Source organism: Salinimicrobium sp. 3283s, from assembly GCF_039602225.1.
In the GTDB taxonomy this organism is placed as follows: Bacteria; Bacteroidota; Bacteroidia; order Flavobacteriales; family Flavobacteriaceae; genus Salinimicrobium; species Salinimicrobium profundisediminis.
The window spans coordinates 2708840-2766510 of record NZ_CP143631.1 but is presented as its reverse complement, the minus strand read 5'-3'; the positions used below and the strand labels follow the sequence as shown (position 1 = coordinate 2766510).

General features: G+C 43.0%; 53 protein-coding genes, 1 tRNA gene and 1 pseudogene (2 of these 55 running past the window's edge). 21 read left to right on the top strand and 34 right to left on the bottom strand.

The genetic code is table 11. The features are described 5' to 3' along the window. Positions 1-2035: the 5' portion of a dihydrofolate reductase gene (locus tag VS868_RS12275; protein WP_345597878.1), read on the bottom strand. It extends 5 nt beyond the left edge of the window; only the first 2035 of its 2040 coding nucleotides appear in the window; its start codon is at positions 2033-2035; its stop codon lies beyond the left edge, outside the window. Positions 2036-2198: 163 nt separating this feature from the next. Between VS868_RS12275 and VS868_RS12270 the strand changes: the two genes are divergently transcribed. Next, complete coding sequence (locus VS868_RS12270; protein ID WP_345597876.1) at positions 2199-3227, top strand: SRPBCC family protein; 1029 nt, start codon at positions 2199-2201, stop codon at positions 3225-3227. Then, complete coding sequence (gene crcB / locus VS868_RS12265) at positions 3227-3595, top strand: fluoride efflux transporter CrcB (protein WP_266070738.1); 369 nt, start codon at positions 3227-3229, stop codon at positions 3593-3595. The genes VS868_RS12270 and crcB overlap by 1 nt, the downstream gene beginning before the upstream one ends. On the opposite strand, the gene VS868_RS12260 is transcribed toward crcB, so the two are convergent. The 4 genes from VS868_RS12260 to VS868_RS12245 form a co-directional block, all read right to left on the bottom strand. Then, positions 3592-4188 (bottom strand): DUF1684 domain-containing protein, encoded by a 597-nt coding sequence (locus tag VS868_RS12260; protein ID WP_345597873.1) that lies wholly within the window; start codon positions 4186-4188, stop codon positions 3592-3594. The genes crcB and VS868_RS12260 overlap by 4 nt on opposite strands. Continuing rightward, positions 4185-5597, bottom strand: a complete 1413-nt coding sequence (locus VS868_RS12255; RefSeq protein ID WP_345597871.1) for a hypothetical protein — start codon at positions 5595-5597, stop codon at positions 4185-4187. Before VS868_RS12255 ends, VS868_RS12260 begins: the two co-directional genes overlap by 4 nt. 215 nt (positions 5598-5812) lie before the next feature. Continuing rightward, positions 5813-6004, bottom strand: a complete 192-nt coding sequence (locus VS868_RS12250) for a cold shock domain-containing protein (protein ID WP_029035283.1) — start codon at positions 6002-6004, stop codon at positions 5813-5815. 75 nt (positions 6005-6079) lie between these two features. Beyond that, a complete protein-coding gene (locus tag VS868_RS12245; protein ID WP_266070741.1) occupies positions 6080-6694 on the bottom strand; it encodes a MarC family protein in 615 nt (204 codons plus the stop codon). A gap of 180 nt (positions 6695-6874) precedes the next feature. Between VS868_RS12245 and VS868_RS12240 the strand changes: the two genes are divergently transcribed. The 4 genes and pseudogenes from VS868_RS12240 to VS868_RS12225 all read left to right on the top strand — a co-directional run bounded on the left by VS868_RS12240 (position 6875) and on the right by VS868_RS12225 (position 9225). Next, the gene (locus tag VS868_RS12240) at positions 6875-7468 is read left to right on the top strand and encodes a DNA polymerase ligase N-terminal domain-containing protein (protein WP_345597866.1); all 594 of its coding nucleotides are present in this window, start codon (positions 6875-6877) and stop codon (positions 7466-7468) included. Positions 7469-7471: 3 nt separating this feature from the next. After that, positions 7472-8296, top strand: coding sequence for a non-homologous end-joining DNA ligase (gene ligD / locus VS868_RS12235; RefSeq protein ID WP_345597864.1), 825 nt, complete (start codon positions 7472-7474; stop codon positions 8294-8296). A gap of 222 nt (positions 8297-8518) precedes the next feature. Beyond that, positions 8519-8737 (top strand): annotated as a pseudogene (locus VS868_RS12230) (YkvA family protein); the annotation flags it as partial. A gap of 11 nt (positions 8738-8748) precedes the next feature. After that, entirely contained in the window at positions 8749-9225 is a 477-nt protein-coding gene (locus tag VS868_RS12225; RefSeq protein ID WP_345597862.1) for a hypothetical protein, read from the top strand. Positions 9226-9348: 123 nt separating this feature from the next. Here the strand turns inward: VS868_RS12225 and VS868_RS12220 are convergent, their stop codons facing one another. Continuing rightward, positions 9349-9813, bottom strand: coding sequence for a DoxX family protein (locus tag VS868_RS12220; RefSeq protein WP_345597860.1), 465 nt, complete (start codon positions 9811-9813; stop codon positions 9349-9351). 242 nt (positions 9814-10055) lie between these two features. After that, positions 10056-13487, bottom strand: a complete 3432-nt coding sequence (locus VS868_RS12215) for a methylmalonyl-CoA mutase family protein (protein ID WP_345597858.1) — start codon at positions 13485-13487, stop codon at positions 10056-10058. 141 nt (positions 13488-13628) lie between these two features. On the opposite strand from VS868_RS12215, the gene purU reads away from it, so the two are divergent. From purU to VS868_RS12200, 3 genes are all read left to right on the top strand, one after another. Further along, complete coding sequence (gene purU / locus VS868_RS12210; RefSeq protein WP_345597856.1) at positions 13629-14480, top strand: formyltetrahydrofolate deformylase; 852 nt, start codon at positions 13629-13631, stop codon at positions 14478-14480. A 65-nt stretch (positions 14481-14545) separates the two neighbouring features. Beyond that, a complete protein-coding gene (locus tag VS868_RS12205; protein WP_345599833.1) occupies positions 14546-15250 on the top strand; it encodes a DUF4197 domain-containing protein in 705 nt (234 codons plus the stop codon). 408 nt (positions 15251-15658) lie between these two features. Continuing rightward, complete coding sequence (locus VS868_RS12200; RefSeq protein ID WP_266070749.1) at positions 15659-15844, top strand: Lacal_2735 family protein; 186 nt, start codon at positions 15659-15661, stop codon at positions 15842-15844. On the opposite strand, the gene VS868_RS12195 is transcribed toward VS868_RS12200, so the two are convergent. The 3 genes from VS868_RS12195 to prfA form a co-directional block, all read right to left on the bottom strand. Continuing rightward, positions 15826-16623, bottom strand: coding sequence for a helical backbone metal receptor (locus VS868_RS12195; protein ID WP_345597853.1), 798 nt, complete (start codon positions 16621-16623; stop codon positions 15826-15828). The genes VS868_RS12200 and VS868_RS12195 overlap by 19 nt on opposite strands. A gap of 61 nt (positions 16624-16684) precedes the next feature. Further along, the gene (pyrF, locus tag VS868_RS12190) at positions 16685-17494 is read right to left on the bottom strand and encodes an orotidine-5'-phosphate decarboxylase (RefSeq protein WP_345597851.1); all 810 of its coding nucleotides are present in this window, start codon (positions 17492-17494) and stop codon (positions 16685-16687) included. A 52-nt stretch (positions 17495-17546) separates the two neighbouring features. Further along, on the bottom strand, positions 17547-18623 hold the full coding sequence (gene prfA / locus VS868_RS12185) for a peptide chain release factor 1 (RefSeq protein WP_266070752.1): 1077 nt from the start codon (positions 18621-18623) through the stop codon (positions 17547-17549). 200 nt (positions 18624-18823) lie between these two features. Between prfA and VS868_RS12180 the strand changes: the two genes are divergently transcribed. Together VS868_RS12180 and VS868_RS12175 are read left to right on the top strand one after the other, a co-directional pair. Further along, positions 18824-19303 carry a peptide-methionine (S)-S-oxide reductase gene (locus VS868_RS12180; RefSeq protein WP_306419793.1) on the top strand — a complete coding sequence of 160 codons (480 nt, stop codon included), beginning with the start codon at positions 18824-18826 and terminating at the stop codon, positions 19301-19303. Positions 19304-19387: 84 nt separating this feature from the next. Beyond that, entirely contained in the window at positions 19388-19759 is a 372-nt protein-coding gene (locus VS868_RS12175) for a GxxExxY protein (protein WP_345597845.1), read from the top strand. Between the two features lie 76 nt (positions 19760-19835). On the opposite strand, the gene VS868_RS12170 is transcribed toward VS868_RS12175, so the two are convergent. From VS868_RS12170 to VS868_RS12160, 3 genes are all read right to left on the bottom strand, one after another. Further along, on the bottom strand, positions 19836-21014 hold the full coding sequence (locus tag VS868_RS12170; RefSeq protein WP_266070756.1) for an AIR synthase related protein: 1179 nt from the start codon (positions 21012-21014) through the stop codon (positions 19836-19838). A 109-nt stretch (positions 21015-21123) separates the two neighbouring features. Next, positions 21124-23310, bottom strand: a complete 2187-nt coding sequence (locus VS868_RS12165) for a glutamine synthetase III (RefSeq protein WP_266070757.1) — start codon at positions 23308-23310, stop codon at positions 21124-21126. Positions 23311-23433: 123 nt separating this feature from the next. Then, positions 23434-24381, bottom strand: a complete 948-nt coding sequence (locus tag VS868_RS12160; RefSeq protein ID WP_345597840.1) for a calcium/sodium antiporter — start codon at positions 24379-24381, stop codon at positions 23434-23436. A 258-nt stretch (positions 24382-24639) separates the two neighbouring features. Between VS868_RS12160 and VS868_RS12155 the strand changes: the two genes are divergently transcribed. After that, complete coding sequence (locus VS868_RS12155; protein WP_266070759.1) at positions 24640-24789, top strand: SsrA-binding protein; 150 nt, start codon at positions 24640-24642, stop codon at positions 24787-24789. Positions 24790-24935: 146 nt separating this feature from the next. On the opposite strand, the gene VS868_RS12150 is transcribed toward VS868_RS12155, so the two are convergent. Further along, positions 24936-25451, bottom strand: coding sequence for an adenine phosphoribosyltransferase (locus VS868_RS12150; protein WP_266070760.1), 516 nt, complete (start codon positions 25449-25451; stop codon positions 24936-24938). A 156-nt stretch (positions 25452-25607) separates the two neighbouring features. On the opposite strand from VS868_RS12150, the gene VS868_RS12145 reads away from it, so the two are divergent. From VS868_RS12145 to VS868_RS12115, 7 genes are all read left to right on the top strand, one after another. Further along, a complete protein-coding gene (locus tag VS868_RS12145) occupies positions 25608-26093 on the top strand; it encodes a ferritin-like domain-containing protein (RefSeq protein ID WP_266070761.1) in 486 nt (161 codons plus the stop codon). 231 nt (positions 26094-26324) lie between these two features. Beyond that, positions 26325-26858, top strand: coding sequence for a DUF2383 domain-containing protein (locus VS868_RS12140; protein WP_345597837.1), 534 nt, complete (start codon positions 26325-26327; stop codon positions 26856-26858). A gap of 115 nt (positions 26859-26973) precedes the next feature. Then, positions 26974-29337 carry a S9 family peptidase gene (locus VS868_RS12135; RefSeq protein ID WP_345597836.1) on the top strand — a complete coding sequence of 788 codons (2364 nt, stop codon included), beginning with the start codon at positions 26974-26976 and terminating at the stop codon, positions 29335-29337. Positions 29338-29560: 223 nt separating this feature from the next. After that, on the top strand, positions 29561-30007 hold the full coding sequence (locus tag VS868_RS12130) for a universal stress protein (protein WP_266070764.1): 447 nt from the start codon (positions 29561-29563) through the stop codon (positions 30005-30007). Between the two features lie 217 nt (positions 30008-30224). Next, complete coding sequence (locus VS868_RS12125; protein ID WP_345597833.1) at positions 30225-32978, top strand: PAS domain-containing protein; 2754 nt, start codon at positions 30225-30227, stop codon at positions 32976-32978. Further along, positions 32962-33411, top strand: coding sequence for a response regulator (locus tag VS868_RS12120; RefSeq protein WP_345597831.1), 450 nt, complete (start codon positions 32962-32964; stop codon positions 33409-33411). The genes VS868_RS12125 and VS868_RS12120 overlap by 17 nt, the downstream gene beginning before the upstream one ends. Before the next feature lie 67 nt (positions 33412-33478). Further along, the gene (locus tag VS868_RS12115; protein ID WP_345597829.1) at positions 33479-34525 is read left to right on the top strand and encodes a Gfo/Idh/MocA family oxidoreductase; all 1047 of its coding nucleotides are present in this window, start codon (positions 33479-33481) and stop codon (positions 34523-34525) included. Here the strand turns inward: VS868_RS12115 and VS868_RS12110 are convergent. After that, positions 34512-35906: an alanine/glycine:cation symporter family protein gene (locus VS868_RS12110; protein ID WP_345597828.1), complete on the bottom strand. Its 1395-nt coding sequence runs from the start codon at positions 35904-35906 to the stop codon at positions 34512-34514. The genes VS868_RS12115 and VS868_RS12110 overlap by 14 nt on opposite strands. A 233-nt stretch (positions 35907-36139) precedes the next feature. Between VS868_RS12110 and VS868_RS12105 the strand changes: the two genes are divergently transcribed. Then, positions 36140-36216, top strand: a tRNA-Arg gene (locus tag VS868_RS12105). Between the two features lie 151 nt (positions 36217-36367). Beyond that, complete coding sequence (locus VS868_RS12100) at positions 36368-37492, top strand: site-specific integrase (RefSeq protein ID WP_345597827.1); 1125 nt, start codon at positions 36368-36370, stop codon at positions 37490-37492. 136 nt (positions 37493-37628) lie between these two features. On the opposite strand, the gene VS868_RS12095 is transcribed toward VS868_RS12100, so the two are convergent. The 19 genes from VS868_RS12095 to VS868_RS12005 form a co-directional block, all read right to left on the bottom strand. After that, positions 37629-39497 carry a hypothetical protein gene (locus tag VS868_RS12095; RefSeq protein WP_345597826.1) on the bottom strand — a complete coding sequence of 623 codons (1869 nt, stop codon included), beginning with the start codon at positions 39495-39497 and terminating at the stop codon, positions 37629-37631. Next, positions 39472-42078 carry a hypothetical protein gene (locus tag VS868_RS12090; protein ID WP_345597824.1) on the bottom strand — a complete coding sequence of 869 codons (2607 nt, stop codon included), beginning with the start codon at positions 42076-42078 and terminating at the stop codon, positions 39472-39474. Before VS868_RS12090 ends, VS868_RS12095 begins: the two co-directional genes overlap by 26 nt. Continuing rightward, a complete protein-coding gene (locus VS868_RS12085) occupies positions 42078-46277 on the bottom strand; it encodes a phage tail tape measure protein (protein WP_345597822.1) in 4200 nt (1399 codons plus the stop codon). Before VS868_RS12085 ends, VS868_RS12090 begins: the two co-directional genes overlap by 1 nt. Before the next feature lie 54 nt (positions 46278-46331). Further along, positions 46332-46949, bottom strand: a complete 618-nt coding sequence (locus VS868_RS12080; RefSeq protein WP_345597820.1) for a hypothetical protein — start codon at positions 46947-46949, stop codon at positions 46332-46334. A gap of 2 nt (positions 46950-46951) precedes the next feature. Next, on the bottom strand, positions 46952-47551 hold the full coding sequence (locus VS868_RS12075; RefSeq protein WP_345597818.1) for a hypothetical protein: 600 nt from the start codon (positions 47549-47551) through the stop codon (positions 46952-46954). Continuing rightward, positions 47548-48063 carry a hypothetical protein gene (locus tag VS868_RS12070; RefSeq protein ID WP_345597816.1) on the bottom strand — a complete coding sequence of 172 codons (516 nt, stop codon included), beginning with the start codon at positions 48061-48063 and terminating at the stop codon, positions 47548-47550. Before VS868_RS12070 ends, VS868_RS12075 begins: the two co-directional genes overlap by 4 nt. Beyond that, positions 48060-48704, bottom strand: a complete 645-nt coding sequence (locus VS868_RS12065; protein ID WP_345597814.1) for a hypothetical protein — start codon at positions 48702-48704, stop codon at positions 48060-48062. Before VS868_RS12065 ends, VS868_RS12070 begins: the two co-directional genes overlap by 4 nt. Before the next feature lie 139 nt (positions 48705-48843). After that, positions 48844-50094: a BNR-4 repeat-containing protein gene (locus VS868_RS12060; RefSeq protein WP_345597812.1), complete on the bottom strand. Its 1251-nt coding sequence runs from the start codon at positions 50092-50094 to the stop codon at positions 48844-48846. Further along, positions 50091-51110 carry a fibronectin type III domain-containing protein gene (locus VS868_RS12055; RefSeq protein WP_345597810.1) on the bottom strand — a complete coding sequence of 340 codons (1020 nt, stop codon included), beginning with the start codon at positions 51108-51110 and terminating at the stop codon, positions 50091-50093. The genes VS868_RS12060 and VS868_RS12055 overlap by 4 nt, the downstream gene beginning before the upstream one ends. 2 nt (positions 51111-51112) lie before the next feature. Next, positions 51113-53215, bottom strand: coding sequence for a hypothetical protein (locus VS868_RS12050; RefSeq protein ID WP_345597807.1), 2103 nt, complete (start codon positions 53213-53215; stop codon positions 51113-51115). 2 nt (positions 53216-53217) lie between these two features. Continuing rightward, positions 53218-53721, bottom strand: coding sequence for a hypothetical protein (locus VS868_RS12045; protein WP_345597804.1), 504 nt, complete (start codon positions 53719-53721; stop codon positions 53218-53220). Between the two features lie 146 nt (positions 53722-53867). Beyond that, positions 53868-54062: a hypothetical protein gene (locus VS868_RS12040; RefSeq protein ID WP_345597802.1), complete on the bottom strand. Its 195-nt coding sequence runs from the start codon at positions 54060-54062 to the stop codon at positions 53868-53870. 373 nt (positions 54063-54435) lie between these two features. Beyond that, positions 54436-55323 carry a BRCT domain-containing protein gene (locus tag VS868_RS12035; protein WP_345597800.1) on the bottom strand — a complete coding sequence of 296 codons (888 nt, stop codon included), beginning with the start codon at positions 55321-55323 and terminating at the stop codon, positions 54436-54438. A gap of 75 nt (positions 55324-55398) precedes the next feature. Next, a complete protein-coding gene (locus VS868_RS12030; protein ID WP_345597798.1) occupies positions 55399-55566 on the bottom strand; it encodes a hypothetical protein in 168 nt (55 codons plus the stop codon). Between the two features lie 41 nt (positions 55567-55607). Then, positions 55608-55991, bottom strand: a complete 384-nt coding sequence (locus tag VS868_RS12025) for a hypothetical protein (RefSeq protein ID WP_345597796.1) — start codon at positions 55989-55991, stop codon at positions 55608-55610. Beyond that, the gene (locus VS868_RS12020) at positions 55988-56167 is read right to left on the bottom strand and encodes a hypothetical protein (protein WP_345597794.1); all 180 of its coding nucleotides are present in this window, start codon (positions 56165-56167) and stop codon (positions 55988-55990) included. Before VS868_RS12020 ends, VS868_RS12025 begins: the two co-directional genes overlap by 4 nt. 46 nt (positions 56168-56213) lie before the next feature. Next, positions 56214-56666, bottom strand: coding sequence for a hypothetical protein (locus VS868_RS12015; RefSeq protein ID WP_345597792.1), 453 nt, complete (start codon positions 56664-56666; stop codon positions 56214-56216). Then, positions 56663-57565, bottom strand: coding sequence for a hypothetical protein (locus VS868_RS12010; protein WP_345597790.1), 903 nt, complete (start codon positions 57563-57565; stop codon positions 56663-56665). Before VS868_RS12010 ends, VS868_RS12015 begins: the two co-directional genes overlap by 4 nt. Continuing rightward, positions 57562-57671, bottom strand: the 3' end of a protein-coding gene (locus VS868_RS12005) for a hypothetical protein (protein WP_345597788.1). 199 nt of this gene lie beyond the right edge of the window; only the last 110 of its 309 coding nucleotides appear in the window; its start codon lies beyond the right edge, outside the window — the gene reads right to left on this strand; its stop codon occupies positions 57562-57564. The genes VS868_RS12010 and VS868_RS12005 overlap by 4 nt, the downstream gene beginning before the upstream one ends.

The window sequence follows — 57671 nt, the reverse complement described above, 5'->3', positions numbered from 1 at the left end:
TTTCCAGAGGAAGTACATCAAATTCTTCTGAATACTTAAGCATTTGCTCTTCAAAAGAAGTTGGCTGTACCACCTTAATAGCTGTGATCTCACCATTATCATCTGTCTCAGGAACAAGAATAGGATTCACAAATCCGCTATAAGCAGCAGATTTGAACTGTGCATTTCTTTCAAGAACTTCTGTGTGAATATCCTGATCTACTTTTACACCGTAATTCTCTACAAGGTCTTTTGCCGCCTGGTAATCTCCTTCAGATTTAATTCTTTGGGTCTCTTTTAGCAGTTGACCGAAAAGATCACGAAGTGCAACGTAGTCTGTAATATTGAAATAAGTTTTTCCATCTCTGGTTACCTTCTCAATAATGCCTTTTTCCTGGCCTTTTTCAAACACCCATGCACTCACCCACTGGCGGTTTCTCATGTGTGCCTCTTCAATATCGGCTCCCGGCTCAAGACGGATAAGCTGCGTTATTAATCCGTTTCTAATGTACCCGTCGTAGGCAGCTTTCCCCACTTTTTCATAATCATCAACCAACCCGAGTTCTTCCAGTTTTGGATCCATAAGGTAGTAAAGACCTACAAGGTCGGCACGGCCTTCTTCCAAAGTAGAAGCATAACTTTTTAGGGTTTCTTTGGTTTCTCCAACTCCAGGATTAAGTTGCCCTGAAGCATGACCTACCACTTCGTGAAGTGCGGTATGAAGTTTATCGGCAAGTTGCCCGTATTCTTTTTCAAGAGCGATCTCTTCTTCATCGTGAGCAAATTCTTCAAGCCTGCCAGTGCTGCCGGCATTGTTGTATGAGTTAATGATATTTCCAAGAGAGACAGATTTGCTACCGTGCTCTTTTCTTATCCAGTTAGAGTTAGGAAGGTTCACACCAATAGGAGTAGCCGGCGAAGCATCTCCTGCCTCTCCTGCAACAATTACTGTTTTGTAAGTAACCCCTACCACAGAATCTTTCTTGTGCTCTTCCATCAAAGGTGCATTGTCTTCAAACCACTGCACGTTTTCTTCAAGCACCTGCATCTTCTTGCTCATATCAAAATCTTTGATCTGCACAATAGTTTCATAAGAACCTGTGTAACCAAGCGGGTCGTTATAAACTTCGATAAAACTGTTGATGTAGTCAATATTTCCTTCGGTAGCTTCAACCCAGGCGATATTGTAGTCATCCCAGGTTTGAAGATCTCCGGTTGTATAATATTTTATTAACAGCCCAAGTGCATCTGCCTGCTGCTGATTTTCGGCAACTCCTTTTGCCTTTTCCAACCAAAAGATGATCTTGTCTATTGCAGGGCCATACATGCCGCCACTCTTGTAAACCTTTTCTACGATTTGCCCGTTTTCTTTTACAAGTTTTGAATTAAGACCAAACGCAAGAGGTTTATTTGGGTTTGGGGACTTTTTATTGGCGTAGAACTGCTCAACATCTTTTGCAGTAATGCCTTCACCATAAAAGTTAACCGCAGAACCTTCAACCAAACCTTTAGATTCATCAAGGTTCACCTTTTTAGCGTCTTTATCATTAAAGATCACTTCATACGCCTCTCCTGTTAGCTGAGTGTTGGTCTCACTAAGAAGGGTATCAAAATATTCTTTGCTGAATTCAGGTTTCAGCTTGTCCATTGAGTAATGGTGGTGAATCCCATTAGAGAACCACACCCTCTTAAGGTAGGTTTCAAAATTCTTCCAGTCATCGGTAGTTTTGTCTCCTTCGTAGCTGGTGTAGATATTCTCAAGGGCTTCCCTAATTTTAAGGTTGTGTTTATAGTTCTGGTCCCAAATAATATCTCTTCCGCTAAGACCGGCCTGTACAAGGTAATACACCAGTTTTTGTTCCTTTAGGCTAAGATCTTCCCAGCCGGGAATCTGGTACCGCAAGATCTTGATATCTGCAAATTCATCTACCTGATAATCAAAATCGTCGGTTTGATCAACTTCTCCCACAGCTGCAGGATTTTCCATCTTGGAATCTGCGCAGGAAAATAAAATTGTTGCCGCAAAAAACAGCATCAAATAAGCTTTAATTTTCATTTTTAAGAGTTTAATTATTAAAAGTGCTGGAAAAACTTTCAGGAAGGAAAGCAGTATAAATTTCCAACCTGCAGGACTTTCACCATTAGTTAACAAATGTAAGAATTAACATTTTCAAATTATTTATATTAGCATAATAAATACTATAAACCCGCCTCACATCATGAAGATCTTAAAGTACCTTCTTTTCCTGCTGTTAATCCTTTTTATCGCAGGCTCCATATACATAGCCACTCAAGATGGCCAATACAAAGTTGAGACCAGCAAGCTCATTAATGCGCCTGCGCCAATGCTATTTCGGGAGGTAGCTGATTATTCAAACTGGAAATCGTGGGAAGCCTGGAACCAAATTGAAGGAATGGACCTCAATGTTGCCGGAGCGACTTCTGAAAAAGACACAGCTATCTCGTGGGAGGCAGAGGGTATTAGAGATGGAAGTATAGTAACCACAGCAGCAATCCCTTATTCGAATATTGAACAAATACTGAAGACAAAAACTATTATTGGTGAAGCCGAAGGTAAAATCACCTGGACCTTCACTCCCGAAGACGAAGGTACACGCGTCACCTGGAAGCTGGAAGGCAATCAAAGCTTTAAGGAAAAGCTGGCCTTTACCGTACAGGATGAAGAACTCGCCGAAGTTTTTCTTCCCATCTTTGAACAGAGCATAGAGAACCTGGAACAGCATGTCACCAGAAAGATGGAAGCCTATTCCATTAATGTAGACGGGGTGACCGAACATGGGGGAGGATATTATATGTACACCACTACTGCCTCACGTATGGGTGAGGTTAATACACGTGCAGCCAGTATGATTGAACAGGTAAAACTCTACATGAACCAGAACAATATTTCAATAAGCGGGCAGCCTCTTATTATTTATAATCAGCGGGATGACCGCAATGGCACTACGATTTTTTCTGCTGGCGTTCCTACCCCAAGCCAGGTGATTACTCCTGCCGGAAGTGAGATCCTTAATGGCTATCTCGAGCCTCAAAAAGTGATTAAAACCACTCTTAATGGTCATCACAAAAATGCTTCCGAAGCCTGGGAGCTCACTTACCGCTATATTGAAGAAAACGGTTTAATTGTAAATGCACAAGGCCAACCTTTTGAGATGCTGATTACCGACCCTACTAAAATTGACAATCCGGCGCTCTGGGTCACAGAAATTTATATTCCGGTAGAATAATGAAACAGGTGCTACTGGTTTTTCTTGGCGGGGGATTTGGCAGTGCCCTTCGATTTCTAATTTCAAAAAACCTCAACTCAGTTTCTTCCATCCCGCTGGGCACGCTGCTGGTTAATTTCTTCGGAAGTCTTTTGATAGGGTTCATATTAGGATTGGGAATGAAACAGGAGGCCATTTCCCCCAACACAACTTTACTGCTCGCCACCGGATTCTGTGGCGGGTTCACCACCTTTTCGGCATTTAGCTTTGAAAACCAGGCTTTGCTGAAAGCAGGAGATTACATCAACTTTGGGATATATTCTGCCGGAAGTATCTTTCTGGGAATTGCTGCCGTTTTAATCGGAATCTGGTTATCTAAGCTAAGCTAGTGTTTCCCGTACTTCTTCACCCCTGCGGTTACAGGTATTCCCAGCTTGTTTTCGGCCGGCGGAATGGGGCAGGAATAGCCGCCGCTATAAGCACAATACGGATTGTAAGCTTTATTGAAATCCAGCTGAACCATCCTGTTGGCAGGGATCGTTAAGTCGAGATACCTTCCTCCTCCATAAGTAGTCACTCCGTTAGTAGGATCTGTAAAAGGCAAAAACAGGTAGTCTTTGTATTCTTCAGTTTGTGAGAGTGCCAGGCTCTGGTAAACATTCAGTTTAAATTCTTCTCCTTTAAGAGTAAAATACAATTCGCCATACTTCACATACATCTTCTTTTTTTCAGAAGTAGTGGGCATAGCAAACGGAACTTCCTGAGGAGTTCTCAAAAATTCAGCTTCAATCCTGAAGTTGGGATCAAACGGAAAAAATTCAAGAGCTTCAAATTTTTCCCGATCCTTTTCTGACAAAGGAGAAGTAGCCGCATCTTTAAATTCTGAATTGATCTCTTCCTGAAATGCAATAAATGCAGAGTCCTGCTGCCCAATGGCCACACCCGGGAACAACAGAAACAGAAAGATGCTTAAAAACCTCATTTTTGAGACTCTTCTTTAGAATCATAAAATTTCGAGGCGCCCAGGTAATTTTCAATGATCTGGTTGTATTCGGGGGTTAGGCGTAAGCCCAAAGTTCCTTCAATGTTATATAATCCCTGCATGTCTTTATAACCGTGCTTCAGCATTTCTTCAAGGTAGAAGTAGGCTGTGGAGAAATCATTGTCCTGCGCGCTTAGAGAAATGATATTTTTATAGGCGCCAATAGCTTTGGGATCAAAAATGGTTTGAATCATATTCGTTATAAGTTCACTCTCCAGGGGCACACGAGATTTACTCATGTCCTGGCGTTTAAGATGAATATATTCTTTTATAAAATCTTTTAACCGAAGTGCCATTTTTGCCTCGCCATCTTTTCTTTGGGCTAGGGAATCCAACTGATTTTTTTGATAATTCCACCAGCCGAGATTTTCAAAATTTGCGGTGCGAATATCCTCTTCCAGGTAATAAACAAAATCATCCAGCAGTCTCGATTCTTTTTGAAGAATGCTTACTTGCTGGCGTTTTTGCTGGTCGTAATTCCTGGAGCGCAACAACTGGTCCTGTTTTGACCTTATTTCGGCCATATTCACCAGCTTATCGTACTTTTCTTCCATCACCTCCAGAAGAACTTCGGCATTTATAAGTTGATTTTGGCTCATTAGCCTGTTTACGCGGGAAAGATCGTTACGGTACAACTGTTCAATGAGCTGATTGTCTAAAGGGCGATTCCCTTCGCGCATAGCTTCAAGCGTAAGAGAGCCCACCGCACTGGAAATAATCTCTGGAACAGGCCAGTCTTCCCCTCCGGAATAAGTATAGATCTGTGTGGGAAACCTGAGTTGGGAAAGAGCAGCTGCAGTGCTATTCATTGCCCGACCCGAAAATTGTTCATCTCCTACTATTCCAATAAAGAGGAAATTCTTTTTATTATCGAGCAGGTTAAAATTCACCCAGTGGTCTCCAACTGCCACAACACCAAGAAAATTATCAAAAATAAGAGGCAGCGAACTTGCCACCTTACCGCCGGTCATAGAACCTGCAGCGGCTATTTGCCGGGAATCTAAAGGTAAAATATTTGCGACTCCTTGTAACAACCTCGCGGCAATAACGGCATTTTCCTTTAATTCATTTTGTTCACTTATATTATTTGAAGAGACAAGGATGTACCCCTGCTCCTCGGCAGTAGACTGGAATAATTGTGCAGCAGCCTTACCTCTGCCCTCTCCGTCAAACAAAAAAAGTACCGGCCATAATTTGTTATTTTGATACGTTGTGGGAAGATAAAGGGCGTAACTTTCCTGGAGGGTGTCAGAGACCTTGAAGTCATCTACGACAATTCCCTTTTTTATCATCAATTCCTGGGCGGATACCTGCAGGCTCAGGAACAAAAAAAAGATTATTCTTTTCATGGAATTAAGGTAATAAAAATTCCAGCATCCACAGATGTATTTTCGGGTAAGGCATAAATTTCTCCGGGGCAAGCCCACGGAGCATTATATAGGAGAACACGTTTTCAGACTTTAACATTTACTAACGAGGCAAGCCTCGGAGTATTTACCCCCTTAGAATAAAAAAAGCCTTACTAAATAGCAAGGCTTAAGAATATAAATATCAAAAATTGAGACTAAGCTTGTCTCACGTTTACTGCATTTACACCTTTTCTACCTTCTTCAAGGTCGAAAGTTACTTCGTCATCCTGTCTAATCTCATCTACAAGACCATTAGCATGTACGAAATACTCATCATTTGACTCTTCGTCCTTAATAAATCCGTAACCTTTTGATTCGTTAAAGAACTTAACTGTACCTTTATTCATTATATAAATTTAAATTGGAGGCGAAGGTACAACTATAAAACCGATAACCTACTAAAAACCAATTTATTATTTATTTTATTCCATAAAGGCGATGTGAATCCCTTCTATCAGCATGTTAACGCCAATAATTGCAATGATAAGACCCATGATTTTCTCTACCACCACAATTTTGTTGGCTCCAATATAGCGCACAAGGTATTCACTTGAGAGAAATGCCAGGTGATTTAGCCACATTACCAGCGCAAACATCACCAGAATAATTCCTAATTGCAGGTAGGTGGCGGTAGTAGTAAAGTTCATTGCTGTTACAATAGTACCGGGACCGGCTAGGATAGGAATCCCAAGCGGTGAAATAGATATTTCTTCGTTGAAGTTTATTTCTGTCTGGTTGTCAATACTTGATACCTGCGCACGAATCATTTCAAAGCCTACAAAAAATACCAGGATGCCCCCGGTAATCTTAAAGGCAGGAATTGTAAGCCCGAAAAAATCGAAGATATATTTACCCAGGATTATAAATCCAGAGACAATAACAAAGGCTGTAAAAGTGGCCTTTTTAGAGATTTTCTTTTTGGTAGGCCTATCGGCCTGGCGGGTAAGGCTAAGAAATATAGGCACATTTCCTACAGGATTATTGATAGCAATAAACCCTGTAAACACCGCAATGGCAAATACCCAAATTCCTTCCATTTAATTAGTTTGGTGCTAAAGATTACACGCGACAAAAGTATCTAAAATAAACTTCATGCAAAAACAACCTTCCATCCATATTCATTTTATTTCAGAATAAGTTTTGAGACTTCTTTAACGAAGGCGCAGAAGCATTTTTTGTACATTTTCCAACCTGCGGGATGTGCAAAAATGAATAGCATGAAAAGTTACAATGAAAAAAGGGATTTCAGCAAGACCGGTGAGCCGCGGGATGTGCCATCTAAGAAGAAAAATGAGCAACCCATATTTGTAATTCAGAAGCACGATGCCACCAACCTTCATTACGACTTTAGGCTGGAGATTGACAACACCCTTAAATCATGGTCGGTACCCAAAGGCCCAAGCACAGATCCTTCAGTAAAGAGAATGGCGATCCCCACCGAAGATCATCCAATTGCCTATGCCGATTTTGAGGGAGTAATCCCAAAAGGAGAATATGGCGGGGGTACGGTAATGATTTGGGACACCGGCACCATTGAGAGCAATAAAAAGGATGAAGATGGTAAGCTTATTTCCCTGGAAGAAAGCTTTAATGCAGGCAGTATTGAGGTCACCCTTCACGGAAAAAAACTGAAAGGCGGATATAATCTTGTGGAAATGAAAGGCGGAAAGATGAAGGGAAACTGGCTGCTTATGAAGCAGGATGATTCCGAAGCCGATGCCCGCCGCAACCCTGTAAGCACTCAGTCTAAAAGCGTCACTTCAGGAAGGACACTGAAGCAAATAGCACAAGAAGAATCTAAAAATCTGTAGTGAATGACAGTTGCCGGGGTAGAGATTTCAAATTATGATAAGATCATTTTTCCGAAGAAAAAGATCAGCAAGGGAGACATGGTGACATATTATGAAAAAATTGCACCTCTCATGCTTCCTTATCTAAAGGACAGGCCGCTTACCCTGCATCGATTTCCAAACGGGATTGACAACAACGGATTCTATCAAAAAAGCATTTCAGATTATTTTCAAGATTTTATAAAGATTGTAGAAATTGAAACCGAAGAAGGATCAAACACACAAATTCTTTGCAATGACACCAAAACACTTGTGTACCTCGCCAACCAGGGCACCGTGGCATTTCATATATGGTTGAGCAAAAAGGACAAATTGCGGCAGCCCGATAAGGTCATCTTTGATCTGGATCCTTCCGATGATGATTTTGAAAAAATAAAGAAAGGGGCTAAGGCTCTGCGAGAAATTTTGAAAGAGAAAGACATAGACCCCTCCCTTATGACCAGCGGGAAAAGCGGCTTACATTTATACTACAAGATAAGAAGAGGAAAAGATTTTGACCAGGTAAAAGCAACTGCCCGCGAAATAGCAGAAGAAGCTGAACAGCGCCATCCCGATTTATTCACTACGGAAATAAGAAAAGAAAAGCGAGGATCAAAAATTTTTGTAGATTATCTGCGGAATGCATACGCCCAAACCGCTGTATGCCCTTTTTCTTTAAGAGCCACTGAAGATGCAGGCGTTGCGACACCAATTGAATGGCGGGAGCTCTCAAAGGCTAAAAGTGCTGCGGAATATACCATTGACAATATATTTAGAAGAACCGGACAACTAAACCAAAATAAAAATTAAGATCAAACAATTATGAAAGACATTAGCCCCGAAGAGGCAAATCGCGCTCTTAATGAGCAGGCAGAGAAAGTAGAACAAAAGGACCTTAAAAAGGTACTTGCAAAAGAGCAAAAAATTGAAGACAAATTCCGTAACAACGAATCGATGAGCGGATACCTGGCCAAGGCAAAAAGCATGTTTAGCCTGGTTCGGGATTACTGGAACGGCAATTACAGGGAAGTGCCCTGGAAAACTATTGCTGCAGTTGTGGGAGCTTTGCTCTACGTACTCATGCCCCTGGACCTCATCCCCGATTTTATTCCCGTCGCCGGTTTTCTTGATGATGCAGGAGTAATTGCGGCCTGCCTTGCACTGGTAAGTGATGATCTCGTGGATTACGAGAAGTGGAAACTTCACCAGGACAATTCCGCCAGTAACATTGAAGACGAGTCTCCAGCCTAACGCCCTGCGTTGTGAATAAAGACAAACTGGAGCGTATGCCATTGTACCGTAAGGCAATGGAAATTCTTGAAATTGTAGAGCGCATAATACAACTGGTTCCCGAAGAAGACGAATTCACTACTGCGGTAGCCCATAATATGTATACCGATGCTCTACAGCTCGCGCCTAAAATAGCCGGAGCAGAAGGTGTCGACCTCTATGACATAAAGATGGAGAATGCAGCGATCATTCGAAAATGCGCCCGCGAAATCTCTGTAGGTTGTAATGGGTTTGTCATGGAAGGTTTTAAGGAAGTTGAATATCTGGAAATGCTAAGAGGAGAGGTTGAAGAATTCCGGGTGCTTTTCGCAGAATGGGTAAAGAATTTTGACCAATGGAATTACATAATTGACCGCTGGGGATTATTTAATCCGCCGGGAGTGAATTATGATGATGTAGACCCAGATGACAATATTCCTTTTGATAACCCATTTGACGACGAAGAATAGCGCAAATTTTACTTCTGAAGATTTTAAGAGTTACAGAAAGGTATCTCAAAAATGGCATTTTTGAGATACCTTTTTTTTGGTTCAGGTTAATCAAGAAATAGTCATCTCTTCCTCTTAAGTCTGTTATTTTGAAAGATATCTATCTACCGACCAGCACCCACCTCCCCTTATCATGAGAAACAGGGAACCCAGCCACATCGCGAAATCGGTACGCATTTCGTGAGCCATACTCCAAAATCCGTAGGTTTTTAGATCCCGTAGTACAAAAGGTCCAAAGCTTTCCCCGAAGCCAATAGGTATTTTTGTCGTAATAATAGCAACAGTCATTATGAGTAAAGTAGTCAAAGCAGCCCCACACGTTAATAAGCCCATGAGAAGCAGGATGTCTGCAGCTACCTCCAAAAATCCAACCAGGTTCCCAAGGATCTCCGGTTCCGGAAAGCCTATTTTGGCGAATCGGCCCGGACCACGCATTTCAGGATAAAGGAATTTTTGAATGCCTTCAACAAAAAATACAGCACCTACCATGATCCTGATGAGAATAGTGGTGCTTTGAGCATCAGTGTGAAGAAACTTTTGTGAATTCATGTGAGTTGGCGTTTGTCCAAATAAAAGTACAAAATGGAAGAATACCCTACTTGAGTTTAGAAACTCGACAGGCTGATCAAAGACTTTCTTCGGAAATGAATAAAACCTAACAGGTCTTAGAGACCTGTTAGGTTTCGTAGAAATAAACAACAAAAAAACCTCACAGGTTTTTAAAACCAGTGAGGTTTGAATATAAATTTTCAACAGGCTCCCGGCGTCGCTGTCGCACATCGGCTCTCTGCTTACATATTTCTCCTGTACTGCCCTCCTACTTCAAATAAAGCTGTAGTGATCTGTCCTAACGAACAAACCTTTGTAGCTTCCATAAGCACCTCAAAAATATTCTCATTCTGAATGGCTGCATTTTTCACCTTTTCGAGGGTTTCGTGTTCCAGTTCCTTCTTCGCCTCATGCAGGTCCTGCAACGTTTGAATCTGACTCTGTTTTTCCTCTTCGGTGGCACGGATTACTTCCCCGGGAGTCACAGTTGGCGAACCTGTAGAGCTAAGGAAAGTATTTACTCCAATGATCGGGAAATCTCCATTGTGTTTCAGGGTTTCGTAGTAAAGACTCTCCTCCTGAATTTTACTCCGCTGGTACATAGTTTCCATTGCACCAAGAACTCCTCCTCTTTCGGTGATGCGGTCAAACTCCTGAAGTACTGCTTCTTCCACAAGATCGGTAAGTTCTTCTATTATAAATGCCCCCTGGATTGGATTCTCATTCTTTGTTAATCCCAATTCTTTATTGATGATCAATTGTATAGCCATCGCTCTTCTTACTGAAGCCTCTGTAGGCGTGGTAATAGCTTCATCGTAAGCATTAGTGTGCAAAGAATTACAGTTGTCATAAATTGCATAAAGCGCCTGAAGCGTGGTTCTTATGTCATTAAAATCAATTTCCTGTGCGTGCAGGGATCTTCCGGAAGTCTGGATGTGATACTTCAGCATCTGCGCCCGCGGATTGGCTCCGTATTTATACTTCAGTGCTTTTGACCAGATCTTTCTCGCTACCCTTCCAATCACCGCATATTCGGGATCAACTCCGTTAGAGAAAAAGAACGATAAATTCGGCCCGAATTTATTGATATCCATTCCCCTGCTCAGGTAATATTCTACATAGGTGAATCCGTTGGCAAGGGTAAGTGCCAGCTGCGTAATTGGGTTAGCGCCGGCTTCAGCGATGTGATAACCTGAAATAGAAACTGAATAGAAATTCCGCACATTTTCCTGAATAAAATATTCCTGCACGTCACCCATCAATCTCAAAGCGAATTCTGTTGAAAAGATACAGGTGTTCTGCGCCTGATCTTCCTTCAGGATATCTGCCTGTACAGTTCCCCGCACCTGGCTAAGGGTCCTTTTTTTAATATCTGCATAAACATCTGCCGGCAACACCTGGTCCCCGGTCACACCCAATAACATGAGTCCGAGCCCGTCATTTCCTTCCGGGAGTTCGCCTCTGTATTTTGGCTGCCCCATTCCTTTTTCAGCATAGATCTTATCGATCTTTTCCTGCACCTCTTTCTCAAGACCGTTCTCTTTGATGTATTTCTCACACTGCTGATCTATTGCAGCGTTCATAAAAAAACCGAGCAACATTGGCGCAGGGCCGTTAATGGTCATACTTACAGAAGTCATAGGGTCGGCAAGATCAAAGCCTGAATATAACTTCTTCGCATCATCGAGGCAGCAGATGGAAACTCCGGCATTCCCTATCTTTCCGTAGATATCAGGGCGATGGTCGGGATCGTTTCCATAGAGCGTGACCGAATCAAATGCCGTAGAAAGTCGCTTTGCCGGTAAGCCCATACTCACGTAATGGAATCGGCGGTTGGTACGTTCCGGCGAACCTTCTCCCGCAAACATCCTGGTAGGATCTTCCCCCTGTCTTTTAAAAGGATACAATCCGGCAGTATAAGGGAATTCTCCCGGCACATTTTCCTGCAGGCACCACCTTAAAATGTCACCCCAGGCCTGGTATTTTGGTAATGCAACCTTCGGGATCTGGGTATGGGAAAGGGACTCTGTATGGGTTTCGATCTTTATCTCCTTATCCCTTACCTTAAAGGAATAAATTGGATCTTTATATTTATTGACCTTCTCATCCCACCCGGTAATGATCTCCCAATTGTAAGGATCAAGATCCATTTTCACCCGGTCAAATTCCTTTTTCAGAAGGTTTGTAAGTTCAGAATTATCTGAAGTTGTGGCATCCTTCAGCTCATCTTCTTCGAATCCGTATTGATTTAGACCGACCTTAGTTCCGGTTACCGATTCAATGGTTTTATATATTCCGTAGAGCTTTTGAGCAACTTCAGCCTGTGAGGCCGCTTTTTCATCATAGCTGCGGTTATTTTCTGAAATTTCAGAAAGATATCGCGTCCTGTTTGGCGGGATCACAAAGATCTTTTCACTCATTTCCTTTGAGATGTTGAAAGTAGAACTAAACTTACTTCCAACTTTCTCATCGATCCTGTCCATGATCTGCTTGTAAAGCGTGTTCATACCGGGATCGTTGAATTGAGAAGCAATAGTTCCAAAAACAGGAAGACTATCAGGGTTTTCATGCCACAATCCGTGGTTGCGCTGATATTGTTTTTTCACATCGCGAAGGGCGTCTAAAGCACCACGTTTATCGAATTTGTTGATCGCTACAAGATCGGCAAAGTCGAGCATATCGATCTTTTCCAGCTGAGTAGCTGCCCCAAATTCGGGCGTCATCACATAAAGTGAAACATCAGAATGCTCCAGGATCTCTGTATCACTTTGCCCAATTCCCGAAGTTTCCAGAACAATAAGGTCATAACTCGCGGCTTTTAGCACCTCAATGGCTTCAGCAACATATTTTGACAGGGCAAGATTAGATTGACGGGTAGCCAAAGACCTCATATATACCCGCGGATTGTTGATCGCATTCATCCTGATACGGTCTCCTAAAAGGGCTCCGCCAGTTTTTCTTTTGGAAGGGTCTACAGAAATAATCCCTATGGTTTTTTCAGGAAAATCCATAAGGTAGCGCCGCACAAGCTCATCTACCAAAGAAGATTTTCCGGCGCCACCTGTTCCGGTAATTCCCAGCACGGGGATCTCTTTTTCTTTATTTTCAGAATGGATTCTATCAAGAGTTTCTTTGGCAACTTCAGGAAAATTCTCGGCAGCCGAAATCACCCTAGCAATAGCTCCCGGGGTTTTCTTCTCCAACTCTTCTACCTCCCCGTTGAGGCTGTCCCCCAGCGGGTAATCAGATTTTTTCACCAGGTCGTTGATCATTCCCTGCAGCCCAAGTTCGCGGCCGTCATCGGGAGAATATATCCTGGTGATGCCATATTCTTCAAGCTCTTTGATCTCTTCAGGCAGAATTACACCGCCGCCGCCGCCAAAGATCTTGATGTGCCCGGCCCCTTTTTCCTTAAGCAGATCGTGCATATATTTAAAGTATTCGGTATGCCCGCCCTGGTAGGAGGTCATGGCAATGGCATTGGCATCTTCCTGGATTGCACAATTCACCACCTCCTCCACACTGCGGTCATGCCCCAGGTGAATTACCTCTACTCCCGTAGACTGGATGATACGGCGCATAATATTTATGGCGGCATCATGCCCGTCAAAGAGCGAAGCTGCGGTTACAATTCTTACTTTATTATTAGGTTTATAAGGAGCTTGTTGTTCCATGTTCAATTTTATGATCTATTTAAGCATGCAATTTACGAAAATTGAAATAGTTGGTAACTAGATTTACAAATAGCACAAAGTCTACCTCGTATTAGTGCAAATGCTATGATTTATCTACTTTTAAAGGCCCAAATATAAGCCATGTCAAGTTTCATACTCTTAATTCATTGCCCCGATAAAGCCGGAATTATTTCAAAGGTCACCTCCTTCATTTTTAATCGTAAAGGAAACATAGTATACATTGATCAATATGTAGATGTAGAAAATTCAATATTTGTAATGAGGCTGGAATGTGAATTTTTAGATGCTACAAATATTGACTCGCTTAAGCAAGCATTTTCTGAAGAACTCGCAGTGCCATATCAAATGTTTTGGCGAATATATTCAGCAGAAGCTAAATTGAGAATGGGCATTTTTGTATCAAAATATGACCATTGCCTTTATGACCTTTTGGGAAGACACAAAGCCGGGGAACTTCCCGTAGATATTCCTTTGATCATTAGCAACCACGAATACTTGCGTTCTACAGCCGAAAAATTTGATATTCCTTTTTATCATGTCCCCGTTACCAAAAACAATAAACCCGAAGCTGAAAAAAGACATTTAGAATTGCTGCGACAGGAAAAAATAGACTTTTTTGTTCTGGCCAGATATATGCAAATTATTCCCGATGGGCTTATCGAAGCATATCCAAATCGCATTATCAATATCCACCACTCTTTCCTGCCGGCTTTTGCAGGGGCCAAACCTTATCATTCTGCTTATAAACGCGGAGTAAAAATCATTGGTGCTACTTCACATTACGTCACCGCCCAGTTAGATGAGGGGCCAATTATTGAACAGGATATTACCCGAATTTCTCACACCCATTCTATAAAAGATCTTATCCTTAAAGGCAGGGACCTGGAAAAAATAGTTCTGGCAAGGGCGATAAAATTACATATTGACCGAAAAACGCTCGTGTACAATAACAAGACCATAGTATTTATTTAATTAAGAGTAAAATTCGCCCGGAAAAAAGCGGGTTTTTTAATAACTATCTTTGAAAAAAAATTATGATGAAAAAATATGTAACCCTTATATTTCTCCCGCTTTTGTTCGGCTGTGCCGAATTACAACAAATAGCCGATTCGCTTCCACAGGAAGGAACAGGAATTTCTAATGCCGAAGTAGCCGCAGGCCTGCGACAGGCGCTCAATTTTGGGATAGACAAGCAGGTGACCAAACTAACACAGGAGGATGGCTTCTTTAAAAATGAACTGGTGCGCATTGGGCTTCCTCCCGAATTACAAAAAGTAGATCAAACCCTACGCGACATTGGGTTGAGTTCTCTGGCCGATGAAGGTTTACGTGTGCTCAACCGGGCCGCTGAAGATGCGGTACAGAAAGCCACACCTATTTTTGTAGATGCCGTAAAGCAAATTACCTTCACCGATGCTAAAAATATCTTACTGGGAGACGACATTGCCGCAACAACTTACCTTGCCAATAAAACCACAGAACCACTCTATTCAAAATTCAACCCTGTGATCACCAATTCCCTTGAAAAAGTGGGAGCCACCCAGGTATGGACAAAAATTATTGAAAGATATAACGCCATTCCGCTTACCAATAACGTCAATCCCGATCTTGCCGATTATGTGACACAACAAGCTCTTGAAGGGGTTTATACCATGATCGCAGTTGAAGAAAAGGAAATAAGGAACGACTTTTCTGCCCGTACCACCAATCTGCTGAAACGGGTTTTTGCTTTGCAGGACTAGAAAAGACTAAGGTTTAAGGATTAAAGTTTAATCCATTTTAGCTGTACAAAAAGTCTCGATTCTGTTGAAGCATTGCTGTTGCGAGTTGCGGGTTTTTCCTGTTGCAGGTTGCGCGCTGAAAATCTTTAATTACCTAAAGGTTAGAAAGAGGTTCCAAAAATGGCATTTTAAGGAGGAACAGTAATTTAAAATTTACTCCCTATACCTTAAGCATTACTCATTGAAAAATGGGGTTATGAACAGTGAATAATTCCTTTAAACCCTTGTAGAACCTCAACTCTATGAGTCTGCCTTATAACTTTTTAACAAGAGAGACCAGGGTTCAACACAGTTTTACCATTAAGTTAACTTTCAGTTATGAATTCTTCGAAAAACTGCAGGATATCTTTGCAGTATTAATATAAGTATATGTTTCGATTATTTGAACCCAGATCTACGTTGGAAAGGCTTCGTGAGAAGTACTGTTTTCTCATGCGCCGTTCTTTTGAGCTCGCTTTAGTGGATAAGCTGCGAAGTGACATGCTCAATGATAAGGCGTGCAAGATCTTAAAAGAGATCCGTCGTATGGAGCAGAGTCAGGATAAAACAGCCTGAACTTTCCTAAAGTAGGTAAAAGCAGCCTTAAGGCGCGACCCATACCAGCTAAAGTATTCCCCGTCCACAACCTGGATGCAGCCCAACTTCACTTCTTTTTTCAAAGCTTCTACATCTTTCTCTTTAAAAAGAAATGGTTCTGTAGAAAGCAGCACCACCTCCACCTCTCTTTCATCGAGCTGTTCCAGTGATATTTCAGGGTAACGGGAATCTTCTTCTAAAAAGGCATTTTTGAAGCGGTTAAGTTCCAGCAGGTGATCTATAAAAGTATCTTTCCCTGCCACCATCCACGGATTTTTCCAGATAAAATACGCTACTTTTCGCTCCGGAAAGTCTCTTAAATATTCTTGAAAACTAGCTTTTTCAAGCCGAATCTTTTCAATTATTTCTGAAGCTTTGCCGGTCACTTTAAAGATTTCGCCGTATTGCCTGATGAGTTCGAGGGAATCATCTATAGTGTAGATATCTGAAACATGAACGGGAGCGATCTTTTCAAGCTCCGTTACCATTTCCCGGGTATTTTCTTCCTTATTACAGAGGATGATATCGGGTTCCAGGGCTGCTATGCGGTCAAAATGCACCTGCTTGGTGCCTCCCACCACTTTTTTCTGCTTCCGAAGGTCTTCAGGATGTACACAGAATTTAGTTATTCCCAAAATTTGCTGCTCAAGCCCAAGATCAACCAGCAATTCAGTCTGGCTGGGCACCAGGCTCACAATTCGCTGCGGAACTTCCTTCAGCTCAATCTTCCGGTTTAACTGATCGTAAAATACTTTCATGAACTAAGAAAATGAGATGTCAAAAATGGCATTTTTGACAGGTTTTCTTCCGAAGAAATATCTATAAGAATGTTGCCATTTCCTGCTGTAGTTTTTCTGCTTCGCTTGCAGCTGCTTCAGCAAAATCCATTCCTTCCGAAGCATAGATAATAGCACGGGACGCATTTATTAGCAGGCCTACATTGCGGTTCATTCCAAACTTACATACTTCCGCCAAACTTCCACCCTGGGCGCCAACTCCCGGCACCAGGAGGAAACTTTCAGGAATAATCTTGCGTATCTCCTGCAGGTATTCGGCCTTTGTAGCACCTACTACGTACATGAGATTTTGCCCGTTATTCCATTTTTTAGAGGTTTTGATCACTTCTTTATAAAGTTCCTCGCCATTTATGGTTTGTGTCTGAAAATCATACGCCCCTGCGTTAGAAGTCAGGGCCAGTAAAATGGTGTGTTTATCTTCATAGGCCAAAAATGGCTCTACGGAATCTTTCCCCATGTAAGGGGCCACGGTGACCGAATCAAACTGCAAATCTTCAAAAAAGGCCTTTGCATACATGCCCGAAGTATTGCCAATATCCCCCCTTTTTGCATCGGCAATGGTAAAGATATCGGGATGATTTTCGTTCAGGTAGTTAATGGTTTTTTCCAGTGCTTTCCAGCCCTTTATTCCATGTGCTTCGTAAAAAGCCAGGTTGGGCTTGTAAGCCACAGCCAGGTGATGGGTGGCATCAATAATGGCCTTGTTAAAAGCGAAAACAGGATCTTCTTCTTTTAAAAGATGTTGAGGAATCTTCTCAAGGTCTACATCAAGCCCCACGCATAAAAAGGACTTTTTGAGGCGTATTTGTTCGGTAAGCTGGGAAGTGGTCATTGGCTGGAAATAAAAAAAGCTGCCGGAGTGCGGCAGCTTTTGGAATTATGTTCTAAAAAACGTCGGAATTCTCTTTCAGTTTTTCTGTGTTTTCTACTAGTTGTAATTCGTCGAGGATCTTCTGGATATCTCCGTTGATGATGTTCCCAAGATCGTAAAGGGTAAGACCAATTCGGTGATCGGTTACACGGCCCTGTGCATAATTGTAAGTTCGGATCTTTGCACTCCTGTCTCCGCTGGAAACCATAGAGTTTCTCTTGGCTGCATCGGCTTCCATTTTCTTGGCCAGCTCCTGCTCATAAAGCCTTGACCTCAACACGCGGAATGCCTTTTCCTTGTTCTTATGCTGGGATTTTTGATCCTGGCACTGCGCCACCAATCCTGTAGGGATGTGAGTTAAACGCACCGCGGAATAAGTGGTGTTCACCGACTGCCCACCTGGTCCTGAAGAACAGAAATAGTCAATTCGCACCTCTTTTGGATCGATCTCCACATCAAATTCTTCGGCTTCTGGTAATACCATAACCGTAGCGGCAGAGGTATGTACCCGCCCCTGGGTTTCAGTTTGCGGTACCCGTTGCACACGGTGTACCCCGGCTTCAAATTTTAATGTTCCGTAGACATCTTCGCCGGTCACGTCAAAAATGATTTCTTTGAATCCGCCGCTGGTACCCTCGCTAAAGTCAACGATCTGGTGTTTCCAGCCTTTGCTTTCAATATATTTAGTGTACATGCGGTAAAGATCTCCTGCAAAAATACTGGCCTCGTCCCCGCCGGTACCGGCACGAATCTCCATCACCACGTTCTTGGCGTCTTCGGGATCTTTTGGCACAAGCATCATCCTTATCTTCTCCTCCATTCCGGGAATCTGCTCTTTGGCTTCTTCGAGTTGAAGTTTGGCCATATCTGTCATCTCGGGATCACTGCCATCGGCGATGATCTCTTCGGCCTCTTTTTTATTCTCGATAAGGCTCACGTACTCGGCGCGAACGTCCATCAATTTCTTTAACTCCTTGTATTCTTTATTTAGCTCTATATAGCGCTTTTGATCGGCAATCACGTCGGGCTGAATGATCAGGTCATTCACCTCGTCAAAACGCTGCTTCACAATATTCAATTTCTCGATCATAACATCTCCTTAAAGCAGCAAATTTACGATAAATCTGTCGGATTTCTGAAAAGGATTTGTGCTGGAGATAAAAATTATTCAGCAAGGACATGTTCGATATTGCGAAGATATTTCTCGCAGAGTCTGCAAAGGAAAAAGCGCATAGATCGCAAAGTAATTCTAAATGATGCTTCTTTTGTATCTTTAGAACAATGAGTAAAATGAACAAAATAGGCCTGGGCGGAGGTTGTCACTGGTGTACCGAAGCAGTTTTCCAGTCGGTGGAAGGCGTGCTGAAGGTGGAGCAGGGATATATTGCTTCTGAAGCTCCAGCCGATACATTCTCTGAAGCTGTCATTGTGCATTACCTTCCAAAAATGACAAATTTGGAGCGGCTTTTAGAGGTGCATCTTCATACGCACAATTCCACTTCAAATCATTCGTTTCGGGATAAATATCGTAGTGCTGTTTACTTTTTCTCTTCGGAAGATGAAGTGGAAATTAGAAAGATCCTGAAAAAACTTCAGCAGCAATTTAAGGAACTCCTGGTGACGCAGGTATTGGCGTTCAATGAATTTAAGGCTTCGAGGGAGCAGATACAGGATTACTACCGAAAAAATCCGGATGCTCCTTTTTGTAGGAGATATATTGAACCGAAGTTGGAGGTTCTGGACAAAATTTCTCGCAAAGGGCGCAATTAAAATTTTCACACGAAGAGCACGAAGCAAAATAAATGAAGATCACAAAGAAAGGCAGTTAAGAAGAAACTGTTGTACTTTAGAATAATGAAGGAACAGGATTTATCATACCGGATCATTGGAATTGCACTTGAGCTTCACAAAATTTTGGGGCCGGGCCTGTTAGAATCGACTTATGAAAATGCTTTAGCTTATGACTTACGTGCTGCCGGTTTGGAAGTGAAACAACAACATCCCATGCCATTTTTCTATAAAGAAATTAAAATGGATGTAGGCTACAGAATTGACCTACTGGTTGAGAGTAAAATAATCATTGAAGTAAAATCTCTAGAAAATCTTGCTCCTGTACATTTTGCACAATTACTCACTTATTTAAAACTTTCGGAATTAAAAGTGGGTCTACTAATAAATTTCAATACAAAAATGCTCAAAGATGGCATTCACCGAATAGTTAATTGAAAAAATCAATTTTTCCTTCAATTTCTCTGTGCCCTTATTTAATCTTATTTTGCTTCGTGTGAAAATTGAAAACCTATTAGTATTCAAACTCCCCAAACTCACTTCTAATTGTCAATTTTTTCTCTTCTGAAGCTTCTACCCTACCCACTATTTTGGCATCTACGTTGAATGATTTTGAAATTTCAATAATATCTTCAGCTACTTTTTCATCAACATATAATTCCATTCTATGTCCCATATTGAACACCTGGTACATCTCCTTCCACTCGGTTTTGCTTTCCTGCTGAATGAGTTTGAATAAAGGCGGAACTTCAAATAGATTGTCTTTGACTACATGAACGTTATCTACAAAATGCAGGACTTTGGTTTGTGCGCCCCCGCTGCAATGAACTATGCCAAAAATGTCATTTTTAGAGTACTTTTCCAGGATCTTTTTAATTACCGGAGCATATGTTCTTGTAGGAGAAAGCACAAGTTTACCAGCATCCAGCGGACTGCCCTCAACTGCATCGGTGAGGTCTTTTGAGCCGCTGTAGATCAATTCAGCGGGAATTGAAGCATCAAAACTTTCAGGATATTTTTGAGCTAAACTCTTTCCGAAGACATCGTGACGTGCAGAGGTGAGTCCGTTACTGCCCATGCCACCGTTGTACTCTTTTTCGTAAGTTGCCTGTCCAAAAGAAGCCAGTCCAACGATCACATTTCCCGGTTTAATGTTTGCATTGTCTATCACATCACTCCGCTTCATGCGTGCAGTCACGGTAGAATCTACAATAATGGTGCGTACAAGATCACCAACATCGGCAGTTTCGCCGCCGGTAGAATGGATTTTTATTCCGAAGCCTTTGAGATCATGGAGCAATTCTTCGGTACCATTGATAATGGCAGAGATCACTTCACCCGGCACCAGGTTCTTGTTACGACCAATTGTAGAAGAAAGCATGATGTTATCTACCGCACCAACGCACAGCAGGTCATCAATATTCATGATCAATGCATCTTGGGCTATTCCTTTCCACACCTCAAGATCCCCTGTTTCTTTCCAGTACATATAGGCCAGGGAAGACTTTGTACCAGCGCCATCGGCGTGCATGATGAGGCAATAATCTTCATCACCTGTGAGATGATCGGGCACAATTTTGCAAAATGCTTTTGGAAAAAGCCCTTTATTGACATTCTTAATGGCATTGTGCACGTCTTCTTTCCCGGCAGAAACTCCGCGGCCGGCATATCTTTTACTTATTTCCTGGCTCATGTAGATAGATTTACGGTCAAAGATAATTAGTTTAGTTTTTTTGATCGTAGATTTATATAATAAAAAAGGCACTCCCATTGGAAGTGCCTATAAGTCTATTGAATACAAATTATCGGGTAAACAATAATTCCCTGTACTTGGTTAAGGTCCAGATCTCATCGTCTATTACCAGCTCGAGCTTATCGCAATGGTAGCGAATGGTCTCAAAGAATGGCTTCACATCATTACAGTATGCAAAGGCTTTTTCTTCGGCATCCTCCAGTTTGTTAGCTTTCTTACGGGCTTCGATCATTTCGGTAATGCCAGAATTGATCTTCTCAATACGTTCGGAGATTTCTTTAATGATCTCGAGTTGCTCTTTGGAGTGTTCTTTGAAATCATCAGCAAAGATCTCTTTAAGTCCGCGTACGTTTTTGATCAAAATGTTTTGGTACCTAATCGCGGTTGGGATCACGTGGTTGCGGGCAATATCACCAAGGATACGGCTCTCAATTTGCACTTTCATGATGTATTCCTCTAACTGAATTTCATGACGGGCTTCAATTTCCACATTATTCATGATCTCCAGCTCCTTATACATATCCATCGTCTTCTTGCTAACAAGAGCTTTAAGAGCTTCAGGAGTATTTCGATTGTTACTTAGACCCCTTTTTGCGGCTTCTTTTTCCCATTCTTCGGAATAACCATCACCTTCAAAACGAATATTCTTAGAGTCTTTGATGTATTCTCTCAGAACATTGAAGATGGCGTCATCCTTCTTCATCTTCTTATTCTTGATAAGACCATCAACCTTTTTCTTGAAATCTATCAGCTGCTTGGCAACAATTGCATTTAGAGCGGTCATGGGCTCTGCACAGTTTGCAGTGGAGCCTACTGCACGGAATTCAAATTTATTCCCGGTAAAAGCGAAGGATGAAGTTCTGTTCCTGTCGGTATTATCCAGAAGGATCTCAGGGATCTTTCCAACCACATTAAGTTTAAGTTCGGTCTTTTCTGCCGGAGAAAGTTTCCCATCGGTAACTTTTTCGAGTTCGTCAAGCACCTGGGTCAATTGAGAACCAATAAAAGTAGAGATGATAGCCGGCGGAGCCTCATTAGCACCTAACCTGAAGTCATTTGAAGCGCTGGCAATTGTAGCCCTTAACAGCTCCTCATTTTCATTTACAGCTTTTATGGTATTGATGAAAAAAGTCAAAAACTGAAGATTTTTCATCGGTGTAGAACCGGGTCCTAAAAGATTTACACCTGTATCTGTACTTAAAGACCAGTTGTTATGCTTCCCACTTCCGTTAATGCCTGCAAATGGCTTTTCATGGAACAACACGGTGAAGTTATGGCGCTCTGCTACTTTATGCATTACATCCATCAAAAGGGAGTTGTGATCTACTGCCAGGTTGGCTTCTTCAAAGATTGGAGCAAGTTCAAACTGGTTTGGTGCCACCTCGTTGTGCCTGGTTTTAACAGGTACTCCAAGAAGCATACATTCTTTTTCAAGATCGCGCATATAAGAAAGTACCCGCGAAGGAATAGAACCAAAATAATGATCGTCTAACTGCTGACCTTTAGCCGGAGAGTGCCCCAGCAAAGTTCTTCCAGCCAGCTGAATATCGGGCCTTGATGCTGCCAAAGCCGAATCTATAAGAAAATATTCCTGCTCCCATCCAAGAGTAGCCTGAACTTTACTTACATTTTTGTCGAAATATTTTGCCACATCGGTAGCAGCCTGGTCAACAGCCTGCAACGCTCTTAAAAGTGGCGTTTTATAATCCAGTGCATCTCCTGTGTAAGAAACGAATACACTGGGAATACACAAAGTAGTTCCATATATAAATGCGGGAGAAGTAGGATCCCATGCGGTATAGCCACGGGCTTCAAACGTATTTCTTATCCCCCCGTTCGGGAAACTTGAAGCATCGGGTTCTTGTTGTACAAGTTGCCCGCCTCCAAATTTTTCAATTGCAAGGCCATCACCAATAGTTTCAAAGAAAGCATCATGTTTTTCGGCAGTGCTTCCGGTAAGGGGTTGAAACCAGTGTGTATAGTGGGTGGCCCCTTTAGAAATGGCCCATTCCTTCATTCCGGTAGAGATATGATCGGCAATAGTACGGTCAATCTTTTTACCGGTGGCATTTGCTTCCTTTACACTCTGGTATGCTTCTTTAGTTAGAAATTGTCGCATTACGCTTTCGCTGAAAACATTGCGGCCAAAAAGTTCTGAACGCCGTTCGTTTTCTTCAATTTCTACAGGTTTGCGGTTCAAAGTCTCCTTGAGTGCCTGGAATCTTAAAGTTGCCATTTATTAATTGGTTTTATGGGTTAACAGCAACAAATATATTTAATAATTGTTTACACCCCCTAAAAAATTGGGGGATGTTTACAAAAATTTTATATTTTCTTAAGAAGACCCCTCAGGCAAAGCCTATCCTACAAAGGCAAGGCTTACAAACACAGCATAACCGGCAAAAAGCAGAAAACCTTTCCACCTGTTTAATGAATAACGCTTCGGAAGAAAAGCCAACGGAACCAGAATAAAAGCAATACCAATCATCCATAGAATATCGCTGCTTAATATCTCTGCTGAACTTACTACCACAGGCTGAATTAAGGCAGTAATACCCAGCACCGAGGCTATGTTGAAAATGTTAGAACCAATCAGGTTTCCAAGGGAAATGGCTTTTTCCTGTTTCATAGCTGCAATGACCGATGCTGCCAGCTCGGGCACACTCGTTCCTACGGCGATCATAGTAACCGAGATCACCCTCTCACTCACTCCCAAAGCCGATGCCAGGTCTACCGCACCCGAAACCAAAAATTCTGATCCAAAATAAAGGGCAGCACCTCCAATGACCAACCAAAGAACAGCCTTAAAATTTGAAGCCACTTTTAAATCGGGATCTACTTCATCGGGCTGAAGTTCCGGTTTCCGGCGGGCGCGACGAATCAATAAAACAAGGTAAAGCACAATAGCCCCTACCAAAACAACACCTTCTAAGCGCGATAATATATGTTCTGTAGAAAGAAAATAAAACAGCCCCAGGGAAAAAAGCATCATTATTGGCCAGTTGAACCTGTAGAATTCCCGGTCAATGATTAAAGGCGAGATCATGGCCGTAATACCAAGAACCAAACCTATGTTAGCAATATTAGAGCCGATGACATTACCCAGGGAAATATCTGAAAATCCTTCAAGGGCGGCCTGCAGACTCACCAGTAGCTCTGGCGCCGAGGTTGCAAAGGACACCACTGTAAGGCCAATTACCATTCGGGAAAGTTTCAGTTTCAAAGAAATCGCTACAGACGATCTCACGAGGAATTCACCTCCAACTACTAACAGAATAAAACCAAGGATAATAAATAGAATGCTCATCAATTTTTTTTGCGAAGATATGAGATTCTCAACGAATAGGCTTGTTTGAACCGTTTTGCAGAGCTTCACCTACACCAAAACCAGGACTTTAAGAGAGAATAAACCAGAGATTCGTTATTGGCGGTATTGAATGATCTCCCAAAAATGCCATTTTTGACACACCTTCCGGGAAGACCTTCGGAAGGCGATTTTGCTCCTATACCTTTCAAAAAGGGGAAATTGGGAACTAATTTCTATCTTTGATAGAAACCAACCGACATGAAAAAGACATTTTTCAAGACACTTTCGAAGATCAACAAAAAGGTTCTTCCCAGCTATTCAAAGCGACAGCTGGACCTGGCTAAAGCAACTAAATTTCAGAAAGCCCTTATCGGCTGGAAAACCTGGGTCACAAAGAACTCACTCTAAAGGTTCAAGGTTCAAGGTTCAAGGTTTAAGGTTTAAGGTTTAAGGTTCAAGGTTTAAGGTTTAAGGTTTAAGGTAAAAAAGGAAAACTTTACTACAACTATTAACCATTAACCATTAACTATTAACTGTTAACTGTTAACTACGAACTAATAGCTAACCAGCGAAACCACCTTATATGAATCCAGTTTTTCCTTTCCTTTTAAGAAGCTGAGATCCATTAAGAAACTGCACTGTACAATTTCCCCTCCCATTTTCTCGACCAGTTTACACGCAGCCGCAGCAGTACCTCCCGTTGCCAGCACATCATCGTGCACAAGGATCTTTTCACCTTTTTGTATTGCATCGCTATGCACCTCAAGTGTATCTTCCCCATATTCTAATGAATAGCTCTCCCGGTATGTATCGTAGGGCAATTTACCCGGCTTTCTAATGGGCACAAAACCTGCATTTAACTCCTGCGCCAAAAGTGTCGCAAAAAAGAAGCCGCGTGATTCTATTCCTACAACTTTATCTATTTTCTCACCTTCCAAAAATGACAAAAAAGCAGCCACTGTTTCTCTAGTAGCAGTGGCATCCTGCAGCAGGGGTGTTATATCCTTATAAACGATCCCTTTTTTGGGAAAATCATGTATATCTCTAATGTAAGCTTCAATATTAAACATATGCGCGGTTTCCTGCGAAGATAATAAGAAAAAAGCGTCTCTTCCCATTACCTCCATTACTCCTTTAGTAAAAATTCAACAAAGATTTATTACTCATTTAACTGGCACAAGTCTCTTCCATATATATTTTAGACTGAACCAAAAAAAGCCTGAAAAATGAAAAACTTAAAAGATCTATTCGAACATCAACTAAAGGATTTGTACAGCGCCGAGACCCAACTGGTAGACGCACTCCCAAAGTTGCAGAAAAATGCCAATGATGATAAGCTTAAAAAAGCTTTTGAAAAGCACCTAAAAGAAACCGAGGGGCATGTAAAGCGCCTCGAGGAAATTTGTGACAAACTGGGCATTAAACCTACGGGAGAAACCTGTAAGGCTATGCAGGGTCTTGTGAAAGAAGCTGAATCTTTTCTGAAAGAAGACACCGAAAAAGATGTGCAGGATGCAGGACTAATTGCCGAGGCCCAGAGAGTAGAACACTACGAGATCTCGGGATATGGTACGGCTGTACGTTATGCTAAAGAACTGGGACATGACGACATTGCTGCAAAACTTCAAAAAACTCTTGATGAAGAATACAAAGCCGACAATCTTCTCACCGACATGGCCGAAGATCGCCTGAACAGAAAGGCTAAATCCTAATTTGGAACCAGAAATCTTAAAAACCGCCTGCACTTTCGCAGGCGGTTTTGTTTTTTCATCCTAATAAATGCCTCAAAAAACATCTTTTTAAGAAAGTTTTTGTCGTCTTCTTCTTCAACTGTCAAAACGGAGTTAACCATCCAATTTTACGAAAACGATTGAGCAAATTTGCTTAAATTAAAGTGTTAGTAAAAGAGTTGGAAAAGAGACAGAAATATAGATCAAGAAATCATGAATAACGGGAAAATTAGAGAACTTACTTTGCGGCGTCTTTTAGACGATAACTTCGCAGGTTCGAAACTTTTTCGGGATTTGGCAGAATCCCTGGATGATGCTTCTTTAAAAAATTATTTTCAAAGCCTTGCTTCCCGGCGTACCCAATTCGCCATTGAACTTGGTGAGGAAATTCTATACTACACCGGGAAAAAAGCTCCAGCTTCTTCTTCTTCTTCTTCTTCTTCTTCTTCTTCTTCTTCTTCTTCTTCTTCTTCTTCTTCTTCTTCTTATACAGTGAGAAAACGCACCGGGTTATACGGGGAAAGCAGGAACAAATGCATAAAAAATGCTTTGCGGGCTAAAAAACTAAGCCTTCAGAAATACCAGGAAGCCTTATGCAGAATTTATGAAGGCAGCTGTCGCGAGGTCTTAATCAGGCACAAAGCCTATCTTGAGAACTGTGTTTTCGAGTTAAAAGCTCTAAAGAGCCTGCTTAAATACAGGGATCAAATAGAAGATCAACAAAATGAAATGAGCAGTCACCTTTAAAAACTGCTAATAAAATGTACGTGTAAAAAGCACCTTCGGTCCATCAGGGGGTGCTTTTACTTTTAAAACTATCCTCGGGTTTTTTTATATTGCCAATCCAATTTCAATCTTACCTATGAACAAAAAATACTTCCTCTACATTCTGGCATTTTTGAGCCTGCAGGCAGCCTATGCCCAAACGTCTGATCTCACTGTAGAAAAGATCATGCAGGATCCTTCCTGGATGGGTACTTTTCCTTCAAACGTGCAGTGGGGCCCGCACAGCGAATACATTTATTTTAATTACAACCCCGATAACAGTCCTGCCGATTCCCTCTACAGGATATCCAGAAAAGACCTGAACAAGATAGAAAAGGTTTCATGGCAGGATGAGCAAAAACTCCTTCCGCAGAGAGGGGATTTTAACCAGGTCCGCAATAAAAAGGTGTACACCCGCGATGGAGATCTCTTCCTGTACGACCTGCGTAAAAAAAAGGAGGAAAAGTTACTGGAACTCAGCGGGAGCCTATCAGACCCTCAGTTTTTGTACAATGAAAATAAAATTAGTTTCGTCTTTGACAATAACGCATTCGTTTATGATCTAAGTACGGGAAAGATCACTCAACTCACCAATATCCAGACGGGTAGCCAAAAAGAGCAAAAAGACAAAGAGCTTTCTGCACAAGATCAATGGCTGCAAGATGAAAACCTGCAACTGCTCGAAGAAGTAAGAAAGCGGAAAGAAAACAAAGAAGCACAAAAAACTTACCGTGACATGACTGCAAAGCCGGAAGTGTTTACCTTTTACACCGGCGACAAGCACCTGCGAAACCTACAGGTATCCCCCAATGGCGAATATGTGACTTTTCAGCTTATCACTACCGCCGAAGCAAAAGATACTGATGTTCCCGATTACACCAATCTTACAGGTTACACAGTGAATCTTCCTGCCCGTAGCAAAGTAGGCAGCGAGCAGGCAAAACTGGAAGCCATGGTGTACAACCTGGAAAAGGACACTGTTTTCAAAGTAGATACAGAAAATCTTCCCGGAATTAAAGATCTGCCCGATTTTGTAAAAGATTATCCCGATAAAGAATGGGAAGAAGAAGTAAGGGAAGTGTACCCCAACGGCGCCTGGTTCTCGAATGATGGAAATAAGGCTGTGATGGTAATTCGCTCCAAAGACAATAAAGATCGATGGATTGCCGCATTAGACCCTAAAACAGGAAGCTTGAAATCCCTGGACAGGCAGAGAGATGAAGCCTGGATCTCCGGCCCCGGAATAGGCTATTCCTGGAGTGGTGGTAATATTGGCTGGCTAAACGACAATAAGACCATTTATTTTCAAAGTGAAGAAACCGGGTATTCACACCTCTATCTTCTCGATGTTAATTCGGGCAAAAAAACACAGTTGACCAAAGGTGATTTTGAAGTTTTTGACCCCATTCTTTCCAATGACGGAAAAAGCTGGTATCTCACTACTTCGGAAGTTAATGCCGGCCAGAGACATTTTTACAAAATGCCGGTAAGTGGGGGTAAAATGCAGCAACTTACTACACTTACCGGAAATAATGAAGTCTCCCTGTCGCCAGATGAAGATTATATGGCAATACGATATTCGTACTCCAATAAGCCCTGGGAACTTTATTTGAAGAAAACTTCTGCTTCAGCCGAAGCTAAACAGGTGACCACAGGCCAGTCTGAAGAATTTCAGCAGTATAACTGGAGAGAACCGGAGCTTGTAAAGTTCGAAGCCACAGATGGTGCCATGGTTCCTGCCCGGTTGTACAAACCTTCAGCCAAGGCAAAGAATGGTGCTGCGGTGGTATTTGTTCATGGTGCCGGTTACTTACAAAACGCACATAGCTGGTGGTCCAGCTACTTCAGGGAATATATGTTCCACAACCTGCTGGCCGATCTTGGCTACACGGTTCTCGACATAGATTACCGCGGAAGTGCAGGTTATGGCCGTGACTGGCGCACCGGCATTTACAGGCATATGGGCGGTAAAGACCTTAGCGACCAGGTAGACGGTGTAAAATATTTAATTGCTGAACATGGCGTAAACCCAGAGAAAGTCGGAATTTACGGCGGCAGTTACGGTGGGTTCATCACTCTCATGGCTATGTTTACTGAAGCCGAAACATTTGAATCTGGCGCTGCTTTGCGTTCAGTGACAGACTGGGCTCACTACAACCATGGCTATACCTCAAACATACTCAACGAGCCGGTAAATGACCCTATTGCCTACAGGCGCTCTTCCCCTATTTATTTTGCTGAAGGTCTTGAAGGGAACCTGCTAATAGCACACGGTATGATAGATGTTAATGTGCATTTTCAGGATGTAGTGAGATTAGCCCAGAGGCTCATCGAACTTAAAAAAGAGAATTGGGAAATGGCCGTGTATCCGGTAGAAGATCACGGTTTTACCGAACCAAGCAGCTGGACCGATGAATACAGGAGAATCCTGAAGTTATTTAATGAAACCCTGTTAGATTAACCTGCCAAAAAGGGCAAAAAGAGGCTGTCTTTAAAGCTGTAAAATGTCATTCTGAATTTATTCAGAAGCATACTTCACTCACCTTCAGAAGCATACAATATCTGAGACGTTTAAAGGATCACAAAACAGAGCTTTAAGGGCAGCCTCTTTGCATTCGCCCCAGCCTTTCGCTTCCAGATTTACAGTATTTTTCCTACCTTTAATAATCTAATTTACTTCTACCATGAAAAAGATCCTCGTAGCGATCAACATTGAGAAAAATGCCGATCGTTTAATAGCCAAAGCCGAAGAAATTGCTCAGGCTTTCGGATCCAAGATTTGGATCCTTCACGTAAGCGAACCCGACCCCGACGATTACCTTGGGCTGGAAGCCGGACCACAATACGCTCAGGACAAAAGAGTGGAAAACCGGAAAAAAGAAGGCGAACTTGTTAAGCGCATGGCCGAAAACCTGCGCCAAAAGAACATTGAAGCCGAAGCTGTACAACTTAAAGGGTCAACGGTAAAAATGATCAAAAAAGAAGTGCAGAATATCAATGCCGACCTGCTTATTGCCGGACACCACAAAAAGAACTTTTTCTACGATATGTTTGTAGGAAGCATAAAACAGGAACTAATTGACGATCTGGATGTTCCCGTTCTACTGGTGCCTGTAAAACATAGATCTTAATCTGTTTGAAGAAAGGACTACAATGAATTTCCAGCTAATTTGTAGGAATTTTCTTCATTTATTTATTACCCTACAGGTCAAAGAGGACTTTTTTGTCGCCTAACGACCCAACTTCGTAGTTTTCAATAGGTCGAGGGAATATATTTTGTTTATATTTGTTTCGCCTTTAACAAAATATTAGGAGCAAAGGCAGGTTTTATACTTGTATCCCCCTGCGATGAGAGAAAACTGCTGGAAAGAAATTTTTGAAGCCATTCCCTTTGCCTGTTTGGTCTTAGAACCGCAAGAGTGCAATGCATTCATGATGGTAGAGGCTAACACAGCCTATCTTGAATTACTGGGTAGATCCCGCGAAGATCTATTGGGTAAAGACAGTAGGGAAATTTTCTCATCCAATGTCAACCTCAGCGAATATGGACCTGACTCCTTCTTTGCGACTTTAGAAAAAGTCGTAAGGTTAGGAGAAAAAGAAGAGGTAAACGACCTCCGGTACGACGTAGAAAATAAAGTTACGGGAGAACTTGAAGAACGCTATTTCAGTTCTCAGAATTTCCCAATAAAGAACGAAGCCGGAAAAGTGGAAGTGATCCTGCACTGCGCCCGGGAAGTTACGGCAGAGAATAAACGCAAGAAACGCGATAAAGAAATTGAAGAAGAGCTCAGTTTAAGCCGCCAACAATTCAAGAACTTTATAAGGAGTAACCCCGACGGACTTTACAGGCTTGACATGCAGGGAAATTTTCTACATATCAATGAGAGCCTTGCCATGATGGCCGGCTTACCTGCAGAAGAGTTAATCAAAAGTAACTTTATAAATTTTTGCACTCCTCATGACCAGGATCTTGTTATTGAACATTTTGAAAGGTCCCGTCAAGGAAAAGTAACTTCATTTGAAGCCGAATTCCTATCGGCTACAGGTAACCTGGTTGCTCTTAAGATCCTGCTAATGCCTATGTTTTTAAAGGGCAGTGTAGCCGAAGTTCATGGAATTGCTAAAGATATCACTCAGCTAAAGCACAGCGAAAAGGTGATTATGGAGAAAAGTCGTTTTCTTGAAGTGAACGCTGCTTTTGTAAGTTCCCTCCTTGAAAAAGAAATTAATCAGGAAGCACTTCAACAAACTTTTGGAGTCATAGCCGAAACCGTTGAAGTCGACAGGATGTACTATTTTGAGGCAAACTCCGATCCTGAAACCGGTGAAATATTGATAAGTCAAAAGGTAGAATGGTGCAGCGAAAAAACCATTCCTCAAATTGATAATAAGGAGCTGCAGAATATGCCCATAAAGAAGGTACAGGAAATTACTGCTCCCCTTGTAAAAAACCTTCCATTCACTGCCATTTTAGACGAACTTGCTCCTGGTGAGCTAAGAGAAATTTTTATTGAGCAGCAAATCAAATCTATGTTGTTGCTGCCAGTTTTCGTAGGAGATTCGCTTACCGGCTTTGTGGGGTTTGATGACTGTACATATCAGCGCATCTGGAAAGAAGAAGAAATCACCTTTTTAAAAGGTCTTACCCAAAACCTGACTAATGCTTTTGAACGCAATGCCGCTCTTAAGAAAGCCAAACAAAGCGAGGAAGAACTTAAATTGAGTGAACAAAAATTTCGGGCTCTGGTTCAGGAAGGTGCCGATCTTATTGGGATTTTAGATATTTATGGATGCTATTCTTTTGTAAGTGAGAACTACAAGAAGATTCTTGGTTTAGAACCGCAGGAGCTCATAGGGAAGAATGCACAATGTTTCATTCATCCTGAAGACTGGCCCAGGGTAAACCAACAGTTCTACCAGTTAAAGAATCAAAAACAGGTGAAAATCTCACCTTTTAGATTTAAGAATAAAAATGGTGAATATCGGTGGGTACAGACCACCGCTACCAATCTTTTAAACGATTCTGCCGTTAAAGGAATTGTAGCCAATTCTCTTGATATTACCACAGTGATTGAGCAGGCCAGGGAAATCGAGCATATCAACGAACGTTATCAATTGGCAGCAACGGCAACACAAGATCTTATTTACGATTGGGATCTCATTAAAAACAAAGTCACCCGTTTCCACAGAGGGCCACAGGAGCTGTTTGGATATTCTTCGGAAGCAGTAGGTCAATATGATTTCTGGAGAAATAATGTGCACCCCGAAGATAAACAGGCTGAAAAGAAAAAACTGGCAATTGTAATTTCCAATCCAAACGAAAATTTTATAAAAACAGAATACCGCTTCAGGAAAGCCGACTGCACTTATGCCCGGGTGGTAGATCGCGGTTACATCATTAGAGATTATACCGGTAAGGCACTACGGCTTATTGGTGCCACCAGCGATATTTCAGAAATAATCACAAAAAGGGAGGCCTTAAAGGTCGCCAACAAACGTTTTAAGATGGCCATGAAAGCCACCAATGAAATGATTTGGGACTGGGAGATCGAGACCGATTCGGTAACGCGAAGTAAAGGCTATAAGAAGATCTTTGGTTATGACACCAACGAAGCCACTACAGTACACGCCTTTTGGCTCAGGAAAGTGGTTGATGAAGACAGGAATAAGGTACAACGCTCTCTTGCCGATGCCATAAACAATACCGAGGTCAAAAAATGGAAACTGGAATACAGGTTTGTAAAAGCCGATGGCATGATTGCCCACATCATAGATCGCGGCTATATTTTACGGGACAGCAACGGCAAAGCAACGAGAATGGTGGGCGCGGTGCTCGATGTAACGAACTCCAGAAGACTTTTGCAAAAAGTTCAAAAGCAAAATAAGGTGCTAAAGGAAATAGCCTGGGAACAGTCTCACGTGGTAAGAGCCCCACTGGCACGCATAAAAGGCCTTTTACACCTGCTGGAAGAAGAGTTGTTTGAAGAAATGTCGAAAGATGAGATCCTGTTTCACATGAAAGAATCGGCTAACGAGCTCGATGATATAATTCGGAATATTGTAGAAAAAACTGAAAAGATTAATGTTGAAGCCAGATAATTCAGGTCGTTTGGAAATTCTGGTAGTAGATGACGATAAAGTAGTGACTTTATTGCACAAGAGCAGTCTGAAATCTTCTGGAATTGAACATTCTCCGGTACTTTGCTACAACGGTAAGGAAGCGCTTGACTATCTTAGGAAGCACGACAAACCCGGAAAGCACTTCCTGATTTTGCTCGACCTCAACATGCCCGTACTTGACGGCTGGAAGGTGTTGAAAAGACTCAAAAAAGACCCCATGCAGGCCCAGGTATTCGTGGTGGTGGTGACATCTTCAATCAACCATCAGGATGCTGTAAAAGCCCAAAAGTTTGAGCACGTAATTCATTTTTGCCGCAAGCCTTTAACAGTAGCGTGTACCCAAAAGATCAAAAACCTGGAGCCTCTTCGAAAATTCTTCTTTCAGAACGTGGAGGAAAATCAGAAAAAATAAAGAAGGGTGTCAAAAATGGCATTTTAAGAGCCCAATATTCTTCAGAAATTTTTATCTTGAAACAAAAATGAAGCAGGTAAATACTGCCTTTGCAGGTTATGGCCCCGGCGGGAGCATCTATAATGCCCCAATCCTATCGAGCGTAAATGGATTTAGAGTAAAAAAGATCCTCACCTCCAACCCTACCAATGTTGAAGCCGCAAAAAAAGACTTTCCGGAGGTTGAGATTGTAGGAGAATATTCAGAAATACTGGAAGATCCTGAGATTGATCTCATTATCCTGGTATTACCCAACCATCTCCATTTTACTTTTGCTGAAAAAGCCTTAAAAGCAGGAAAAAATGTACTGGTTGAAAAGCCTTTTACGCCCAATGTAAGGGAAGCCAATGAACTTATTAAACTGGCACATCAACAAAATTTACTGCTTACTGTACACCACAACCGGCGGTGGGACAGTGATTTTTTAACTGTAAAAAAGATAGTTGAAAAAGGCATTTTAGGCAGGGTGGTTGAATATGAAGCCCATTTTGATCGCTTTAGAAACGAAGTAAAAACCGGCTGGAAAGAGGATAAAAAGAACCCGGGAAGCGGAATTCTCTACGATTTGGGAAGTCACCTAATTGATCAGGCGCTTTATCTCTTTGGACTTCCTTATGAAGTATTTGCTGATATAAGAACCCAGCGGGACAACGCCACGGTGCCCGATGCTTTTGAACTTATCCTCTTCTACCCTAACCTGAAAGTTACTTTAAAAGCAGGAATGCTTGTAAAAGAAAAAGGCCCCACTTACCAGCTCTCTGGCACGAAGGGAAGTTTTGTGAAATATGGGGTAGACCCTCAAGAGGAATATCTCAAAAAAGGTGCTAAACCACAAAACACTTCAGAATGGGGTGTGGAACCCAAAGAAATTTGGGGCAGGCTCAATACTGTCGAAGAAGAAAAGCTTTTAGAAAGTGAGCGCGGCAATTACCCTTTCGTGTACCAAAACCTGTATAATGCTCTTACACAGGAAGAAGCTCTTGCAGTGTCACCTCAACAGGCCAGAGATGTCATAAAGGTCATAGAAGCGGCGCAACAAAGTCATGATGAGCGCAGGGTGATTACCTTTGGTTAAGAGGTTTTCCCGACTCCTTCAGTTTTAAAAAATATCTTTTTGCCTCCTTCAGCACCCGAGGTGCCATAATTAGCGTGGCTGTCATAGTGGGAATAGCCATCAGAGCAAAAAATCCGTCGATGAGGTTTATCATCATACTTAGTGATGTTGTTGCCCCCAGGAGTATACTCAGAATATAGAAGTAGTTGTAGTAATGCTTGTTTTTGGCCCCAATTAAGAAGGAAAGACATTTGCTTCCGTAGTAAGAATAAGAAAATAGGGAAGATATACTAAAGATGGCGATACAAATGAGCAGCAGATAATTTCCGTAGAAAGGTATAGATGCATCAAAGGCAGCAGCGGTTAAACTTACCCCATTTACATCGTGGGTTTGCCAAACCCCGGTGACAAGAATCGCCATTCCGGTTAAGGAACACACAACGAGCGTATCTATTGCAGGCCCCAACATTGCTACCAGGCCTTCGCGTACTGGCTCGGCGGTTTTGGCAGCTCCGTGAGCCATGGGAGCAGTTCCAATCCCGGCTTCATTTGAAAAGGCACCACGCCGTATACCCAAAATAATGAGTCCGCCCAGCATACCTCCCAAAAATGGCTCTCCGGCGTAATTTTCTGCTGCAAATGCATCAGTAAAAATAAGTTTGAAGTAGTATGGCACCTGCTCAAGATTTACGAACAAAATAATAAGCACGGCCACAAAATAAAGCCCCACCATAACCGGAACCATTCTTGAAACCGTATTACTTATCCTATTAAGACCCCCGTAAATCACCACTGCAGTAATTATGGCCAGGATCACTCCAATGATAAGGTTGGATGTTAGCGTGACTTCAACCCCATTAGGTGTTAAAAGAATATAATTTATAGCCTGGGTAAGCTGGTTGACATTAAAGACCGGTAAAGCCCCCACAAGGCCGGCTACACTGAAAAAAGCTGCCATGATCCACCATTTTTTCCCGAGTCCTTCGGTAATAAAATACATGGGGCCACCCTGTAGCTTTCCTTCAGAATCTTTTCCGCGGTACATGACGGCCAGAGTGTTTGTGAAAAATTTGGTAGCCATACCTATAATGGCACTTATCCACAACCAGAACATGGCACCCGGACCTCCAATAGCGATAGCCACTGCAACGCCGGCAATATTCCCCATCCCAATGGTAGAAGAAAGTGCCGTAGAAAGCGCCTTGAAATGATTGATCTCGCCGGGATCGTTTGGATCATCGTATTTTCCCCGAAGTACCTCTATGGAATGCCCCAGGTAACGAAAGGGAAGAAATCTTGAAAGAATGAGAAGATATAATCCTCCACCGGTAAGTAAGATTAAAAGCGGAAGGCCCCATACGAAGGAGGCGAATTGAGCAATGAACTCATCTAGTGTTGCCATATAGCAAATATAGTATTTGCAGGGTACTATACAAGTCCGGCAGGCTTATCACCAGATCATTTCTTTAATTTTCACAACTTTAGCGCTTCAGACTTTTCTTTTAGTACCCCCACTAACAAGAGATTATATCTCAGTGAGAACAGCAACAGAAACGCGGTAGACAAAAAATACTTTATTTTGCACAAAAATATTTTCGTTTTTTATAAAATAGCCTATATTTGCACCCGCAAAACGGCCTCGTGGCGCAACTGAATAGCGCATCTGATTACGGCTCAGAAGGTTACAGGTTTGAATCCTGTCGAGGTCACCAAGCTTAGCAGCAACACTTATTAAAAGGCGCGGTATTACTGGAAAAACCAGTATTACCGCCCTTTTTTTTTAACCCTCAAATAAGTGAAATTATGCTGCAAAACAGGATTTTTGACACACTGGTTGACACAAGAAAAATGTTTGTGTCAAAAATGAAAACCAGAATTGTAAAAAGAAATTATGTGAATGCCGATGGGGAATCCCTCCTTTATCTGCACGTCACCAAAAATTACCAACGGGAAAGGATCCCGCTCGACATTTATGTACCTGCATCACTTTGGGACCCGAAAAAAGCACGGCTCAAACCCGACACTACAAAAGCCCGTGACATCAACCTTATCCTGGATAATGTTGATTCCAAGATCACCGGCATCCGCACCATGTTTCGCCTGGCTGAAAAGCAGCTGAGCCTGGAGAAGTTTATACAGGAATTTCGCAACAGCATCCCGCGGATGGATTTCCTGGCATTTATGGAATACCAGCTGGGCCAGGAGAAAAAGCTTTTGAAGAGCGGAACTGTGCGAAGGCATAAAGCGGTACTCAACAAGCTTCGCCGCTGGAGGGATACCATTTACTTCACTGAACTGGATGAAGCCCTGCTCACAAAAATAAAGGTGCATTTCAAATCTTTGGGAAATGATTCCACTACTATAGAATCAAATATGTCTGTGATCAAAAAATATATTAACGCCGCAGCCAGGGCAGGCATAAGGCTGCCAATTACGGGCGATGATATTAAGGTAGGCAGCACTCGCGGCCACCGCACCGATCTAAAGGCTGCAGAAATTAAGAAGATCCACGAGCTCTTCTTCTCCCCCTTCATTAACCAGCGTTACCGGTTAACGGCAGGCTACTTCCTGTTTTCCTGCTTTACCGGGCTGCGGATCTCCGATGTCAAACAATTGAAAAGAAAGCAGCTCGACGAACAAAATTTCTTTTTCGTGAGTGTCAAGACCGGAAAAAGACAATGGGTAACGATCTCTGAAAAACTCCGGAAAATCATCGAAGAAGACGAGCGGCTTTTTGTGCAGATGCCCACCAATGAAGAAATGAACCGTGTACTTAAAAAAATTGCCACACTATGTGGAATTGATAAAAACATCAGCTTCCACGTGGCCAGGCATTCTTTTGCCACCAACTTCCTGAGAATGGGCGGTAAGGTGCAGGACCTTCAAAAGATTTTGGGCCACTCCAAAATTTCAGAAACCATGATCTATGTGCACATAGTGGAAAGTGAAGCCTGTGAGAAAATCAAGATCATGGATAACCTGTGGTAATAAAAAAGCCTCTAATTTCTTAGAGGCTCTAATACCACTCTTGACTAATGAGTATAGATTCGATTCGCAATTACAATAGTACGATATAAGCACTTATTTAGCAAATCTGACGATATAAGCACTTATTTGGTATTTTCTAATCCACTCCGTCGCATTCCAAAGATACCATCCATAACCAACGGCTGGTATTTTTTTTGCTCACCCTTCTCACAATGAAGCTTCGGCCATAAGCCGCAATTTTGGAATCCCTGGAGATCTTGCCGGCAAGCTCCGGGTAAACTTCAAACTCCCATTCAAAACCTTCGGCATTGATCCTGAAATCTAGCCACTCCCGCCAGTCGCTTTCATACACTGCGGGAACCAGGAGGTTTGAAGCATCCCGGCACAGGTTGAGATCATTGACAAGTCCCGGATAAATAGCCAGGATCAAAATGTTATTGGCATCGGTAAAGAGGTGTGCCGTGTTCACCGGGCCTTTCTGCTTCAAGGGCAGCGGCAGCCCCTTAATGGTGATCTCCTGGGTGTCTTCCCGCTTCACAAATGATGATGTACGGCTCCCGGTGGCATCAACAAAAACTTTTTCAAATGTGTATTCTTCCGAAGAAACCTCCTGGAACTGGAGAAGAAAGGTATTGTCCTGGTAAAATTTCCTTACCGGGTATTTAACCTCGTAACCCGAAAGATCCACAACCTCTGCAGACTTCATTTGGTTCTGGATCTTGTTCATCTCCACAAAGCCCTCACCAATCGCTATGTCATAATTTTTCCAGTTCTTAACCACCTTGAGCAGCTCGCCAAAAGTCATGTCGGGAACGCATTTTTGAAGGTTGATTTCTTTAGGCGAAACAACAGTGGGTACCAACTCGCCATCCTGATCGTAGCCCGCAATTTTTGTAATGGTAAGATCAAGAATGATCGCTTCGGGATCCTGGTTCTTGTCTATCTCGGCATAAGGCAGCTGCTGACTCGTAAATGTAAGAACACCAGATCCCGCTTCTACTGAGATCTCCACATTCCTGTCAATGGAAAAGAAATATTCTCTATATGAAACATATTTTTTTGCAGCTTTCCACACGGTCCTTCCATCAAGTTTAATTTCGGCCACCGCAGTGTTCGCTTCACTTCTTAAAATTGCGTTCCCTGCAATTTTATAAACCCCTGGAGAATCAAGGGGAATAGTCTTAGAATAATTCCCCACTTCGACATCTACAATAAAAGGTGCCACAAAGGCCTCAATCATTTCGAGGTTGTCATATTGATTGGCCTTCACCACCCATTCACTCCCTTCTTCGGAAGCTGTACTGTAATAATCTGAAATAATAGGGATCACGGCATCTTTTAAATCGGGGTCAGTAAGGATCTCCCCGCGAAGCTCCAGGCCTTTTTCAGCAAACCCCTGTGCAATCACATATAAAAGATAAGGAAAAGGCTGCATGATGTTCCTGTTGATCTGCTCCTGGGTGGTGGTGTCAAATTCGTTCACCAGGAAAGCTCCTCCGGAAAAATTGTTCAAAATGCCTTCAAAATACTGCCACTGAGCTGTACTCGTGTCAAATTTATCTACGATCGCCTGCGGAAAATTATAGTTGACTTCAGGATAGGTCTTATTCAAAAACGGCAAGGCAAAATCGGTAATAGGCACATTGAGCTCTTCGCGCTCCAGGTCAAGTTCAGAAAGTTTTTTGTCGTAATTCGGAAATTCCTCAAAGCCATAACGGAATTTCCCCTGAGCTTTTCTTCCCTGGATTCGCTCAATAACCAACAACGCCTCCGGCTCTTTTCCAAAAAGCTCCAGGTAACCGGGAAAAGTTTTTGCGCTGCGGGCTGCATTGTTGTGGGTGATCATCTGCAAAGCTGCGTCCAGCTCATCGGTAACATCAAATTCTACCGGGAAAGAATACTTGGTGAAAAACTGGTCAGAAAACCAGTGGTTCTCCTCCACGATGTTCAAATTGAGCCCGTAAAGATCAAGCTCAAAATTAGAGGCTGTAAACTTCAAGTTCATTTTCGCGGTTGATTATAAATTCTACATCATACTGGTAAAGGTCCCTGGTGGAATCATGGTTGCTCATTTTCACATCTACGGGCCTCAAAGAAATTTCCCGGCCATGATGGACGAGCCAAACATGCTGCGCATCGGTAATGGCATCCACAATGATCTGGTTAGACCTTAAGATCCATCCGGTATTGATCCTGAACCGCTGCTCTTTGCCGGTCTCCAGGTTCTCGATATGCTCCACAAGGTTGTGGTACCTTTTCGCCGAAGTGACTTTTTTATCGGTGAAAAACTCATATTCGCCGGTAAATTCAAAAGCCTCAGGCACATTGTATTCATTCATAAAAACCAGGTGGTGGCTGTGCTGCTGTGTTGGGAACATCAAATACTGTTGCACATGAACATCGGCCAGGCGAACATCAATAACATCCCCCTGGCGAAAGTCCCTGAAGAACATGGCCAATCCAAAAAGGGAATCATTGCCCGGGGAATGTGGTAGGGTCTTAAAAAGGGCATTATTGCGGTAGATTTTTATTTCGTGCTGAGAAAAACGGCGAACAAAATTGAACAGCATTTGTGAATTTTCGGTGACCCGAACCGGTCCGGCTTCAAAATTTAAAATGCCATAGTCATCGCTAAACTTCTTCGGCCTGCGTCCCCGTACAAAAAGAACATCTTCAAAATTCTCATTTTCTTCAACCGTACCGGTGGCACGCTCTTCAATGTCAAGGCTAATGTTGGCACTGGCAGGGCGGTAATACTTGTATATTTTGAAGAGCGGGTACTGGTCTTCGTTTAGGTTGTAATGCTTAATACCAATTTTTGAAGGGGCTTCCAGGGCTGCAAACCTTCGGGCAACAATATCTCCAAGGTGGATCTTAAAGCGGTTGTTGAAAAAAGTACCTTTAAAATTAAGCTCGGTAAGCGAAGGAAAACCGCGGAAGTTATAGGCGTTCACCTTTAGGTTACAAGACGCACGGTTGGCCGCATTGTCACTGTACATATAGGTGAATTTCTTATTGTCGTGGGTGAAATTCAGGTTTTCAGAAGAAAAACCTTCATCTATACTTTCAACCACGGTGAGTGTAACCGGCACTTCTACCTGGGCAGATGCCGAGGTGATGACAATATTTCCGAAGTATTCGCCCGAAACCAGGTTAGCCGCATTGATGGGCTGCACTTTGAGCGTTTTAAAGTTTTCTCCGGAAAGTGGAAATACCTGCAGCCAGAAAGGATGCTCCACAGTAAATGTCTGGGTAGAGACCACCGCCAGTTCCTGCGCCGCCGCAGCTTCAATGCCTTTGATGGCAAAAAATTCGAGGGCTTCGGGATCTACAAAAATTCCGTGCTCCTCAAAAATATGGGCGGTGACAATGCCATTAAAATACTGCCTGTTGCGAATCCTGCCCCCGGATGATGAAAGGGTGCCAAACTGAAAGGAACCGCTAAAAGTACTGCCGGTGGTTGCATCTAAAGCGGCGGTCGCCTTAACCGTTAACACCTGGCTGCCGGAACCATGGTAGACACGACGGTTGTACACAGGCGCCTGTTCAATTACGTTGCCGCCGGTAACTTCAAAAATATTGAGCAGCGTAAAGGCAAAATTACTCCCTGTAACAACCTCGATTTCCTGTCCCGCAAGCGGAAGTTCATTGCGCACATGCGTTAACACAATGTGGTCAAGGCTTGCTGAAATTTCATCTTCGGCAAGCACGAGCAGGGAAAATGGAATTTTATAACTGGAAATGGACCTGTCTATAAAACCCGAATCATTGCGTACCCCGTGAACTTCAATAAGAAGATCCCAGGAGAATGTTCCCGGCTCGACATATCCCAAAATTGAAAAATTGGTAGTAATGCTACGCAACAGCTCGGCCTCAAGGAGATCGTCACCGGGATAAGAGACATTCACATCGCCGGTCAATGAAACGATGCCGTAATTGGCGGTATTGCTGGAAGAAACCCAGTTGGCCACACGGGTTTGTATTTTGAAACCGCTGTACTTACCATCTGGCTGCGAAAGAAAAACATTCTCTACCTGCACATCAACAGGTATGGGCGCAGGCGAAGCCGCACCCACCAAAGAAACTACCTTAACCGGAGCTTCAATGTTTGCGCTCCAGTCTTTATAATAAAGCTCATTTTGCGCCACCTCGGTAAAAACCTGCTCTTCCAGCAGGAGGATGTTGTAAGGAGGCACGGGTGCCGGGTAAGAGCCTCCAAGATCCCTGCAGTACAATCCGTCAACATTTACTGAAGTGGCCGCAGCATCCATCCAAATCTCAAAAAAGGCCTGCGATGTGGTGAACTGGATCCTGTTGGTAAAAGACAGCTGTGTCTCTACACTAAGAATCGCCTGCAAGTTTTTTACCAGGTAGCTATAGATCGCTGCATCATTAGTGACGAGCTGCACCACGGGCAGGGAAATTTTAGCCATTCCCTGGATCATGCGGGAGAGATCCCCCTCGGCAAGTATCTTGGTTTCTGATCCCGGAAATGCAACATGCACGGCATCAAAGAGCTTGTTGCAGTGAATGTTTACCAGCTCGTTGCTGAAAACTTTTTTTACTGAATAGTTATCGTAGGCCATTACTTTTTGTTTTCGTTTCTCAGGTTATCGTAATCTTTCAGGTCATCCCTGATTTTTTTGGTATTCTCCATGTTCCTTACCAGGTAGGCCGGTAAGCCTGAAGTTTCCAACCGTTCCATAACTGCAGAATTCCTGTCCAGCGCTTTTACAAAAAGGATATAATCTGGAGAATCCCCTCCTGCAGGTCCAGAAGGAACATCCTCCACTTTTCTCATATCGGAGTAATACCCTCCTTCATATCCCGGTACCCGGCCAAGGCGGCCAAGCTCACGGTACACGGAATTCTTTACATCGGGGTCCATCTTTGCCCAGGCACGATCATCGATGATCATCTCGGGGCGGCGTTTTCCTCCCTCACCGGCAAGGAAGAGCGTGGGTTTATCAACCAGGCCGCTGCGGGTCTCCCCACCATAAGAAGCATTGAACATTTTACCGTCCTGTTCACGTTGAACAGGATAAAGCCCTTTTTCGAATCCTTTTGCAGGCAGCGGGGTAGAAGCTATCATGGTCATTTGCGCAAGCCCCATAGCACCGGCAACGCTTGCCATGATCAAGCCCATAGGCAGGAAAGGTTTTGTCTGGAGGGCATTAATGACAGCTAAGGCAGTTCCACTGGCAGCCTGGGCAAGGTTCATGGAACGTTCCCGCTTGGCAGCCTTATACTCCAGCTCTGCTTTTTTCCTGGCAGCCTCTTTCTCCATGGCCTCCACGGCCGCATTGTACTGGCGGTGGTTAATGTACCCGGCATCCAGCTGCCGGCTTAAAGATTCTTTCTTCTTTTCCTGCGCCTGCTCCCAGTTTCTAAGTTCAATCTGCTCCCGCTTATTCATGTAATCGCTGTACATGGACCAGGCACCTAACATGCTTTGAACGGCAAACTGGGCAGCCTCAATCTTTCCTGCAGTGGTATCGAGATTGTCAAACATGGCAATCCACTGGTCGGGGGACATGCCCAAAATATCTACACCAGAAGCAAAATCACCGGTAGCCGAAGGATCATTACCATTTCCAGCAGAAGACATTTTATTTAAAAGATCTGAGAGCTTAAGGTTTGCCTGGTCAAGGAAATCCAGAAGTGCTTGCTTTTGCTCAGGGGAAAGAAGCTCAAGGTCAAAGCCTTCAAAACTGCCACCTTTGATGATGGCATTCATCTCGGCAATCAATTCTCGAAGATGATTCTCCTGTCTTACCGATTCTTCCTGGTTGAATTTTTCCTGCAGGGCTTTTTTGGCAGCTTCATTGTTTCCAAGGGCAGCCATGGCATTGTTGTGAGCGGTTTCCCGCAACACAGTTTCCCTGTCAAAAGCTTTTTGTTTTTCCTGAAAATCTTCCTCCAGGCCTTTTTGAATGAGCTTACCTATCTCCAGCTGGTGAAGTTCTTCTTCATACAGCATCTGGTCATTAAGCTCCTTATTTCTCTGCATCCAAATCTCCTTCGTCTTGCTCAGTTGATCAACCTTTTTGCTGTCACCGGAAGCTTTAGCCTTATCAATCTCGAGATCGAGGTTCAGGATCTCAGCTTCCTCGATCATCTGCTCCCTTAACTTCTGCATTTTTGCAGCGTGGTTCGCCTCAGAGAGTGCGATTTCCTTCTGGAAAGAATCACTTATGAGCGTAGCTTTTAACTTGTCGTTTTCTTCCTGGATCCTGCGAAGCTCAGCTTCTTCTTTTTTAGGATCTACTTTGTATTCTGCCTTCTTTCCTCCGGGATCATCCTTTGGCCCGGGGGTTTTTACCGCCATCCATTTTCCATTGGTGAACCTGAAAAGCTGCTCCCCTATCACCTGAGTATCGCCTTCTTTTGGACCTTTGGGTTCATTATTCCCGCCTGCCTGGGCATTTTCCTTCAGCTGGGCTTTGTATTGCTCCTCGATAAGCTTAAGTTCTTCCTTCGTGGCCTCAATCCATTTATTCTTATTTTCAGTCGCTGACTGATAGTTTTTCATGGAAGATTCAAAAGGATCATTTAATGATGTAAGACTATTCCATAACTTCTCATACCATTTAATGTTCTCCTGCAGAGAGGAACCCTCAGCCTTAGCCAACTCCTCAGATTTAGCATCAAGCTGTGCTTTTAGGGCTTTTGCCTTGGCCGCTCTCACCAGGCTTTCTACATAGGCATCAAGGGAAGTAGTAGCTTCCTGTGTATTAATATTCTCAAGGGAAAGGTTGCCGAGATATTCCGGAGAAATTTCATTCAGCCTGTTAATGGCTTTAATGCGCTCCTGTTTACTGATCTTTTCATCCCTGGCCACAGCCAACAGGCCATTAATTTCATTAATTTCTGAACGGGTGGTTCTTATGGCTTCGGTATGCGCATCATTAAGAATTGATTGCGCTGTTGCCGCTTTCTCAGCACTCTCAGAAAAAGCATAATAGGCTGCCACCAAACCACCTACTACAGCAACGGCTGCACCAATAGGATTAAGGGCCATAGCGGCGGTTAAAGCGCGGTATGCCACCACCGCTTTCCTTATGTTCCCGGTGAGCAGTGCCTTTGCAATGGCTAAAGATTTCGTGGCAATCTCCTGGGCAACCAGGAGGGCATAATGAATTCTTGTAGCGGCACTTGCCCTGGCTGTCCATAAGGCCGAAAGCTGGATTGCAGCTTTATAACTCAGCACAGCAGCCACAAGTACAAGAAGTACCTTAAAAGCGGCCAATAAACGTTCCCTCCAGATATCCACTTCCCCCGAGGCATCTTCTGTGGCGCCTATGAATTTTGCAAATGCCACAGCCCAACTCTCAAGCCTTGAAACAATGGCCTCGCTGGCAAACCAGCCCATGACTTTTTTGTTGATCTTATCTATTGTCGCCGCAAAGTTGTTGTTTTTGATGTTGTACTCATCGGTAAGGGAAGTAGCTTCAATAAGGGCCTGGTTTGCAAGCTTTTGTTTTTCCCTAAGCTTATCTGTACTTCCTGCGAGAGCAGAAAGCGCCTGTGCGCCACGCGCCCCGCCAACATCTATATCCTTAAGCTTTTCCACCATGACCGCCAGGCCTTCGTTATTCCCGTTCAGGCCTTCAAGGAACCGGATCATGGCCTCATTGGAATCGGTTTGCAGCAGGTTGTTGAAATCACGAAGTTCCATCTTCGCAACCTTGGCATAAGTGGCCGGATCATCAAAAATATCCATCCACACTTTGTTCATTGCCGTGGCCGAAACTTCCACGCTCTGCCCTATTTCATCAAAGGTGGCGGCATAACCAATGTTTTGATCGGCACCTATTTTGGCCTGTTTGGCGATACCCGCCTGCCTCTTCAGGTAATCAACCAGGAAAGGTGCAGCGTTGGCACCAGAGGCAGACACTTCATTAATTGCAGATCCCACGGCATTCATGGCACCGGCAAATTCTTTCCCCGTCTGGGTTCCTACATCATAGATATCGGTGATCTTTCCCACCTCCTTGATCTGCTCGTCTGAAAGGTCATCGCCCAGGGCTACTTTCATCTTATTGGCTTCGGCTACAAAATCCCGGAGGTTCTTCACCCCGGTAACGCCAAGTTTCCCGGCATCGGCAGCAAGGTTGAGCAGCTCAATCCTGGCTGTACGGGTCTTCATCATTCCGAAGGACTTGGTAAGCTCATCAACTTCCTCGCGGGTCATTCCGGTGGTCTTCATCACATCGGCCTGGGAATCGGAAAGTTTTCCATTGAAGTCAATGACCTTTTGCAGGCTAAGGACTACCCCGGTACCGGTAGCGATAACAGATGTGGCAAGGATGAAATATTTATTGAAGCCCTGGGCAAGTCTTGAAATAGATCCTTCGGCCTGTTGGGCACCAAGACTTAATTCTTTCATCCTGGCATTAACGGCCACGAGCTCCGCCTGCATCCTTTTGTATTCGGCACTACCGGGAAGCATGTTGCGCATCTCCAGCCTTAATTGGGAAGCCCTTTTGCTAAGTTGGGCCATTGTAAGGCCGGTGATCCCAATTTCTTTCTGAAGTTCCTGGGTGCGGGCTTTGTTCCTGGAAAGCTCGAGACTGTTCTCCTTTATGCGGCGGGTAAGGTTTCTGTATTCTTCGCTCTCCTCTTTCCCCTGAGCCTTAAGACGGGCTTTCTCTGCCCGCAGGTCCTTGTTTTCCTGGGTTAATTTTCGGGTAGAGCGCTCCAGCTCGTAAAGTTCTTTTTGAGCTTCATTTCCATTAATGACAATGGAAAATCTCATCTCTTCGTCTACTATTCTCTTGGCCATTTGGGGGAATGTTTAGACAAGTATAGGCCGAAGAAAATCTTTAAGGTGTGACAGCTAAAAAAGTGAGATTTGCCCGGCAGAGATGGTGTGTATTTTTTCGGGGTCCGGTTTTTTTCGCTCCTTCTTTTTGTGCTTCACCTGGCCTTCGTGCTGCATCTTCTTAAGAAGGTAACCTTCTTTCATAACCCGGTAGTAGTACCTGCGCATGGATTCATTTTCAAAGCCGTGCTCATACAGGTCGTACTTAATGAGGAAAAGGTCTACGGCTTTGCGAATTTGGCCGGAGTCGTTCTCTGTAATGTGGCCAAGCACAAAATACATCATCGAGGTGCGAAAGGTTTCCTCGAGGTGGTCGTTAATGAGCTGCACGGCTACTTCGGGGAGGCGCAGCCAGGTATTCTTCCCCGATTCGCATTTGTAAAACTGCCCGAAGAAATTCTTTGACTGCTCCCTGTCCTGCACAGAGAGGTACATGTGGAATTTTTCGGGTTTTACCGGGGAGGGCGAATGCTCAATGAGCAGCCTTATCATTCGGCCCAAAGGTTTTTTGGTAGAGATCTTTGCCGCCTTTACCCTCTTATTGAGGTACATGGCTTCTATGCCTTCAAATTCTTCGAAGAAGAAAGGCACCAGGTGTGGAGTTATGTGTACAGGAACTACACTTCTACTCATGCCTAAAGGTTGGTAGATTTGAAATAATCCCGGGCTTCGGCAAGAACCGTTTTACAGGACTTGACAGGGATGCCAATAACATCTGCCCATATAAAACCGTTATCCAAAATTGTGATGTTCCACAGCTTAAAATGGTATTCTTTACCGGTTTCCAAACTGCGAGCATTGAATATTCTGATTTTCCTTTGCCCAAATTGTAACAGCGCCGCATTTGCAGAAACCATAATAACAACTGCCTTCACTGATGCTTCTTCATCGCGATGATAATCCTTCTGAAAATCAAATTCTGCTACCCCTGCGAGATAGTCTTGAGCTTCTGCACTGGATGTCCTGCAGGTTTTTACAGGTTTTTCAAGAATTGTAGCGCGTCTGGTCCTATAGTGGCTTTCTTCAATCTTGGCCAGCCTGAACCAGTATTCTTTTTGAAGTTCAACATCTTCGGCTTCGACCAGGTAGTCAATCCCGCTGTGATTGGTTTTGATAGTTGCGGTGCCCTGATCAATAGCACTAACAGTGGCTCTTACCTTGGTAACATGGAAGGAATTTTTTTGTGCAACACAAGAAGTAGCGGTTAAGAGAAAAAGCAACAGTAATTTTTTCATGGTGAGGGAGATTTTGAAAGTGAATCGTAATATTTTTTCTTCATGCGCTGCCACTTCTCGTCGGGGATGTAGTAGGGGTAGGCGGGAATGGCCATGAGGTCTTCATAGATAGGATGGTCAAAGCTGTAGCCGGTGGCATCTATATGTTCTTTTTGCCCGGCGGCATGCTTGAGTTCGTGCAGCAGGGTGGCATGGAATTTTCGCGGGTTATAGAGCAGGGAGCTATCAATCTCAATCCACTCTTTGCCGCCACTGATCTTGTGGTAACCGTACACTTTATAGATCCCTGCAGGGCGATCTTCATTCGCATCTACTTTGATTAAGGGAATGTCTTTAACAACAATGCTGTCCAGCCGGTGGATCATCTCAAAGCTGCCCTGCTTGCGCAGATAGTTCTCGGCCACATACTCCTCCAAAATTGGATAGACCACGTCGGGGGCGTTGGTGTATAGCTTTTGGGCAGAAGCTCCCGAAGCAGCTAAAAAAAAGAGGATGAAAAGCAGCTTTTTCATACCACCAGCCATTTAAGGGATTGAATAAAGTCTAAAAGCGAAACCCGCCATATATACCCAATGATCACCGCCAGTATAATTGCCGCCCAGGTCAATTCGCCGCGGAACTCTTTATGCCACACCCGCTCTTCGAGGCCAAGGGTGAAGAAGATATAATCCATTTTGATTTTATCCATGGCGGTGATCCTGCGGCCTTTTACGGCCCAGCACCAGGCTATCCAAAAAGGGCATTTTAGGAGCAGCATTACAAAGCGGTAGCCGCGGTTCCAGCTGCTTTTGCCCCGCCTCCTCATTTCACTGCGGAAAAGCTTATCGCTCAAAATCTGGTACTTCCAGCTTACCGAAGCCTTGTACACCACGTACAGGTAGTCGTGCAGCATGGCATCGAGATCGAGGCCGGGAATGTCGCAAAGATCTTCGGTCATGGAGGCCCCGTTGAAATCTTTGGGATGGTTTACGAAGTAATCAAAGGCCTGGAGGTACACTTGCCTCTGGCTGAGTTCATAACCCCAAATAGAAAGAAGTGCGTCTACATCCTTTCTTTTTTCTGAAAGGAATGTTCTTCTTCCAAGATCCCCGGCCAATTGAGGCTGAATGAAGAAGTTGCTTTTGCTGCTGAAGATTTTGAGTAGGTTTTTCATAAGTAGGTTTTTTCAAATTAACCGGCACCGGGAATTAACCCAGGGCTTCCTGGTTTTGATTCTTAGGGCTTATCCCAAACTTTTTCTTTGTCGAGCCAAAAGGAACTGTTAGGGAAATTCCGGGTACCGGTGTTTAGGGTCATACCTGAACTGTTTTTGTCTGAAGTGAAATATCATAGTCGTTCCACATATTATAATCGTTATTCTTTAACCACAGAAGATTGTTTACAGGACTGGGAACAGAAATAGGCCGCCAATTATGGACTTCAGAATCAAAAGTTAATTGCTCAAAATATATTGGGCTAACACTAATATCTACTTTGAAAATCTCTAAAATACCATTCACCTCTTTAGGCATAAAGATAATATCGGGATTAGTGCTGTCGAACCTCGAAGCTCCGGGGTAAGCAGATTCTTGTACGGAAGCATCATCTTCTATATATCCGCTTAAAGTGGTAGTGATTAATGTATTTATCCATTCCGTTCCATTAAAAACAGACAACCACAATTCTTTTGTTAAAAAATCATTAGCTCTACCCTGCGGGTAAAAAACAAATAAAACCCTCGGTAAATTATTCTTGGTGGTAACATCTAATATCCAAGAAGTATCATTTCTAACTGCACTATTTACTTGAGTAGCAAAAGGTGGTGTTACTGGAAGAGCAATAGAAGTGCCTACGGAATTATAAGCCGTTTCTGTTGTCAAATCAAAGGAAAAATGATAGCAATTTATATTAAGATCATTGTTTATTTCTGGGTGTCCATTATTGCCAAAGAAATGAATTTTATCACCGTCTTGACTACTTACAAGATAAGCCCTGTAGCCTGTAGCGTATAGTTTTACAGATGTATTCCAAGTTTCACCGCCATCTGTTGACTTTGCGTAGTACCACTCTTCTTCTATGCTTGGAGGCGTGAATCTCCAAAAAACAAAAATATCTCCATTAGATGCTTGATAGGGAGATGGGTAGGAGAATTTATAAGCATCTCCACCCGGAACAAGTTTTTCTTCTCCAAAAGATGAGCTATCTAAAGGATTGGTGCTTATTCTATATCTTAAAGAATTTCCTACATGTTCTGAATAAAAAACTAAAAGTCTCTTGTCTGAACTTCTTATCACTATTTGAACCTGGTTGTGATCGTCTTTTTCAAAAACAGTTCCTACTCGTGTGGTTGTATATGTGTCCTCAGTAATATCATATTCTGTAATGTGCTGCGTAGTACCTTCAGCAATATCTTTAGTAGATCCAATCCAGTACTTTTGAGCCTCTTCTGAATAGGCATAATTTGGTCTTCCAAACCACGTATAAGCCAAAGATTCGCCTACTTCTGTGACGTCTCTGACTTCGTTGGTTAACGATAATAATGAATGAAAGAATGGATTTATCACGGGATGTATATTTCGTTCATTATTTGATAGATTTCCATTTTAAGAGTGTCTAATGCCGCACCTCTCAGATAATATTTTATACCTATATTCATATTGCTCCCTAATAAATTTTCTGAATTATTTACTCCAAGTAGCCATTGTTCTGTATTTTCAAGTATGTTAGATATTGTTCCAACTGTACCGGCCACTTCTTCACTTCCATTCCTAAATACTTTACATACATTAGTAATTGTACCTTCGATATTAACTTTATTCTTATATACATGAAAATGAGAGTTCATTAAAGAATGATCTAAAGTATAAGAGCCTGTTGTTGTTCCAAATCTTAAAAGCATTGAATTGGGATTGTTAATTCCAAACAGTACTTGTGACATAGTATTTCCTGTTCTACCTCCTGCAAAGTAAGTTGCAGCCGTATATGTTGCCGGGACATTGAAAAGAGAAAATATTTCAGACATATTATCCCCTGTCATATTCCCAGCGTGTTGAGCTGGAATAAAACCTGTTCTAGCATATTTACCAGACCCTCCAACAACATTAAATCCCTGACCTGAAGTAAAAGATGGTTCTAATCCAGCTGTATTATACAGAGTAAAAGAGCCGGGGTTTTTAAAATCAACTCTATAGGCATTTTTAGCCCATGATTCAGGCGTGTAATTTGAATTACCTATCATTATTGTATCTAATTGATTATACGCTCCTATATCTTTTAGATGCTTAATTTTTAAGTTGTCAATTTCCTGCTGTTCTATTGTAGGTTCGGTAAACCCATTCGAATTTATATAATTCAGCCAATTTTGATATTCTGCTTCATATCCTGTCGCGGGGGCTGCTGTTGTGGTAAAATTAACCGCTGCACTTTGAGGGCTTTCATTTCCTGCATGATCAACCGCTGAAACAGTGACACTATAAGTTGTTTCAGGTGTAAGTCCTGAAAGTGCATAATTCAGATCAGTTACTAATGAGGTGTTTTTCTTAACCCCTCCTAAGTATATATTATATCCTGCTACTGCCATAATTAAATATCTGTTGAAGCGTTCCAAGCCACAGTTGCGCTTGAATCCGCTATATTCGTAATTTGAACATTTGTTGGAGCTGAAGGTGCTGTAGCATCTACATAGGCTACAACTCGATTTACAATTCTAATATCTCCTGGTTTAACATACAAAAGGGATAACTCGTTATATTTTGATGAATTGCTGTTTACTGGTTGTCCTGAAAAATTCCAGTCTGGAGGTATTGTTCCTGTTAAATCTCCCTTAATTCTAACAGTTGCTGTTGCGCCCAATACCTTAGTTTCAGAAAGAGAAAGATTAACAACCGCACCTGAAACATAATCATCGTAATATCTGTTGCCTCCTGAAACATTTAATTCTCCTGTAAAAGCTCCTGCTGAAATGTTCGAACTAGCTCCACTTGCGGCTTCAAGATTCGTAACCCTCACCTCCAGCGCATCAACTTCGGCCTGCACATCGGCGATGTCCTGCGCGTAGTCGTAGTAGAGCACGTCAAGGCTTTCTTCTTCAGAGAGCTTTCGGTAATCTTCAAGGGTTCCAAGGGTTGTGCCCAGGTATTCATATAGCGCCCAGCCTGCACCTACAGTTGGGTCATCACTGGCATCTACAACAAGATAATATTCCCCGTCTATTTGTCCGGCTTGACCTGAGATCATTAAAGGGATAGTGTCGTAAGAATCGTGCAGATGATCTGCGGTGCCGCCAATATCTAAAGAATCGGCATAGGCTTTTGCAGCCTGCAGGGTGGTGGCGTCCTGGTCTTCTGCATATTTTTTTAATTCAGCAATAAGCCTGTCCACATAACCCACAGTCGCGTAGTTCTCCCCCGAGGGAGCCGAGCCGTCGTTGTATTTGATATCGTCCAGGAGAATTGTAGGAACCACAGTTGGATCTCCATGATCAAAAATGAAAGAAATCCCGGTGACATCTATTAGACTGGTGGCAGGCAACTTGTGCGAAATATACTGCCAGGAGGTGGTGTTGGTCACCTCATAGCCGGAGTTTTGAAACTGCGGCAGTAAAATCGTGGTGGTTTGCACATTGCCATTTACCAGGACACTTCCGGTTAGTAAAAAACGGAAACCACCAGAACTGCCAGCAGGCAGGCCGGTATTTACAAGGTTCTTGATTTTGAAAGTAAGCTCGGTGAAATTGGCAATGGGAATGGCATTTTCGGGGGTGAACTCGATGCGGTCATTGGCCTGCAGTTGGGTTCCCTTAATACACACACCGTCTTCACCATCGTTAAAATTGAAATCCCACCTTGCAGCTCCAAAAGATGCAGATGTATCACATTCACCCCCGGCAATTCCGCTGTTATTGGTGTAGATCTTTTGCAAGGAGACACCTTCGGGAGTTGCCGCGCCCGAGGATAAGAGGATGAGTCCGCCATCGGGGATGATCTGGGTGGCCACATCAATATTTGGTGCCGAAGGGTTCACGGCAGGATCTCCCTGCGCCAGGGTGATACTGCCATTGGAGTTAAGTACAATGGCCGCAAACTTTTTTTCCCCTGCGGGGATATCGGCGGTGGTTGGTGTCAAAAGCGCAGCAGAAGAAAAGGGATTGCCTTCAAATTCAAAGTTGGCAAAAGGCCTCCATTCGAGGCCGCCCTGGTAACCGTTGGAAAAGCTGTTGATCTTGAAGCCGGAGAAAGTTTCGGGGGAGCCGCCGGTGCCTTGAGGAAATGGCCAAACGCCTGCCACGCCGTCTTTTGTGCCGTAGTACTTTGTGCCTGTTGCTTCAAGCACGGCACGAATATTCTCGGCCACACCTATATTTACTTCGGGCTGGTCTTTAACCAGGCCGTCCTGGATCCATTTTTTATTGGTATTGTCCCACCGGCAAAAAATGTCATCACCGTCTACCACTCGCAGGTGTGCGTAAGATCCCGGTTCTGGGAGCGGATGTTTTTCCTCGAGCTCTTCAATGAAATCGAATTCTCCTTTGTACAACGCGCTTTCTTTGCCCAGTAAATGGTTGATCACCATGACCAGCAGGTTGAACTCCTCGGCAGTGGCATAGAACCTGGTAGGTACGCCGTTAAGCTCGATCACTCTTTGAGGATCATCCTGTTTGAGTTCTATGTTAAAATTGAGTGACATTTTTAAGAAGCGTTTAAGAAATTAATAGGAATGGAATGTGGAAACAATCCGGCGTTATAATCGGGTAAAAATCCTGTTGGGGAAATCGAAGTAGTGGTGAATTCAACCGCGGTTAACTGCTCGTTGCTTTTTATCTTCACCCTGGGCTTGGCGTTCTGGAAAAAATCGTTGCGGCCAATGAGCAAAACACGGCCACCATTGAGCTGCACCATGACAAATTTGGCTTTCCTGAATTCTTCAATCCTCCTGGCCCTGTCCTTATCATTACCGGGAAACTGGATGCTTACCTTGATCTGGTAATAATCACCTGCAGGCGATTCCTGGAGATCTTCGGAGAAGCTCACGCTGCGCTTTCCGAAGTAGACCGATTGCGCATTGCTCTCCACTAAATAGGAATCGTAAAAAGGCTGCCCATAATCGGCATAAGATGGAATAGGCACCGCAGAAAAGTCCAGGGCAATTCCACATATATTCGTCAGATTTGGAACCTTTTGGCTTAAGATCATTTGTAGGAAACCTTTTGCCAAATATATATTAAAAAGTTTGCACAGGTGTTAAATAGCGTGTGACAAAATACACAGGTGCATTATTTAAAGTGCTGGAAATGAAAAAAGCCCACCGGTGGTGAGCTTAATTTTTGATTTTAGAATGTTTATTCCTGAGTAAAAAGCTTTTCATCCAGAGGATGAGAAGCATACTGGTCATCGTCGACCAGGATAAGGTCATTTGTTTTTGGATCCAATTTCCATAAACTACCGGCTTCCACCTCGATGCCTTCACGGCTCTCCAGGTCGGAGTTGTTTCGGTAATAAATAAAGTCCCCGGCGGTGTTGTGTTTGTCGTGCATAACAAAATGGTTTAAATAGAGAGGCCCAGGGGTGGTGCACGACAAACACAACGTTTGAAGTAACCGGACTCGAACCGGCGCTCCCCTGGGCCATTTTTTTAAACTTCTCTAATTCCATTTGTTGTGTTTAATCGTGCACAACAAATATAGAGAATTCTAAAAAGCTAAGAATTCGATTCCATAACGATGTAAGCTAAGATTGCGACTATCAATCCAAAAACTGTGAGGTAAAAGAAAAATTTAAGATTATTATCAATTGCTTGGAGACGTTTATTTGCCTCCCTCTGCAGAATGATCCTGGTGTATAATAATTCACGATCGCTTCGCTCTTCAAGAGGTTTTTTAAAGAGCTCATTATAGGTGGAATTTACTTTCATACAAAGCTTGATTTAAATCCATTAAGTTTTTCCATAAGTTCGGGTTCATACATTATTTGCACACCGCCGGCTTTAGCCTGCTTCAGCTTAGAAGGCCCCACGCCCTCTCCACTTATTAAAATACTACAGGTTTTACCTACCCCGGTATCCACATCTGCTCCTACGTCCCAAAGATGTTTAGCAAGCTCTGCCCGGTAAGGAAAATTATCCAGGGAGCCACTTATACAAACTTTTTTTCCGTAGAAGTAACTGCTTGGATCTCCTCCCTCTTTTTTTGGCTTCAGGTATTCAGAGGGAATTTCATTTTGCTTAAAACGCATAAAGTCTTCGGGGTTTAGGTTTGAAGTAGAAGCACTTGGTTTAGGTTTTGATTTCTTCCTGGTTATTTCGTGCTCAACGTTGATTTCCACCCGAAGAAAATCCCCATCATATTCAATTTCTGAAATACTGGCATCTGAAATCCGGTCGTAATACTTGTGCACATCGTCAAGATCTATATCAGGAATATATCCTATGAGTTGCTCGTAATGATATATTGCAACTGCTTCAGGATTTACTGGATTTGAGGGTTCTTTCCTTAAGAAAACAGGATCTAATTCCTCACAATGGTTTAAGATATAATCTTTCCGGGAGGGGATATGGACCCCTGTAATGTCGTAATATTCCTCTAAATATTCCCTACCTGAATCCTCCTCTTCAGTGCTAAGATCCAGATTGAAATTGTTCTTTGAAGGATAAACCGTTTTGGTTAAATTTTTGGTTTTTGAGTCTTCTCCTGCAGTAAGAGGAGAACCTGATTTTTGGGATGAAGTTTCCCTTTTCTTTTTTGGCCATATAATGTATATAACCAATCCCACAATTACCAGGATTAGAATTGTTTCCATAAACGCTTAAAATAAAAGTTGTTGCTGAAATAAACTTACAAAAAAAAAGCAGTGGTAGGGTACACTGCTGTGAAATTACATAAAGAGCCTGCGAAGCTTGCTGGCCAGAAGTAAGATACTTACCCGTTCTTCATGAGAATCGGCATCCTTACTGGAGAGGTAAACCATTAGCAGGTTGTCAAAAGTTTCAAGGTGGTTTTCCCTGGAATCGAGCTCGTCGAGTTCACGTAACAATTTTTCCATGTAATTAAGTTTATGGTTAAAAAACCATAAATCTAAATTACTTATTCGTCAAGGTCTCGCGACAGTTGCTCTTTGACAGCCTCTGTATATCCAAAATGCAGCCTCTTTATCAAATTATTAGCATGGCCATAGAAAATGCGGTTATGGTTGGGATGGCTCTTTTTGCGGATCTTGCCTTGAGATTTGGTATTCCTGGTCTTCATGTCCACAAACCGGTGCCGCGGCATATGATCATAATCCATCTGGTTCCCCGAGATCGTGAAGGTTCGCTTGTCGTACCAGTCGGCACTACGAAAACCCCGGCGGCTCATGAGGCTGGTCTGTGCAGCTTTAATATCTGTAGCTTCTTCGCGGAGCTGTTCCTCCACAAAGCGGCCTTTAAGAATGGCTTCGGTATTTTCCCCGCGACGGTCTAATGTTTTCATTCCAGTTTGAATTCAAGTTTGTCGAGCTTCCAGAGCACTTCAAGCATGGCGGCTATCGAAACATCCTCAGTATGCCTCCAGCGATACACCTGATCTTTAGTGGCACCCACTTTTTTACCTACTCCTCTTTTATTCACTTCCTCGTAAAAGAGTTCTTTTATATCCTGTTCTTCCATTTTTTTAGCTCTAAAAACTCGTTTAATATACGACTTTTTTAGAAGCTTATAACGGAGTATTAAAGAAAAATTCCACGCTCCAGCCATTGCAACCGGCAAGACCGGTTTCCGGTGTAATGCTCATGTTCTGTGGATCCAGGTACTGGTTAAAATCACATGCGCCATAGGTTTTTTCATCAATGAGCATCCTGGTGAATTCCAAAGCTGTCTCCTGTGTGCGCTCAAAGATATCCAGCCATTTATCCTGAACAGATTCACTGTAATCTGTTTTCTCCAGAAAGAAAAAGCCCAGGGAATTGTTCATTTTCACATTATCCTCATTCCCAGAGCTGCGGGCATCTGGCATCACGGCAACCATGATCTGGTTGTCTTTCTCTGCAAGCTCAGCCAGGTATTTTACCAGGCCGTCTTTTTCGACCACTACAAAAGAGGACTTCACGCCGGCCAATTGCGCCTCTTTTTCTTTTACGTAGCGCCTGAGTTCTGAAACTAATATCATTTGTTCTTGGATTTTGCTATTTCTTCCTGTCTTTCTCTTTCGGCCCTTGCATCCAGATCACTTTTCCTGATGTCGTATATCCTGAGGATGGTTTCCCAAAAATTGGTTTTTCGCATCTCCTTAAGAGGACCAAAAACCCCGCTGCCGGCTAATTGAAACTCAATACTCTTCATGCCTATTCCCGGGATCTTACTCTTTGGTTCCGTTTCCTTCTTCCTGTCTGCAGGATCCTGGAACAGGATGGAAAGATCCAGCTCATTGCCCTGGTAAAAGATCGTAGCCGAAAAAAGATAGCTCTGAAAACTGGCAAACAGGAGGAAAAATCCATATACCTCTCCAAAATGGCATTTTTGGATGTGCTTTAGGTACCGATTTGTTTTATCCCGATCGTACCTCTTTCCCATTGGCAGGTAAAAGATGGCCATAAGCTCGTAATACAATTCTTTGCTGGGCTGGTTCTCTATTAGGTAATATACCTCCAGCGCATCCATATATTGGCCCCAGGAAATGTCCTCAAACTCATCTGCAGGGCCAATGAAGTCATAATCGCCGACCCTTGTTTCCCTGATCTTGTTATCGATGTAGTAAAGCTTCAGGTTTAGTTTATCAACTTCCTCATGCTCATCCTTTTCAAAAAATGAATCTACAAAACAGGAAAGGCTGAAAATATTACTGTGCAATTCCAGTTTTTCACTGTCAAAAAGGCCTTTTTTGGAGCCTTTTTCAAGGTCAAGCAGCTTATACAGCATTTCTACCCTGAAATCTTCATAAGACATTTCATTTTGCTGGTAGCGGTATATAAGAAGGCAGGCTTCCCGGTACTGCCGGGAATCACATTCGCCCAGCTCTTCGGGAAGTTTAAAAAACCTGTTGGTTTCCTGGATCTCGAGGGTGATCATAGGCTGATGCGCAGGTTCTTGGAAAATTTGATGTTCAGTTCACGAAGCCTGGCACCATGAACAGCCATAACGGTCTCGTAGATCTCGGCTTTGTTCTTGCTCTTAA

Coding starts and splice junctions, on each gene's coding strand:
- VS868_RS12270 (WP_345597876.1), top strand. CDS start 2,199: ATGAAGATCTTAAAGTACCTTCTTTTCCTGCTGTTAATCCTTTTTATC.
- crcB (WP_266070738.1), top strand. CDS start 3,227: ATGAAACAGGTGCTACTGGTTTTTCTTGGCGGGGGATTTGGCAGTGCC.
- VS868_RS12260 (WP_345597873.1), bottom strand. CDS start 4,188: ATGAGGTTTTTAAGCATCTTTCTGTTTCTGTTGTTCCCGGGTGTGGCC.
- VS868_RS12255 (WP_345597871.1), bottom strand. CDS start 5,597: ATGAAAAGAATAATCTTTTTTTTGTTCCTGAGCCTGCAGGTATCCGCC.
- VS868_RS12250 (WP_029035283.1), bottom strand. CDS start 6,004: ATGAATAAAGGTACAGTTAAGTTCTTTAACGAATCAAAAGGTTACGGA.
- VS868_RS12245 (WP_266070741.1), bottom strand. CDS start 6,694: ATGGAAGGAATTTGGGTATTTGCCATTGCGGTGTTTACAGGGTTTATT.
- VS868_RS12240 (WP_345597866.1), top strand. CDS start 6,875: ATGAAAAGTTACAATGAAAAAAGGGATTTCAGCAAGACCGGTGAGCCG.
- ligD (WP_345597864.1), top strand. CDS start 7,472: ATGACAGTTGCCGGGGTAGAGATTTCAAATTATGATAAGATCATTTTT.
- VS868_RS12220 (WP_345597860.1), bottom strand. CDS start 9,813: ATGAATTCACAAAAGTTTCTTCACACTGATGCTCAAAGCACCACTATT.
- VS868_RS12215 (WP_345597858.1), bottom strand. CDS start 13,487: ATGGAACAACAAGCTCCTTATAAACCTAATAATAAAGTAAGAATTGTA.
- purU (WP_345597856.1), top strand. CDS start 13,629: ATGTCAAGTTTCATACTCTTAATTCATTGCCCCGATAAAGCCGGAATT.
- VS868_RS12205 (WP_345599833.1), top strand. CDS start 14,546: ATGAAAAAATATGTAACCCTTATATTTCTCCCGCTTTTGTTCGGCTGT.
- VS868_RS12200 (WP_266070749.1), top strand. CDS start 15,659: ATGTTTCGATTATTTGAACCCAGATCTACGTTGGAAAGGCTTCGTGAG.
- VS868_RS12195 (WP_345597853.1), bottom strand. CDS start 16,623: ATGAAAGTATTTTACGATCAGTTAAACCGGAAGATTGAGCTGAAGGAA.
- pyrF (WP_345597851.1), bottom strand. CDS start 17,494: ATGACCACTTCCCAGCTTACCGAACAAATACGCCTCAAAAAGTCCTTT.
- prfA (WP_266070752.1), bottom strand. CDS start 18,623: ATGATCGAGAAATTGAATATTGTGAAGCAGCGTTTTGACGAGGTGAAT.
- VS868_RS12180 (WP_306419793.1), top strand. CDS start 18,824: ATGAACAAAATAGGCCTGGGCGGAGGTTGTCACTGGTGTACCGAAGCA.
- VS868_RS12175 (WP_345597845.1), top strand. CDS start 19,388: ATGAAGGAACAGGATTTATCATACCGGATCATTGGAATTGCACTTGAG.
- VS868_RS12170 (WP_266070756.1), bottom strand. CDS start 21,014: ATGAGCCAGGAAATAAGTAAAAGATATGCCGGCCGCGGAGTTTCTGCC.
- VS868_RS12165 (WP_266070757.1), bottom strand. CDS start 23,310: ATGGCAACTTTAAGATTCCAGGCACTCAAGGAGACTTTGAACCGCAAA.
- VS868_RS12160 (WP_345597840.1), bottom strand. CDS start 24,381: ATGAGCATTCTATTTATTATCCTTGGTTTTATTCTGTTAGTAGTTGGA.
- VS868_RS12155 (WP_266070759.1), top strand. CDS start 24,640: ATGAAAAAGACATTTTTCAAGACACTTTCGAAGATCAACAAAAAGGTT.
- VS868_RS12150 (WP_266070760.1), bottom strand. CDS start 25,451: ATGTTTAATATTGAAGCTTACATTAGAGATATACATGATTTTCCCAAA.
- VS868_RS12145 (WP_266070761.1), top strand. CDS start 25,608: ATGAAAAACTTAAAAGATCTATTCGAACATCAACTAAAGGATTTGTAC.
- VS868_RS12140 (WP_345597837.1), top strand. CDS start 26,325: ATGAATAACGGGAAAATTAGAGAACTTACTTTGCGGCGTCTTTTAGAC.
- VS868_RS12135 (WP_345597836.1), top strand. CDS start 26,974: ATGAACAAAAAATACTTCCTCTACATTCTGGCATTTTTGAGCCTGCAG.
- VS868_RS12130 (WP_266070764.1), top strand. CDS start 29,561: ATGAAAAAGATCCTCGTAGCGATCAACATTGAGAAAAATGCCGATCGT.
- VS868_RS12125 (WP_345597833.1), top strand. CDS start 30,225: ATGAGAGAAAACTGCTGGAAAGAAATTTTTGAAGCCATTCCCTTTGCC.
- VS868_RS12120 (WP_345597831.1), top strand. CDS start 32,962: ATGTTGAAGCCAGATAATTCAGGTCGTTTGGAAATTCTGGTAGTAGAT.
- VS868_RS12115 (WP_345597829.1), top strand. CDS start 33,479: ATGAAGCAGGTAAATACTGCCTTTGCAGGTTATGGCCCCGGCGGGAGC.
- VS868_RS12110 (WP_345597828.1), bottom strand. CDS start 35,906: ATGGCAACACTAGATGAGTTCATTGCTCAATTCGCCTCCTTCGTATGG.
- VS868_RS12100 (WP_345597827.1), top strand. CDS start 36,368: ATGAAAACCAGAATTGTAAAAAGAAATTATGTGAATGCCGATGGGGAA.
- VS868_RS12095 (WP_345597826.1), bottom strand. CDS start 39,497: ATGAACTTGAAGTTTACAGCCTCTAATTTTGAGCTTGATCTTTACGGG.
- VS868_RS12090 (WP_345597824.1), bottom strand. CDS start 42,078: ATGGCCTACGATAACTATTCAGTAAAAAAAGTTTTCAGCAACGAGCTG.
- VS868_RS12085 (WP_345597822.1), bottom strand. CDS start 46,277: ATGGCCAAGAGAATAGTAGACGAAGAGATGAGATTTTCCATTGTCATT.
- VS868_RS12080 (WP_345597820.1), bottom strand. CDS start 46,949: ATGAGTAGAAGTGTAGTTCCTGTACACATAACTCCACACCTGGTGCCT.
- VS868_RS12075 (WP_345597818.1), bottom strand. CDS start 47,551: ATGAAAAAATTACTGTTGCTTTTTCTCTTAACCGCTACTTCTTGTGTT.
- VS868_RS12070 (WP_345597816.1), bottom strand. CDS start 48,063: ATGAAAAAGCTGCTTTTCATCCTCTTTTTTTTAGCTGCTTCGGGAGCT.
- VS868_RS12065 (WP_345597814.1), bottom strand. CDS start 48,704: ATGAAAAACCTACTCAAAATCTTCAGCAGCAAAAGCAACTTCTTCATT.
- VS868_RS12055 (WP_345597810.1), bottom strand. CDS start 51,110: ATGGCAGTAGCAGGATATAATATATACTTAGGAGGGGTTAAGAAAAAC.
- VS868_RS12050 (WP_345597807.1), bottom strand. CDS start 53,215: ATGTCACTCAATTTTAACATAGAACTCAAACAGGATGATCCTCAAAGA.
- VS868_RS12045 (WP_345597804.1), bottom strand. CDS start 53,721: ATGATCTTAAGCCAAAAGGTTCCAAATCTGACGAATATATGTGGAATT.
- VS868_RS12040 (WP_345597802.1), bottom strand. CDS start 54,062: ATGCACGACAAACACAACACCGCCGGGGACTTTATTTATTACCGAAAC.
- VS868_RS12035 (WP_345597800.1), bottom strand. CDS start 55,323: ATGGAAACAATTCTAATCCTGGTAATTGTGGGATTGGTTATATACATT.
- VS868_RS12030 (WP_345597798.1), bottom strand. CDS start 55,566: ATGGAAAAATTGTTACGTGAACTCGACGAGCTCGATTCCAGGGAAAAC.
- VS868_RS12025 (WP_345597796.1), bottom strand. CDS start 55,991: ATGAAAACATTAGACCGTCGCGGGGAAAATACCGAAGCCATTCTTAAA.
- VS868_RS12020 (WP_345597794.1), bottom strand. CDS start 56,167: ATGGAAGAACAGGATATAAAAGAACTCTTTTACGAGGAAGTGAATAAA.
- VS868_RS12015 (WP_345597792.1), bottom strand. CDS start 56,666: ATGATATTAGTTTCAGAACTCAGGCGCTACGTAAAAGAAAAAGAGGCG.
- VS868_RS12010 (WP_345597790.1), bottom strand. CDS start 57,565: ATGATCACCCTCGAGATCCAGGAAACCAACAGGTTTTTTAAACTTCCC.